Source organism: Virgibacillus litoralis, assembly GCF_017873675.1.
Classification (GTDB): Bacteria; Bacillota; Bacilli; order Bacillales; family Amphibacillaceae; genus Lentibacillus; species Lentibacillus litoralis.
This window is the reverse complement of sequence record NZ_JAGGKK010000001.1, coordinates 346,029-402,423: the sequence shown is the minus strand read 5'-3', so window position 1 is coordinate 402,423 and position 56,395 is coordinate 346,029. Positions and strand designations below refer to the sequence as shown.

Here is a 56,395-nt window from a genome sequence, read left to right as displayed (position 1 = left end):
AGAATAAGTTTAAATTTTAATTTTGATTCAAGAATTTCATCGGGAAACTCAAAACCTCCTACATGATTATAGTGTTTTTTTCGCTTTTAAGGTGGCTAAAATGAAATTTTCACCATTTCTATTACCTTAAGTAAATATGATATAATCAGTTACAAGAACAAGAGGGCGGTGATGACAATTAATCTGGATGAATTAGCAGGTATTGTACGTCAAGGGTTTAAAGAAATGCACGAGAGTTTTGCAGAAGTGAATAGTCGAATAGATATGGTAGAAAATAGATTAGATAGCGTGGAACAGCGCATGGATAGCATGGAGCAACGAATGGATGGTTTGGAACAGCGGATGGATGGTCTGGAACATCATATGACTGGTCTGGAGCAACGTATGGATGCTATCGAGCTACGAATGGATAGAATGGATAATCGGCTAGTTAATATAGAAAATGATGTTTCCTTTCTGTCACGGGGATTTGGGGAACATAGTGTACTTTTAAACAGATTGGTAAATTAATAATGCTGTACATTTGATGCAGGATGTCACCTCTTATTAAGAGAGGATTTTTTGTGAAATCAACCGTCATAATATTGCTAAACTTTTCGAAAATAACATATACTTTCACTTTTTCACATTTGATATAATTGAAGTAGGGAGAATCCTTCCTAATATGGTGAAGGGGAGTGCTTGTTATGAAAAGAAGAATTCTCGTAGCTTATGATGGTTCTGATCTGAGTAAAGAAGCGCTTCAGGAAGCAAAATTACAGGCTGCTGGAGTTCCTGAGACTGAGGTTCATGTTATTTCAGTGGTAACCCAAGCTGGCCCAAACACAAATGTCGCTATGGCACGTAATATTGAAATGGAAATAGCGGAGAGCTTTCGTCCAGAGATGGAGACTATTAAAGAAGAATTCGAAGCAGAAGACATAGTCGTGTATACGGATGTAATGGTAGATTATTACCAGAGGAATGCGGGAGATAAGGTTTGCGAATATGCTGAAGATCATGAGATTGATTTGATAATTGTTGGCAGTCGCGGTCTTGGTGGAGTGAAAAAACTTCTGCTGGGAAGTGTAAGTACAAATATTGTCCACCGTGCTAAGTGTCCAATTTTAATAATTAAATAAACTATTAACGTATCACCAGCTCATTAACTTGTGGGCTGGTTTTTTGTATTACATAAAAATCCCTTCATATGGAAAAAGTAATATTATTATTTATACTATTAGGAGGTGTAAGATATTAATAACGAGAATCAGGAATTGACCTCATCGGAAATTACACAGTTATGGGCAGCTTATATGAATGATAGTGCGCTGGAATGTAAATTACAATATTTTTTGGCGAAGGTTTCTGATGGTGAGGTACAACCTCTTGTACAACAGGCATTAGATTTAGCTCAATCCCATTTAATTAAATTAAGGGCAATATTTACGAATGACAATTATCCGATACCTTATGGTTTTAAACCAACTGAAGATGTTGACATCAATGCACCGAAATTGTATTCGGATGACTATATCTTACGTTACCTGCATCAAGGTGCACAAATTGCATTGGAGGCATATAGTATTAGCTTGTCAATGGCTGGCAGGGTGGATGTTTTTAATTACTTCTCAGAATGTGTTTATGAACAAACTGGATTTCTTAAAACGTTGATAACGGTTCTGCAGTCAAAAGGACTTTACATCCATATGCCATATTTACCAAAACCTGAAAGCTATGATTTTGTAAAAAGCCAAAACTTTTTAACAGGATACTTTGGAGAGAGAAGACCATTGACAGGATCAGAAATTGTTAATTTGTTTGGTAATTATCAGCGAAATGCCTTGGGATCAGCTACCATGATTGGATTTAGTCAAGTGGCGAAGAATACGGATGTACGGAAGTTTTTGATGAGAGGTAAGGAAATATCTCAGAAACATTGCGAAATTTTTGGATCCATTCTTCATGAGGATGATGTGCCTGCTCCTGCAAAGATGGATGATACTGTTACAGATTCTACAACATATACATTTTCGGATAAATTAATGATGTATTATAGTACTGGTCTTATAGCACTTAGTGTCGGTTATTATGGAGCGAGTATGTCAATGAGTCCGAGAAGGGATTTAGGTGCTACTTATAATAGGCTATTAAATGAAATTCTTAAGTACGCAGAAGATGGAGCAAACATTATGATCAAAAATCAGTGGCTTGAAGAACCCCCAAGGGCCCTCGATCGTGATGAATTGGCAAAGAAGAAGAAGTGATTTGTGTGAAACGAATAGGGTGATTTGAAACAAAAAGGAAATGTTTGTCACCTATTTGTTGTCTAATTCTCACCAATTTCTAATTTTCTTCAAAGCCTTTTCTTAAAATTCTTTATTATGATGGTAGTAGTCAAATAGAAGAGGAGATAAAACATATGAAATCACTATTTATGACTACAGCTGCAGGAGCGCTAATATTGTCTGCAGGAAGTATAACCGATGCCGGTGTATCACCAATAGATAAAACAAAAAAGTCAAAAGCGAATGTTGAAGTTTCCGAAAAAAGTCATCAGGTTGAAGTGCTGCCTGAATTCACTGTACTGGATGAACAGGTAGATTCAGATGATTACCAGGCTCAAGTCATCGAGGATAATAAACAGATGCGAGTTATTATTTTAAAAGATGAAGATGGGCACGCACAATATAAAAGTGTTTATGTAAAAAGTTCAAATGTACTCGAAGTTATTGACCTTGATCAAGGAATGGTTTTCAAGGGTGTCATAGCAGATTGAACTTTGAGGTACTGCAAATAAACATAATGTAAAAGACCATCGAACTAAAGGCTGATTTGGTGGTCTTTTTGTATTGTATAATAAGGTTCGATGAATTAGCTAGGTTATCAATGAGTTTTTCGTAAGTTTCTCTTACTTATGCTTGTAAGGTAGCAGAATTGTTAAACAAGAATTAAGCAGAATTTTTATAAAAGTATGATATAATTTAAAAGTCAAAAGTTCGTTTTAGAATTTATAGACAATATTGTTAAGGGAGGCGATTATTATGACAAACATAAGAACTTTTATCGTGAATGGTTTTAAGAGGATAACGCCTAATTAACAATATTGTTTAGCGTTTCCCAGAAATACGAAAGGGGAAAAGTTATGAGTACAGATAAGGTGAAATTAGTAGAATTGAATACAGAAAACTGGTATGAATGTTGTAAATTAGAATTAACAAGAGAACAATCAGAGTATATTGAATCAAACGCTATTTCCATTGCTCAATCAAAGTTCGAATCATCATTAATTCCTTTAGCAATCTATTTTGAAGAAAAAGTAGTTGGTTTTTTAATGTATAATACTGAGAAAGAAGAACTCGATGGCTATTGGGTATTCAGAATTATGATTGATAAAAATTTTCAAGGTAAGGGAATAGGAAAAGCAGCAACTAAGTTAATGATTTCAGATATGTCTAAATTACCAAATGCGAAAAAAATTGTGGTGGGTTATCATTCAGAAAATAAGGAAGCACATAATTTATATTCCAGCTTGGGGTTTATTGATAATGGTGATAGGTTTGGTAAAGAAATGGCTGTTATTAAATATGTGAATGATTAAAATGATTCAAGAAAAAGGACCAATTTTTTTGGTCCTTTTTTAGCAGATAAGAAAGTATAAATCCTCTTACTGCATAAGTGCAACTAAGGCAATTCGCCCAAAGGCTTGCACTCCAGAGTATAAGGGGTTCTAAGAAAGCAAAATACGCTTTCATAAGAATCCCTTTAACGAATGCCAAGTTTTCTAATGTATGGCTGAAAAAAATTTAGCTTGAACGAGCAACTGTAAGTAATTTGCTTGGAAGAATGGAGAGAGACGGATTTATTAAAAGATTAGCAGGAAAAGAAAGGAGGTCAATTGACAGTAATGATATAACTATTTATTATATCTTGTGATTAAAACTCAGTATTTTATTTATTAGCATAAATGTATTACATTGCATATACAGGTCGTTAAAAACTTATTAAAGGAGTCTGCTAAAACAATGGAAATTAAATCAGTAACTTTACATACGGAAAGTATAACGGAAATGAGAAAGTTCTATGTTGACAGCTTCGGGTTCCCTTTAATTAATGAAGATGAAAATAGTTTTCGAATTGTAATTGGTTCAAGTGAATTGGAATTTACATCAGAAGACGTAAAGGGTAAACCCTATTACCACTTTGCTTTTAATATTCCGTCTAATAAATTTGATGAAGCGAAATCATGGGTCAAAGAAAGAGTTAGTTTAAACATAGAAGATGGCGAAGATGAAGCAGATTTTTCACATTTTCCTGCACATGCACTATACTTCTATGATCCTGCTGGTAATATAGTTGAGTTCATATCAAGGTACTCTATATCTGGAGAAATGTTGGAACCTTTCTCAGTTGCTAAGGGCGTATTAAACATTAGTGAAATAGGTCTGACAGTAGATGATGCAATAGATGCAGGTGAAAGGCTAATTGATATTGGGATTCATGAAAGAGACAATGAACCTCTCAAATCGACATCACTTAATTTTATGGGAGATAACTCAAAAGGAATTTTTATTATACTTACCCAACCAAAAAGAAGATGGATTTTTTCAGATAAATTCGCTGCCGTATACCCCCTTGAAATTATAACAACTAATAACGATAGAATTGCAATTAACTCTAATAATGTGTTAGAAGTTAACGAGAATGACGACAAAAAATAGTATTATACTTAAACAAATATCCACAGTTGTTAGAAATAGCACTGAAACAGTCATTGCTGCTTGAAGTGGAAGAGAGAGTAATAAGCTTATTGGGCCAAACGGGTACAAGACTGGTATTTATTTTTGGGCAGTTGGAGAAGATCACATTCCTTTGAGGTATCGTAGGAACAATTGAATAGCTTAAAGTTGTGGAGCATTTCTTAGTAATAAGGAATGCTTTTTTAAGTTAATCGACTTAATACGATAATAATATATTAATAAATATTAATTATTTATTGATAATCAATAAATTATGTATTAAAATTGAATTACTAATATATTTAAATGAGGTGCTTTTTATGAAACGAGGATCAACACTCTTTTTAAAGATAGCTGTTTTTCTAATAGGAACTCCGGTTCTTGCCGTGTGCATATTTGGGTTGTCAAGGTTTGACCCAAATTCACTATATTGGCAGTCTCCTGAGCTGGCTAATTTGCAATATCCAGTATTAATCGGAATGTATGCTGCAATGATACCGTTTTTCATTGCTTTGTATCAGACTTTAAAACTTTTAAGCTATATCGACAGGAACAAAGCTTTCTCGGAATTATCTGTTAGGGCTTTAAAGACTATAAAATACTGTGCAATCATAATTATTATTTTGTATGTTGTAGAGATGCCATTCTTATATCTTCTTACAAAGGCTGACGACGCACCAGGGATAATAATCGGATTGGTCGTTATTTTTGCTTCAATGGTGATTGCAGTTTTTGCTGCTGTGCTCCAAAGACTTTTGCAAACAGCTATTAATCTAAAATCAGAAAATGATTTAACGGTCTGAGGTGAATAACATGGGAATTATAATCAATATTGATGTGATGCTGGCTAAAAGGAAAATGAGCGTAACAGAACTTTCGGAGAGGGTTGGAATAACAATGGCAAACCTTTCTATTTTGAAAAATGGAAAGGCAAAAGCAATCAGGCTTTCAACGTTAGAGGCAATATGTAAGGCTTTAGAATGTCAGCCTGGAGACATTTTGGAATATAAAAGTGAAGAAAATATTCAAGGATAACGCCCTAATAAGATAGCAATTCTGAAGAAATCAAATCATTAATAAATGTTATTATAAAAAAAGAATTAGATAATAAAATAAGGAGTTGACTGTTTATGACATTACGAGCTATCCCTCATTTGATGTTTGATGGAAATGCCAAGGAAGCAATCCAATTTTATGAAGAAGTATTGGATGCGAAAGTCCTTTCTATTCAAACATATGGAGAGATTCCTGAGTTTCCCGGAATGTCATTCCCAGAAAAAATCTTGGACCTTGTGGCACATGCAAGGTTAAAAGTTGGTGAAACAGATATTGCTATTTACGATTCTCCGGGGTTTTCTCGCCAAATAGGAAATCAAGCAGCTATCTATGTGACAACGAGTAAAGAGGAAAAAACCAAACAAATTTTTGAAGCCTTGCAACAGGACGGAAAAGTCATCGGACCTTTGGAGGAAACCTCCTTTACGCCCGCTCAAGGTTATTTAATGGACAAGTTTGGCGTAACATTCACTATTGTAACTGATGCTCAAAACTAAAAAGTAATGGAGTGTAGCAATAGATACTACACTCCATTATCATTAGAAATGGCGCAATTCTTTAAGTGGAAAGGAATGTTGAATTTGCCAATCACCTCCGAAAGACTGTTTTTTCGTCCATATACTGATGATGATTTTGAATTTCTTATGTCTTTATTGTCAGACCCAGAAGTAGTGAGGTTTATTGGCAATGGAGAAACAAAGGATATAAATAGTGGACAGGATTTTCTGAATTGGATATACAGTACATATGAATTTGGCGAAGATGTGGGTTTATTGGCTTTAGTTGATAAGGAAGATAGAACTTTAGTTGGACACGCGGGTTTAGTACCACAAACCATCGAAGGTAATGAGGAAATGGAAATTGGTTATTGGATATCTCGTAAGCATTTGGGAAAAGGGTACGCAACCGAATCGGCTAAGACACTCTTGGAATATGGAAGTAAACTACTTGATAGGAAAAGGTTTATTTCACTGATTCAGCCTGATAATGTGGCTTCTATAAAAATCGCGAATAAAATAGGGATGGAGTTAGATAAAAACATTGTATTACGCGGACAAGATGTACAAGTATATTCCACTGTATAATGTAGTTTTCATGCTAAGGAGCAGTTAACTAACTGATAAGATGAAGGGGAGATAAGTTGACTAATATTAAAAACATTGGACGCTTTTGCCCAACCGATGAGAATGGGTCTATTTTAAATGATGCAAGTTTTGAGAAGATTAAACCTGATTTTAAAGGGCTAATTGAGGAAGTAACAGAATATTACCAAGTTCATTTGGGGTCAGATTTACATAGTATATATATAAGAGGTTCCGTTCCTCGTGGGTTGGGGATAAATGGTGTCTCAGACTTAGATACAATAGCGATTACAAATAAAGTGACTAATGAAATTGACAATGGATGGATCGACAAAGTTGAAAAGGAATTAAACAATAAATTTAGCTGTGTAAATGGAGTTGAATTTAGTTTCTATCACATTGACGATATAGTAGAAACGACTACGTTTTCAATCATTCCTTTTATGGTTAAGACCCATAGTGTATGTGTATTTGGGGAAGATTTAAGCGCTCAGTTACCTAATTATAAAGCAGATAAAACACTTGGTAACGAACATCTTGTTAACCTAAAGAACCAAATTGAACAAGCAAAAGAAGATCTTGATGGTAATGACGATCTTGAAGATATTTTGGATTGTTGCAGCTGGATTATGAAAATTATAGTTAGGGCAGGGCTTGCACTTGTAATAGAGAAAGAAAATCAATACACAAGAGACTTATTCCCAGCGTACAAGATATTTTCTGCGTATTATCCAGAGAAGGAATTTGAAATGGAACAAGCACTACAATATGCAATTAACCCGGTAGGAAATGTATGTGAATTAATTGTTTTTTTAGATGATATGGGAAATTGGATGATAAGTGAGTCAGAAAAATGGCTGCAGGCTCATAACCCTAAAAAGGTGAGTAATATGGAATTAAACTTTTAGAAAAGCCTAAAAGGGAAAGAGGAAGAAGATGTTGAAAATACAAGGGGGTTAGATATGATAAGCTGGCTTAATGTTGGCAGCCTCGTGCTCGGGCTAATTGCTTGGATACTTCCAGCTATCAATCTCATGCGAAATAAAAAAGGTAACCATAGGAATTGGGTCGTTCTTTCTGTGATGAGCATAAGTGCTTGTGCTATTTCGTTAATTTTCCAGATTTTCTATACTAATCATCTGGTGAAAATTGAGGATTGGTCTGCTCTTATGGACACAACCGGTGCAGTGGCATTCGTCTCAGCAGTTCTTGTTATCGTTACTATCATTTTAAATGTAATTACCCTGTTCGTCTATCGTGATAGAACAGCAGAGTAGGCTGTCAAATTGCATCGATAGGCTTGACCTGTTTTTAAAGAAGATTCTGTATAATTGAAACCTTTTTGCTTATGCTTCGTAGGAATAAAGAGAAGGAGGGGGTATGTGTGAAGAAGGTTATTGGCTTTTCATTATTGTCTTCAATCGTTATCGGACTAATTATATGGGCTGCTAGTGTAATAATTTCTTTTTCATATAGTGAATGGAGTTTTTTAATTGGTCTTGGGATAACGATTATCATTTACTTTTTTAATAGTAGTGGAGGAGCGTTATCAAAAGCAGCAACTTTTGAAGCAAGTGAATCAAACTGGAAAATTCAAAAAAGCGAAGAAATGAAAATAGATGTGGGTGTCGTATTTTATGGTTCGCTTCTATATACTGTTTTTAGTTTAGTCCTGATGGTTATTACGTATTTTTAGCCGTTAGGAAAGCAAAATAGGCTTGCATAAGAATTATTTAACGAATGCCATGTTTTCTAATAGTCCAAAGGAGGAGAACGCTTTTGAAGCAAACTTTACTGGTAATTGATGCTCAACAGGATTTGATGGAAGGCAGTAGTGAGGAACGCGAAGTTTTTGATAAGGAGAAAGTCGTTAATAACATTAATACTGTTATTGAAAAGGCCTTAGAGGCGGGTGTTTCCGTTATTTTTATAAGAGATTTAGATGTTTCGAATGGAGAAGGTCCTGGATTTCAAATACATAAAAGCATTAAAGTTCCATCCACTGCTGATGTATTTGATAAAGCCGCTACAAATTCATTTCACGGTACTCCATTACTCAATCATTTAAATGAGAACAACGTAGAGCATCTTGTAATAATGGGATGTAAGACAGAACATTGTATCGATACGGCTGTCAGGACAGCGACGGTCAATCATTTTGATGTTACGTTAGTTGGAGATGGACATTCTACCTCTGACTCCGATAACCTAACTGCACAACAGATAATCCTTCATCACAATGAAACGCTTCATGGTCATGATAATGTAGAAAACTTCTCAATTGTTAGAAATACAGAAGAGGATTTATTTAACCCTACTCATGCTAAATACCGATAATTAAAAAAGGAGGGGTTAGGTTGTTGAAATATCTGGGTATTGGTGTAATCTTTTACAATTATTGCCCTGATGGTCGGCGTCATCACTGGTGACTGGAACTTATTTTTTAAACTTATAGCTGCAGCGGCAGTTATTCCCTTAGTATTATCAGGTTTGTTAACAGGTGCTTTTGTTGATGGTGACAGAAACAGAGCTAATTATCATACTGAGACCAAAAAAGATAGACAGGACAAAAATAAATGGGTTAAAAAATTACTAATAATTGGTGTCCCCAACTTTAGCTTATTAATTATTTTAATCATACTAAATATTTAGTCGCCCCAGCCATGTGGGTCTATTTTTTTTTTATGATCCTAGCAGTCTTTAATGCAGTTATTGACATAAAAGTATATCCAAACAAAACGGAATAATAAATAATAATCCGTACCAGGAGCAGGGAAACACAATGACATCAGCAAAAATGGAGAATGTTAGAAGTTCACTTTCTCATAAGATTATTTCGATCTAAAGTTTGCGGGGGTCTCTCTAACCATCCTTTTTCAATCATTAATTTTGTTCCTTCTAATGCGAATTTGGATAGATGAGATACAAACTTCACATAATTTATAGACAAATCGCTTCTAGCGCTCGCACCTAAAGACGTACCAACCAAGGAAATGGAAAATCCATTTAAAGTTGATATAATAAACATCATAAGTTTGTCTGAAAAAGGTGAGGTAGTAGAATTAGTAATCGAATCATCTGATGTCATGGGAGCGGCAATTTCAGCATGTTCCAGATATTCTTTTAGATCATCAATAAATTTATCCGTGTCATTTATGCTTTCTCGTAAGTGTTTTCTTACTTTATCACTTTCTGCAACTTGTGAAAAACCCATAATAAGGGCTTTATATATTTGACTCGACTCAATATTGTTTGCTATGTGTGCTACTTCAATTGCTAAGAGTGGCCGTTTAGTAAAGGAAAATGTGCCACCGACAAAACTTTCGTCCTGTACATACGTAACTTTCTGTGGATAGTGGATTACTGGAGTACGAACTAAAGCTCCTTTTTCTTTCAACAGATTGTTGGTTCGGTTATATAATTCTTCAGCTTCATTTATAATTGTTTGATAAATTGTCTTTATATCCTCACGATATGCGGTCCCTAAACACAAGCTATTTGCTATAAGCCCATTTCGCGACATACATTCCAGATAACGAAGATAAAAAACATCTGTGAAGAGTCGGGGCGCTTTGTAAATGTCTTTATCTGTAAATCCTTGAGGAGTGGCTATTTCTTCTTTTTTAAAAATTTCTTCAATTTTTGGTAAATGAGATGCCGATAATTCTTTAGCAAATTCTAACGTATTCTTAATTTCCTCATCATGTACATTTTCTAAAAAATGATCAAAGACGGAAATACACATACTGTCATGCATATAGGAAGTCCATAAATTTGCAACTTCACCAGCTGTTAATTTTGTATCGTGTTCCACTGTTAAGTCCTCCAGAATTTCATATTTAGTTATAGTATTGATTAAACGACGTTTTTATATTAATTACAAAAAATGTAAAATGCGTAAAAAGTGTCGTTATCTTATTGGCGGCGTCAATAGACAGAGGAGAGAATTCTATGAATGAGTACCGGATTGTTTCGCCTGTTTGTCCGAAGTGCAAATCAAAAGACACATATGACATTAGACAGGAATACAAGCAGATGGAACCTGCACCATTTCAGCCGGTCACTATTGGTAATGCTAAATATAAGTGCAAGGATTGCGGTCATGAATGGAAAAAGTACAGAGGACGACAAATTTATGAGCGAATTCGGATTATTGATGTACAGAGTGGTGGGTATATGGATTATGGTTCTGTTCAGAGAGTGTGGATTGATCTGAAGGATAGACGTGTTCGCAGTGCGCTTGTGTTTGGAGAATTTAACGAATTTGATCAAATAGCCACTATGAGTGAGGAAAGTAATGAATGGTTTCTAGCTGAATTATATAAATGTGATTTTGTTAACTGGGCAGAGGAGTACAACCATGATGGTGTTTTGGACGGTTCATATTGGCGGTTAACTATCGAATATGATACACACTGTGAAATTAAGATTGGCAGCAATCATTATCCAAAGAAGTGGGCGAAGTTTTGTAAAGCTGTTTCAAAGGTAAGTGGGGAGGATTTTTATTAAATAGGCTTGATAAAGAATGAGCGAGCAGCGCTGGAACTCGAGCGAGCAGCACTGGAACTCAAGCGAGCAGCATGGAAACTCGAGCGAGCAGCACTGAAACTCGAGCGAGCAGCATGGGAACTCGAGCGAGCAGCACTGGAACTCGAGCGAGCAGCACTGAAACTCGAGCGAGCAGCATGGAAACTCGAGCGAGCAGCATGGAAACTCGAGCGAGCAGCACTGAAACTCGAGCGAGCAGCATGGAAACTCGAGCGAGCAGCACTGGAACTCGAGCGAGCAGCATGGAAACTCGAGCGAGCAGCATGGAAACTCGAGCGAGCAGCATGGAAACTCGAGCGAGCAGCATGGAAACTCGAGCGAGCAGCACTGGAACTCGAGCGAGCAGCATGGAAACTCGAGCGAGCAGCACTGGAACTCGAGCGAGCAGCATGGAAACTCGAGCGAGCAGCATGGAAACAGTGTTAATTTTTATCCGACAACATGTGGATTCTTTACTTGGCAGTTAAGAAAGTATAACTCCTTTCTTACTGCATAAGTGCAACTAAGGCAATTCGCCCAAAGGCTTGGCGAATGCCAAGTTTTCTAATTGCGAAGCAGCCTGTAATGCCTGATCAAGATCTGCGATTAAATCATCCACATGTTCAAGTCCGACCGAAAATCGGAATAATCCATCGCTAATCCCTCGTTTTTCTCTTTCTTTCTTTGGCATTGCAGCATGAGACATAGTTGCCGGATACGAAAGAATGGTTTCTACTGCTCCAAGACTTACGGCGAATACTGGCAGGCGAATTTTTTCGACAAATGTTTTCGCTGCAACTGAATCTTCTATTTCGAATGACAGGACTGCTCCTGAACCTTTAGATTGGCTGTTGTGGAGGTCATGTCCTGGATGATTCGGTAATCCAGGATAAAATACGTTCTTAATTAATGGATGATTAGTTAAATAGGCAGCTATTTTTAGTGCTGATTCAGATGATTGCTTAAGACGGGAGCCTAACGTTTTGATGCCTTGAATTAACAAATAGGAATCCTGAGCGCCTAGTATGGAGCCGAAGGAATTTTGAATAAAGGCCAACCTTTCTCCAAGCTCTTCAGTGTTTGTGACAGCTAGACCTGCAATAATGTCACTGTGGCCAGACAAAAATTTAGTTGCACTATGGAGCACAATATCCACACCAAGGTTAATCGGTTTCTGGTAAAGTGGTGTCATGAAAGTATTGTCGAGAAAAGTCAGGCAGTCATTCGCCTTAGCAATTTTTACGATGCCCCTAATGTCAGTAATGTTTAAACATGGATTTGACGGTGTTTCGATATAGATGACTTTCGTATTCGGTTTAATTGCATCGTTAACCTCAGTCAGGTTTGTCATATCTGCAAAAGTGTGATCAATTTTAAATTTGGTAAGTACTTCGGTTACAAATCGGTAAGTACCGCCGTACACATCCGTTGAAACTAGAACATGGTCACCAGCGGAAAGCAGCATGAAAGCTGACGAGATGGCAGACATTCCAGAAGCAAATGCTAAGCCGCGGGCACCTTCCTCTAATTGGGCTATTTTTTCTTCCAGTGCTTGCCTTGTCGGATTTCCTGAACGGCTATAATCAAATGGTCCAAACCCATCAAAGGATCCCTGGTGATAGGTTGATGACAGATAAATGGGTACATTAACGGCACCTGTTCTCTGTTCAACGTCCGAATTTGATGGAGCATGAATTAGTTCTGTTTCTAATTGATTCTTGTTATTACTCATTCCTTTGCTTCCCCCTTTTTCAATGATGAAAGTACTTGTTTCAAATCTGAAATTAGATCCTCTGCTTGTTCAATGCCAACAGAAAACCGTAATAACCGGTTATCGATTCCGCGGAGTGTTCGTTCTTCTTCCGGTATCTCTGCGTGGGTCTGTGTTGCAGGATACGTAATAAAACTTTCAACCCCGCCAAGGCTTTCTGCAAAAGTAATCAATTCAAGGCGTTCTAAAAAGGGTTCAACCCAATCTGCTTTCTGAAGACGGAATGAAAGAATGCCGCCTTTACCTGAATACAATACGTCAGTAACCCCCGGTTCATTTGCTAAATAATTCGCTATTTTACGGGTGTTTTCATCGTGCTGCTTCATCCTTAGTGCAAGTGTTTTGAGGCCTCTAATAATAAGCCATGAATCAAAAGGAGACAAAACAGCACCTGAAGCATTATGGATTGTTGCAAGTTTTTCGCAGATTGCCTCTCCTTTTGCAACGACTAAGCCTGCGAGAACATCATTGTGTCCGCCAATGAATTTAGTGGCACTGTGAACAACAATATCAGCGCCAAGTTCAAGCGGCCGCTGGAAATAAGGAGTAAGAAATGTGTTGTCAACTATGAGTAACAGATCATGTCTATTAGCAAGTGCTGCATATTCCTTGATATCTATTTCCTGCATTAACGGGTTTGTTGGTGTTTCAATGAATAATGCTCTCGTTTTTGGTGTGATTAAATTCTCTGTCACGTCAACATCTTTAAACTCCGAATAGGTTGTCTTTATATCATAGACATCATCGTAATGCTGAAGTAAACGGTATGTACCACCATAAATGTCTTCAGGAACAATGATTTCATCACCGGAACGGAAAAGAGAAAGTACTAACTGAATGGCTGCCATTCCAGAACTGCAGGCATAGCCGCTATCACCGGCCTCCAGCTTTGCAATTCCTTCTTCCAAGATAGCTCGCGTCGGATTTTTTGTACGCGTGTAGTCGAATCCAGTGGATTTGCCAATTCCTTCATGTTGGAATGCTGTTGATAAATAGATTGGCGGGTTCACTGCACCTGTCGTTTTATCACTATTATTGCCTAGTTGTGCTAATTTGGTTTCGATACTTTTATCTGCCATGTTAATCATCCTTTTCATGAAAAAAATTAGGGACCCTCCAGATAAGAAGAAGGTCCCTAATAACGCAAACAATCTTCTCATCTTCAGGTAATTTGTTACCTTTTGGATTTAGCACCGGACCAGTTATGGCGGGTTGCTGAGACATCACAGGGCCAATCCCTCCGTCTCTCTAGATAAGAAATATATGATTTTATTTGAATACTTGATTTTTCTTACTTTAATACAAACGATTGGATAATGCAATAGATAATTGCAATTTATTTGGTTTATTCAGCTATTTCGGTTTTCTTTTAGAAAAATATCATCAAGTTATTTGATGGGAATTAATTTCGAAAATAGAGAAGGAATTCTTATAAGAAAATAGAATACTTAACACGGAGGTGTAGAAACAATGACTGACCAATATGCTGTAGAAATTGATGCAGTGATTGAGTACATCCGTGAAAATATCCAAGAGCCCCTGCCCCTTTCTCATCTGGCTAAGTATGTAGCTTATAGCCCGTATCATTTTTCCCGTATATTTAAGCAAAAAACAGGCCTTCCGCCACATTATTATGTTTCTTCCCTCCGTTTGCAAAGGGCAAAGGATTTATTGTTACGTACGAATTTAAGTGTGCGCGATATAGGAATGGAGATTGGACAACAAAGTTTAGGGACCTTTACAACCAGATTTACTGAACGTGTAGGCGTAACACCGGCTGAATTTCGGAATTCAGCGGTTCATGCAGACTATCGGTTAAGCAAGTTAAAGGGGCTAAATGATTGGACTGATAGTTTACTATTAACTTCAAATACACACGCAAAGGTCGAGGGTACTGTTCATGCAGATGCTTCTTTTGAAGGGGTCATCCTTATCGGCTTATTTGCAAAACCAATTCCTGAAGGGCTTCCTTTATATGGGACGCTGCTTTCTTCATTGGGGACTTTTTGTTTTACAGGTGTCAAACCTGGCACGTATTACTTGATGGCTACATCTGTATCCTGGGAAATGAAGGCAAGGGATATACTGCTCCCGTACTCAACATTACGCGCCAGATTAAAGGCACCGATAATTATTAAGAGACACACAATTGTTCCGCATCAACATGTGACACTTCGCGAACCACAACTTGATGATCCGCCGATCCTAGTGTCAATCCCTCTCTTAATGAATAATTTTCTCAATCGAGTATTAAAGAATTAGCAAGATTTACAGGATATATTGTTCTTGCATTTCACAAGGATGTTCTTTAATAAAAATTTAAGGAGGAGCGACATGAAAAAACAAATACTATTCATTCATAGTGCTGGACCACAGGGTGAAAACGAGGGAAGCTTTGATTTTATAGCGTATTTGCAAGATAAATTAAATGCAGAATATAAATTGATAATTCCTGAAATGCCTAATCCAGAAAACCCAGAATACACAAGATGGAAGGAGCTGCTTAGCAAAGAGTTTGCGGCCTTAGAAGGTGAAGTTATTTTGATTGGGCATTCTTTGGGTGGATCGGTATTATTAAAATATTTATCTGAAGAAGATTGCCATGTTAAGATATCCAGTTTACACAGTGTCGCAGCACCCTTCTGGGGTAAGAATGGTTTTTGGGAGAGTAAAGAATTTATGCTTTCCGAAAATTTTGTTGTAAAGCTTCCTCCTATACCAAGAGTATTTTTTTACCATAGTCGGGACGATGAAGTAGTTTCATTTGATCATTTTAAGGAGTATACGAAGAAACTCTCAACTGCTACTCCACGTGCAATTGAAAACAGGGGGCATTTATTTTATAATGGATTGCCTGAACTTGTGAAGGATATTAAAGGTCTGTAGATTGTAAACTAAGGATAAATATGGAGGGGAGATACTCTGAGGAGTTCTCCCTCTTATATTTTCATTTCTTGGCAGTTAAGAAAGTATAACTACTTTTTTACTGCACAAGGCAATTCGCCCAAAGGCTTGCACTCTAGAGTATAAGGGGTTCTAAGAAAGCAAAATACACTTTCATAAGAATCCCTTTAACGAATGCCAAGTTTTCTAAGATTTAGGGCAGGAATTTAGGCTTGGTTATTATTTAACCATTGGGCAATTTTATTTAGAGTCATTAATTTAATGGTTTTTTATGTTAAAGTTATGAATAGTTAATCAAAAGTCACTGATAAACTATTGCAGCGTATTTTTATACACTTTATCTGAACAGTGGGTATGTACTAGGTGATGACTATTTATGGATAAAAGGAGTTGATTTTTATGGAAAAATACAAACCAGCTGGATTCTGGATCAGATTCCTGGCAAATATAATTGATGGCATTTTGATATATATAATAGGAGCAATTATAGCCATTTTAATTAATGACGAACGGTTTTTCAGTTCACCAGGTAACGAGGCAAATACTTGGTATTCATCGCCATCCGAAGACATTTCAAATCTAATTTATGTCGTTGTTTTTATAATTATTTTCACTGCAAGCAAGTATAAAGGATCACCAGGGAAATTAGCATGCAGGATCCAAGTGCTTAATGTAGAGATGACCCAAATTAGCATGCTGAAATCAATTGGAAGATTTTTTGCGTATTTTCTCTCAGCACTTCCACTTGGTATTGGCTTTCTGATGGCAGGATGGAATGAAGAAAAGAAAGGATTGCATGATATCATTTGCAGTACGAGAGTTGTTTATCGAATTTAACGCCAGCGTAATGCAATTCGCAGCTTACAGCAATCCATGTCAGCAACTTGTGATTTGAATTCCAGTCGTAAGCCATCAGGATTGTAATTAATATCAACGTCTGATGTAATGCCTGTAGAGAGAATTAATTGCTCAACCTTTGCGGTATCTGAAACTTGAGCAGCTTTCATTAGTTCTGCATCATATTCTTGTGATTCTGCAAGTTTATTAAGAACAATGCTCGCGTCATCCATTAGTTTTTTCGTTTCATTTGCTGATTGATTTAACAGGTTGGCGTCAACAGGCGGATATTGCTGGCGACCTGGCCAATATGTGGCATTGGGATAATATGGTACATAATAATAACCTGGATAATTGACGTAATACATAAAAAAACCCTCCTTGTAAAATACATCCATTTAATTATATGCAGAAGAACTTGTTTGCGGGAATGAGCGGGGATTTATGGAAAGGATGCTGATTAAATGATCAAAGCACTCTTATTTGATCTTGACGATACCTTGCTTTGGGACAAAAAAAGTGTAAAAGAGGCTTTTAAAGCCACTTGTGAACTCGCAAAGCAAAAATATGATACTGATCCTGTTAAGCTAGAAGAGAAAGTTCGTGAAAATGCACGGGAGTTGTATGCATCTTATGATACATATGCTTTTACAAAGATGATTGGAATAAATCCGTTTGAAGGATTATGGGGTGATTTTCGGGATGAGGGGGAGTCTTTTCACAAATTGAAAGAAATTGTTCCAGAATATCGTAAAGAAGCCTGGACGAGAGGACTACATGATTTAGAAGTTGATGATCCGGATTTCGGTTATCAGCTGGCAGAAACTTTTCCTGCGATGCGAAAGAAAAATGCATTTGTATATGAGGATAGTTTTGAGGTGCTTGATCAGTTAAAAGAGGAGTACCAACTGCTGATGCTAACGAACGGATCCCCCGAATTACAACAGACAAAGCTTGATATCACACCAAAACTCATGACCTATTTTGAGCACATTGTCGTTTCTGGGGCTTTTGGAAAAGGAAAACCAGACCCGGCAATTTTTGAGCATGCACTTGAGCTTCTTGCTGTGCAGAAGGATGAAGTATTAATGGTTGGGGATAATTTAAGTACAGATATCCTTGGTGCTGAGCGTGCAGGAATAGACTCTGTCTGGGTTAACCGTCATGGAAAAGAACCTAATGATGTTATACCGACATACGAAATTGGAGCATTGAAAGAGCTGTTGCCATTGTTGAAACAGTGAATAAGGGTAATGAAGTACTAACTGGGGGAATAAGCGGTTATGTCGAATAAGTTCTTGGACCAGTTTTACACAATTGATTCGGATTCAGGTGACTATATAATTGAAATTAATTTAGAGAATTATGATGATATTTTTAATACATGGGATTCCTCTGTTTATAACATTAGGGATCTTGATTCGAGTTTGAAGTCTTTTTTAGAAGAATGCTCTCACGATATCAAATCACAAAAAAATATAAAACTGAGATTTAACATGCAAAAGCAGGAAAGAAATATTGATATGGAAAAGAACATTGAAAAAGGTATTCGTAATTATTTTAATTATGTCCTCTATACGACTAAAAGAGATTTTTCCAACATAAGAGGGAGAGTCTTTCTTTATATTATCATTTCTGTTTTGTTTACAACATTATCATTTTATCTGCAAATTTCCGATAACGAAAAGGTCATAAATGAGATTATTTCACTAAGCGTAACAGTAGGTGGATGGGTTTTTCTTTGGGAAGCATTCTCACTTATCTTTATTCAAAGCAGTGACTTATGGAAGAAAAGAAAGCAATATAAAAGAATTTTGTCAGCACCAATAGTGTATAGGTATCATTGACACGGCTTCAACTGCGACTCGGAATCAAGCATAAGTGGAAAAATTAGGTTTAAGGAAGTGGTTCTAATCATTTATGCAATAATGTTGTTTGTACTAGCAGGGTTGGCTGAAATTGGAGGCGGATATTTAATTTGGCTATGGTTACGAGAAGGTAAACCATATTATTGGGGTGTTGGTGGTGGGATTGCACTAGCTTTATATGGCGTAATTGCTACATTTCAAACCTTCCCATCGTTTGGCAGAGTTTATGCAGCATATGGAGGCGTTTTTATTGTCCTTTCCGTTTTATGGGGATGGGGTATTGATAAGAAAACGCCTGACTTATATGACTTGGTTGGTGCTGGAATCTGTATAGTTGGTGTTTCAGTGATGTTATTCGGACCTCGCCAGTAAAGGAAACTAGGCGTAATGAATAAAATTGAGATTACATTTATATATATGGTAAAAGCCCGTTATGAAAAGTCTAAGTCAATCCTTCAGGAAGTGAATAAATGAAAAAAGAGAAGCAAATTAAAAAATTCGATAAACAGGTAAAAATGTATGAAAATAAACGCGCTAATCAAAAGTTTGCTGCATTGAGAAATAAACTAATAAAAAACGCATACGGAAACGTCTTAGAGGTCGGTGTTGGAGCTGGAGCGAACTTTTCTTATTATGATCGGAATAACGTTGAGATAACAGGAGTTGACTTTAGTTCAAAGATGATTAAGAGTGCCAAAAGAGAAGCATCGAATTTTCAGATGAAAGCAGAATTTATACAAGAAGATATTGATGAGTTGATATTAGAGCCTAACTCTTTCGATACCATCGTATCAACGCTTTCACTTTGCAGTTATCCAGACCCAATTGCAACACTAAGTAAATTCAGCAGTTGGTGCCGTGGGGATGGGATAATATTGTTAATGGAACATGGTTTGAGCTCTAATCCATTACTTTCTTTTACCCAAAAAGTGATTGACCCACTACATACTAAGTTTTCTGGTTGTCATTGCAACAGAAATATAGATAAAATAATTGAGGAATCTTGTCTTCAGGTTGATCAAATCGAACGTTATTGGGCGGATATCATTTATTTAATACGGGCAAAACCTACTAAGTAACAGTTTGATTAAATGTAACTAAATTAAGATAGTTAAAAAAGTACCCTGAATATAAGTACATTATTTTAACAGATACATAGGATAATTTTATAAAATGTGAAGGGATTGAGAAAAATTTATTATCCATATATGTATCCGTATCAACATCCTTATTATGTTAATGTACCAATGTATAACTATGGAAGACAGCCTATTAACGGCACTTTACCTAATGGATTAGAACATGCTGACAGATCTGGGTCATTTAGCGCTTATAAAGGTGATGAAGGTGCCAGGCTGCAAGATTATGGTCCGAATCCGTTTGTCATTAATATTAATGAAGCAACAATACAAAACAATACGTTTCGTACTGCTTTATGGACAGGGACACATTTGCAGGTTACGTTAATGAGTATCAATGTCGGTGAGGATATCGGTTTGGAAATGCACCCTGACGTTGATCAATTTTTACGTGTAGAACAAGGTCAAGGAATTGTCAGGATGGGTAACAGTAGAGATAATTTAACCTTTGAACGAAATGTCTATGATGATTCTGCAATACTAATACCTGCCGGATCATGGCATAACCTGACCAATACTGGTAATGTTCCCCTAAAACTATACTCAATATATGCTCCCCCTAACCATCCGTTTGGCACAGTTCATGTTACCAAAGCAGAAGCTATGGCAGCTGAAGAAGAGCATGAGAATGGAAATACAGTAATTTCAGGAAAAACGCCAGATGAATGGGTGCAGCATACAGAATATCTGGTGGAGGAAGGATTAGAAGATGTACGAAGAGGAATAAATGCAACTCATATTCTCCAGGAATTCATTTTGATGGGAGTACTTGTAGGGAAAGGATATTCTCCTGAAGCAGCATATGAAACAGTAGAAGAATGGGAACGAACAGGAGAATCCAAACTTCTTCAGCAAAGTAAAAATATGTAGAAATATATTGATTTCAAAAAAAGGAAGGGGGTTGTGAGATTGGCAACCCCTTTTATTTGAATTGTATTAGAAAACCTGGCTTATCACCAACAAGTAAATGTAGCAAGTTAAGGCTGACCAATTGTAATCTAAACAGCTTGCGACTTAGTTTGGGATGGAAGCAATCTTAAAACAAGAAGATATTTTACTTACTAATTCAGACGAACAACTGTAATATTATGTTAACAATTACTAAGGTGAATTATACAAGCATATAGGAAATACAGAGATTGAATGCAGGTTATACAATTAAGTTTAGGAGGGATAAATTTGTCTTTAAAAGTAGGAGATATCATTACATTTGAACGATCTTTTTCGGATAGGGATGTTGAGTTATTTTCCGAAATTTCAGGTGATGAAGGTGTTCATCATAAAACGCCAGATGAACAGGGGAAGCTTGTTGTACAAGGGTTATTAACGGCGACTCTTCCAACAAAAGTAGGTGGAGATTATGATGTGATGGCTCGTAATATGAAATTTGAGTTCTTAAGACCTGTGTTTACAGGAGATACAATCATTTGCGGGGTTACAATTGAAAAATACGAAAGGCAAGAAAAGAACAGAATATCTATTAGATCATCCTTTTTATGCAAAAATCAGCATGAAAAAGAAGTATTAAAGGGTGAGTTTTCTGGCGTAATACTTTAAACTTTTACTAGCGGTTCACATAGATTTAGAAAAAGTAGTGCTGGAGCTGCTCTATAAAATGAGGGGGTGGATGGATGCCAGTTTGCCAGAATTGCGGTGAAAAGTGGACTTGGAAACAAACGATTAAAACAATGTTCAGATTGAAATGCCCGCACTGTGGTGAAAAACAATATGAGTCTGCATCATCAAGAATAAGAGGTGGGGTTTTCGTACTTATTCCATTAGTTTTCATACCTATTAATGCGTGGTTGGATTTTTCATTAGGTATAGGGCTGATTCTTGCTATTATCTTTGCTTTGATAGTAATCGGCTTATACCCCTTAATTTTGAAATTATCTAATAAAGAGGAACCATATTGGTAGAGGGGAGAGATGTTTAAGCAAACCGATCATGTTATTAATCAGCAAATGAATCCTCATTCCGCTAAATGGCCAAAAAGCTGCTTATCAGAGGCTTAGATGAATCCTCGTTCCGCTATTTGCTAAAAAACAGTTAATTATAACGTCGAAAAGGACAAATAGCGGAACGAGGATCCGGAACCAAGCTCAAACTAGGGAGTTTAGGGCGAATAGCGGAATGAGGATTCATATCAATCAGCAATCCGGGAAATTTGCAGATTATTCATTAGGAGGTATATGTACCATGCCAGCTTGAAACAGACTATCCAAAGTCAGGTGATTTTAATAAACAAAAAGCACCGTAAAATTACGGTGCAATTGAAGTAGGTAACGAACGCCATTACGTTTTTCCAAATTGTAATCCTATAAATCTATTGCTGTGACTTCATGAATTTCTTCCAGGGATTTTAACTCGTCTAATTCTTTTTGTTCCATATGTCGGTCAACTTTAAGCATCATAATTGCTTCTCCGCCGATATCCACTCGATCCACTTGCATTGTTGCAATATTGATATGATGCTGGGCTAGGATACTTCCCATTCTACCGATAACACCTGGTTGGTCCTGGTGATAAATGACAACAATATGATCCTCTGGTGTTACATCTACACTGTATTTATCCACCTTTACAATTCTTGGTCCTAAGCCATTTAATAGAGTTCCTGCCACACTTCTTGTTTCTGTCGCTGTCTTCACTTCTACTGTCAGCAGGTTTGTGAAGCCTCTGGTCCGGGATGTTTTATTTTCGTTGATGTTAATTCCTTTTCTTTTAGCAAGGTAGAGGGCATTCACATCGTTTACATGGTCGCCGAGATGTCGGGTCAGTAGCCCTTTTACTGTATTTCGCGTTAATGGTGCAACTTCCACTTCAGATAAATCTCCGGCATAATAGATGTTCACTTCTTCAACAACCTCGTCAGTTAAGTGAATGAGGAATGAGCCAAGTTTTTCTGCTAAGTTGAAGTAAGGCTCGATTTTGCTCATGATTTCATTTGGAACGGATGGCAGGTTAACTGGGTTTCTGACTAAATCTCCCATTAAAAAGCCGATAACGTCTTGGCAGACATCGATTGCAACATTTTCCTGTGCTTCGATTGTGCTAGCCCCAAGGTGTGGTGTAGCAAATACTTCCGGTAACTCTAGTAGCTTATTGTCATGGAATGGTTCTTCTTCAAACACGTCCAGTGCGGCACCGGCTACTTTTTTATCAACAATAGCGTTATATAAAGCTTCTTCATCAATAATTCCACCGCGGGCACAGTTAACAATTTGTACTCCAGGCTTCATTTGCTGGAACGCTTCAGCATTAATTAAATGCTTTGTCTCCTTTAATAAAGGTGTATGCACCGTGATAAAGTCTGCTTCTTTTAAAACATCTTCAATTGATCCGTAGCGAATTCCCATTTTATCTGCTTTCTCCTCAGTTAAGAATGGATCATATGCCATTACGTCCATCCGTTGGCCTTTGGCTCTGGAAGCAACTTCTGTACCAATCCTGCCAAGCCCGACGATCCCTAGTGTTTTATTCTTTAGCTCGACACCGACATATTTTTTCCGGTCCCATTGATGATTTTTAAGTGCATAATAGGCTTGGGGGATTTTTCTGGATAACGACATTATCATGGCCATCGTATGCTCGGCAGCAGAATTCGTATTCCCGTTTGGAGCGTTGACAACGATAATGCCATTTTCGGTTGCTGCATCAAGGTCAATATTATCAACGCCGACACCTGCACGTCCGATGATTTTCAGGTTCTTAGCCTTCTGGATGATGTTGCGTGTTACTTGTGTTTGACTTCTTACTAGTAAGGCATCGAATTCGCCAATTTTATTTTCTAATTCTTCTGGCGATAAATTCGTTTCGATTACAAGATTCATATTTTCCGCATCTTGTAGAGGCTTTAAACCTTCCTCACTCAGCGGATCTGCAATTAATATATTAAATGACATGTTAAAACCCCTAACCTAAGTATATTTCTTGCGCAGCTTGTGTTCCTTTACCTAGTTCAATGTCTTTACCTATTTTTCGTAAGCTAATTTCTACTATACTAATTGTTTGCAGTACATCTGCTGGAGAGCAGTAGCCCATATGGCCAATCCGAAAGATTTCACCTTTCATATGCTGCTGGCCACCTGCAACAGCTAAACCGAATTCTTCTTTAAGGACTCTTCGCAATGCCTCCGCTTCAAAATCAGCGGGTTTAATCGCTGTTACGGTAGGGGAGGCGGCGATATCACTTGTTAAAAGAGGAATATTCAGGGCACGAAATGCGGCTCTGGTCATTTCCATCATTAGCCGGTGCCGCTCGTGAATCTGTTGCAGCCCTTCTTCATTCATAAGTGTTAATACCTGTTCCAGTCCTAATAAAAGTGATAAGGCAGGGGTGAATGGTGTTGAATCTTTTTCCAGGTTATCACGGTACTTTTTTAGGTCTAAGTAGAAGCGTGGCTGCTCATTCTGCTCAATTGTTTTCCATGCACGATCACTTGCAGCTATAAATGTTAGACCAGCGGGAAGCATCATTGCTTTCTGAGAACCTGTTACCAATAGGTCGATACCCCATTCATCCATTTTGCATTCAACACCGCCAATGCAGGACACCCCATCGACAATAAATAAAGCATCTGAATGTGAATGTACTACTTGGGCAAGTTTCTGTACTGGATTGAGGACACCTGTGGATGTCTCGCAAAACGTGGCAAACACAGCTTTTATCGTTGGGTATTTTGTAAGGTATTCCTTAACGTCATCGGGTGTAACGGCTTCTCCCCATTCAACATCATAACGATGCGTTTTTATTTGATAGGCATCAGTTATTTTGACGAAACGTTCACCAAAAGCACCTGTTGCGATGACTAACACTTCATCCCCGGGTCTAACCGTATTGACAACTGCTGCTTCCAAACCCGCTGTTCCACTTCCAGTGATAATCGCAACATCTTGTTCGGTTCCGAAAATGGGTTTTAGTTTTGGTTTAATTTTTTTGAGTAATTGCTTTGTTTCCTGACCCCGATGTCCAATCATTGGCTGGCTCATGGCGCGCTGTACGCTTGGGGGAATTGGAGTTGGTCCGGGAATTCTTAGTAATTGCTGGTCTGATAACATCAATTTTCTCCTTTCTGTAGTTGGAAATTATATTGATTTTCTTTTGCAAACTTTCCTTTATCGTATGTACGTTCAACAAAGGTCACTTCATTATTATTGTCTACTAGCAAAACAGTGGAGGAGCGGGTGCCATATTCAGGTGTCTTGATGAATAACGGTGAGAGCTTTCGTTCAAGGTCTAATCCAACACCTGTTTCCGGTAAGTTTTCATCCTTAGCTTCTTCGGCATCAGAAATGATTTGAAATAACTTATCTGTTTGGACTTTTTCTTGGGTCATTGTATATTTATGTAAATTTGTCTTTCCTTTCGTAACTTTCGGCCATGGTGTATTTAAAAAATGATTGCTAAGTCCGTGTGTACCTGAATTGATTTCTGTAACTTTATCTTGTATGTTATTGTAATACAAAATTTGCTCTGTGTCTCCAATAATTATATTAAATCCTGCATATTTATGCTTGTTTACTTTTAATGATTCAAGAAAATTTTGTGGTGTTGCATCTTCTGCTAAATAGCTCCTGACTATATCACCACGTGATTGTTGACCAGTCGCTGGTTGCCCAGGGTCACGGTAATTTGTTAATGCTGCAAATCTTCCTTGTTTTGTGATGCCAAGCCAGGTCCCATGCTGGACTAAATCACGTCCAGCCAGAATGTTCGGTTCATCATCCCAAAAGCGAGCTTGCGCCGTTGGTCTCCCGTAAAACTCATCCCGATTTGCCGCAACTATTAATTTATAGTTTGGATGCTCGTGAAACTGAAAATTGATTAAGCACATTGTAGGAACGCTCCTTTTTTTATTCATTATACGTAAAAAAGGAGGTTTAGCAATAAAAAAAGTTTAAGCGAACAGCATCAGGTGCTGTTCGCTTAAGTATGTCAATTATTGCGATGGATAACCTCTTCCTCTAATGTGACAGTGTCACTGGTTGGGTCATTCCCCATTTTTAATTCATCATTAGCTATCACCAAAATCTCGCCGGATTCAATAGCATCCACATACATTGATGCTTGTTTGTCAGATACACCGAGTTGAACTAATTTTTCATGAATATTAAGGCCTGAATCTTGAGAATTAAGCATTACTTTTTTTATTTTATCTAGGAAAGAATCCTTTTCATCATCTTCTATTGCATTGTTTTCCACGTCAACATCCGTACGATCTTCCAACTCATCCGTATTTTCCTTATTAGTAAAGATGGTAATATTTTCTGCCTTAAGACCTTTCAGTTCCAATACCGACACCTTTTTGATAGCATCCTCCTTCGAGTAAAATGGTCCAAAAATTTCGTTAGCCATTACCAAAGCCTCCTATTAGGAAATATAATACTTTTTAGGCTATACGCATAAGATAAAACTTCAAAACTGGATGAATTTTAAAAAAATGATAGAATAGTAGGATGTTAACGTATAGAATAGTTGCATCAAGGGGGATTCAATTGCGTACTGCTTTAAAATTAATTGGCAAAATATTTAGTCATATAGTTAAAAAGAAACATAGCGATGAAGATAAATTTAAGTATAAGTAAATTGGAGTGTCACTATTTGAGGGGGATAATCATGGATTATGCGTTTGAATTTATGACGCAGGAGCAGGCAGAAGATATTGCATATAACTGGCACTATGATGGGATATATTCTTTTTATGATATAGAAGCTGATAAGGAGGATCTTGCTGTGTTTTTAGACTCCTACAAACGAAATTCTACATATGTTGTCACAAAAGACAGTGATGTAGTTGGCTTTTTTAGTTTTAATAAAACTGAAAACAACACAATAGATCTTGGGCTAGCGATGAGGCCAGATTTAACTGGTAGCGGAAATGGATCGGAATTCGTTAAGGCTGGGATGGAATTTGCTAAATCAAACTATTCACCTGATGAAATAACATTATCAGTAGCAACTTTTAATCAAAGAGCGATTAAAGTCTATCGGAAAATTGGGTTTAAAGATGTCGAAACATTTATGCAGGATACAAACGGCAGCAGTTTTGAATTTTTGAAAATGGTTTATTACTGCTGAATTTTTTTTGCGTGAAAAAGGGGATATATATGGAACTAAAATTAAGGAACGGTAAGTCAGTTAATGTTCGGGAATACTCGGAAAGTGATTTTATAAATATTCAAAGGTTAAATATAAAAGAAGGCTGGACAAATCTTGTAGAGAAAAAAGATGATACAAAGCAAGCATGGGACCATTCGAATATCGCATTTGTTGTAATGGATGAAGGGGAATTTGTCGGATATATTCGAGGAATTACAGATAAGTTTATTACTCTATTTATTGGTGAATTAGTGGTTAGTACCGACTATCGCGGGTTAGGAGTTGGACAGGGACTACTTAAATATGTGCATAGCCTATATCCCAAAACAAGAATAGAGATGCTTGCCACTAGTACATCCCGTACTTATTATGAAGAGCTAGGCTATCGGGCTTTTTACGGTTTTAGGAAGACGTTTGAAGAATAAAACGGAGGATTACATATGAAAAAGTGGAAGACTATAGATTCAGCCTATTTGTTTAAGACACCATTTGGAAATTTGAGAAAAGATAAATGTAAGTTGCCAAATGGAATTGTGATAGATGACTATTATGTTAATCAATACGCTGATTGGGTTAATGATATTGTAATAAGTAAATAAAACCAAGTGGTACTTGTCGGGCAATATCGACATGCCGGTGAGGATTTTAACAGGAGATAAAATTGCAACTGGTCTATCAAAATAACTTTTTCTAATGCATTTGGAGGGATATTAGACATGGACGAAACAAAGAAAACTTTAGAATCATTTGTTTATCAGCTTGGAGATGAGAATTTCAGAGGGGCCATCGAAACTCTAAAAGAGCTCGGAACGGGGGCGCGTAATACACCAAAATCACCTGTAAAAAATAAAGCAATAGAATACGTTATTTCTACTGTTCAAGATAAATCACGATTAAGGGACATGGCTATTAAACTTGCAGAGTTTGAAGACGCTACTGCAAAGGAAATTGCTGCTCATTTACTTACGTCTGTTTTTGATGAATATCCTCGTCAAGTTTCAAATGTTTTAAGGTTACTTGCTAATGATGAAAATTGGGAAGTCAGAGAGTGGGTTGCTGGTGCTTGCGGAGAAATACTTACGAATCATTTTGAATTATTCTATGAAGATATAAAAAGTTGGACTCGTGACAACTCAGAGAATGTCCGACGTGCTGCATCTATAGCTGCGATGTATGCAGGTAAAAAACGTAAAGAGGAATATGGAGAGCCACTGCTTGATATTGTGGAGTTATTGTTAACTGATAGTAGTACATATGTAAAGAAAAATTTAGGACAATTTGCAATCGGGGATGGTCTGCTAAGGTATTACCCATCAAAAGTTTTGAGAAGGTTAAATAAATGGATAGAGATAAGTGATGAAAATGCACGGTGGAATATAGCAAAAATTTTTTCATCAGCTGAGGGGATGAAATATATATGTGAATCAGAAAGTATAATAAAAATACTTTTACACGATGAGCGGTATAAAGTAAAGAAGGCCATTGATTCAACATTAAATAAAGCTATAAAGAAAAACCCTGATTTAGTTAATGGATTAACTATAAACGTAAAACAGTAACTATCTAATTTATTTTTGGATAACCACCTGAATGACATGACCCAATCCTGTGTGACGGCTTCCTTCGTTCCGTGTTGCTTCTCCATAATAAAAATGAATGCACTTATACGGCTTGATCCAGCTTAGAATATCTGAGGGATTATACAGATTATCTACAGTAGGAGGACCACCGGAATTATAGTTAATTTGATTTTCTGAGTAAACTTCAAACATAATCTGCCCCCAAGTTTTAACGGAATGAATTATATTTTCGATTAAAAATTGCTGACCTTGCTTTGGGACATGTCCAAATACCATAATAGCAGCATCATATTGGTTGGGGTCCACTCTCTCTTTTGTTAAATCCTTAGCAGCAGTTTCGATGGATACATGATGCTGTTCAGCCAGTTTCTTCGCTTTTTCAATGCCGGCTGTTGACTGATCGTACATTGTTACATGATGCCCAAGGCTTGCTAAATAAACAGCATTACGACCCTCTCCTTCTGCAAAGCAACCAACAATTGAGTGGGGTGGAATCTGCTCACTCATCTCTCGAATGAAGTCATTCTCAGTTGTGCCATATACATAACCTTCTTCTGAAAATCTGCTATCCCATTTGTCCTTTGACATTTTGTGAAACCTCCTTATAGATTTGGTTTATAAATAATGTACCATTTAAATCGTTGAATTCATAAGGATAAGTTTGTGTGGGGGAAGTCGCCTTACTTTTTTGAGAAAGTGTGGCTCATAAACTTTCTTACTGCATAAGTGCAACTAAGGATTGATGATAGGCCAAGTCGAAAGCGGGTTTTCGAACAAAAAGAATAGTTTTCTAAAATCTATTAATACAGTATAATTAAGAAGTCCTATAAAACTGACATATTATCCTCTATTTCCACGTATTATTCGCCTCGAGAGCTAGTCTTTAACGGAGTGCATATTCATCCCTGTCACGGAAAATCATCTTTTATCTACTCAAATAAAAATATAATACCAGAAAGGAAAGTGAACGATGCCAGGATTCGAACAAAAATATGAAGAATGGATTCAAGTACAAATTACCGAAGAGAAGAACCATAGGAGACGTGAACTTCTGAAAAAGGGGTTAGGTCACGGTACGGTTCAATTTCTTCGTTCTATTTGGTTTCCAACAGTTGGTAACTTTAATCATTTATACCCTGAATGGGAAGTGCGGGATTTCAACAATGGTTACCGTTACCTTGACCTCGCTTATAGACCAGGACATGATGCCAAGGGATGTATTGAAATTCAAGGGTATGGTCCACATGCGAGAGACCTCGATGTTAGACGATTTAAGGATTTATGCTGGCGGCACTCATTATTAGCCCTCGATGGATGGACCCTCTTACCAATCGCTTATCTATCTATTCAAGACGAACCTCAACGCTGTCAACAGCTTGTTCTTGCTTTTATCGGTAAATTTACCTCAACTGAAGTATCCACTGAATTATCTTGGCTCGAGGCGGAGGTTGTGCGATATGCAAGACGGTTGTTAAGGTATTTTACTCCAATTGAACTTGCTCACCATCTTCACATCAGCGATCGCCATGCTCGGAAAATTTTGCATAGACTAGTAGAACAGCAGATATTAATTGTTGCAAGTGGCAAAGAACGTGCACGAACCTATAAAATCAGGCGATAGTTATGTGATTAGTAGTTGTTGCAGTGACTTGGTTCTGAGCCGGTGCTGCCAGGCGGATCCTCATTCCGCTATTCACCTCAAATAATGACTTTTAGCATGTGGTCCGGATCCTCATTCCGCTATTTGCCCTTTTCGCCATCATTTACCCATCTTTTTGGACTAATAACGGAATGAGGATTCACTTCAGTAACATTTGAGCAGTTTTTGTAACATATAACGGAATGAGGATCCGCCACGATCACATACCAGAACTAGGCGGATCCTCATTCCGCTATCGCCAAAAATAGAGCATAGTAGCTGACCAAGCATAATTCCCACCACCCAATCCACTTAGTTACTAGCATAATGTCTGTTGAAGGTTTGGAAAAGCTGTTCGAACTGTTCCAGGATTGCTAGTGCAATAAGTCCGTTTCCTTCTGCTGATTTTGGATAACCTAGAGGTACTGTGCGTCTAACAAGCTGGGCATAAAGTTCTGTTTCGGATAAACGTCGATCAAATTGCTTTTCTGCAATGTTAATAACTAAGGCCAGCGCGCCAGATACATGTGGTGTAGCCATGGATGTGCCTGATAAACGAGCATACTTACTATCAATATAAGTAGATAAAATTTTCACTCCCGGAGCGACAAGGTCGATTTCATCATTGGTATTGCTGAAGGGTGCAATTTCTTTGTCAAAGTTAATGGCTCCAACTTGTGTTACTTCATTGTAGGCGCCGGGGTATGCGAATTCATCAGTCGCTGGACGGCCATCACCTTCATTACCGGCGGCGCATACTACTGGGATGCCAGAATCAACTGCTTGTTTTACAGATTTATAAAGTTCCGGTACATCTTCAGGTCCGCCGAGTGACATGGATATAACTCTTACTTTTTCGCCATTAGGTCCTTCCCAATTCACAGCATGATTTATCCCATCGATAATCCATTGATAATTACCGCTGCCATCTCCACTTAAAACTTTTATAATCAAAAGTTTGGCATTTGGAGCGACACCGGATATTCCTCCTTCCTGAGCAGATGAAGCGGCAATTGTTCCTGCCACATGGGTGCCATGACCGTTGTTGTCATCGTAATTATCTTTATCCCCGCTGTAATCAGAAGTGAAGTTCCTCCCATCAATTATTTGTTCTTTCAAATCTGGGTGGTCTATTTGGCAGCCGGTATCGATTATTGCGACAACATTTCCAAGGCCTTTCTCTGCTTCGTCCCAGGCGTCAGGCGCCTGAATCATGGAAACTCCTTCTGGGATGTCTGTCGCTGTATCCTGAATTTCTTCGATCTGATAAGGAATCAAGTGAATTTTGCCCATCGTCTATCCCCTCCTTGTCTTATTTAATATATATACCTCTTTTAAATAATCTAAAACGATTAAATAGACCTATATTGATTCGTACTAAAAATAGGAAAATAGGATAAGTATTGTTTTTTCCTTTTAGTCTTTCATTAGTTGTGTTAGTGTATAATGTTGTTCGTGTTAAATGGTAATTAACGATCTTAATATAAAAGAAAGAAGGAAGAAAGATAATGGCAGAAAGTCAGGGATCATCACAAACAGGAGAAAAAATAAATAAAGTACCACTCATGCTAGTGTTAATATCAGGGGCTTTTGCTGCCATTCTGAACCAAACTTTATTAGCCACAGCGTTACCGCATATAATGAGGGACTTGTCCTTAGATGAGAATACTGCACAGTGGCTGCAGTCTATTTTTATGCTAGTTAACGGAATCATGATACCAATAACAGCTTTTCTAATTCAGCGCTACACTACAAGAGGACTGTTTTTAACAGCGATGGGAATATTTGGTGTAGGTACAGTAATTTGTGCTATAGCACCGAACTTTGCAGTATTAATGGTTGGGCGAATTGCCCAGGCAGGTGGTGCTGGTATTATAATGCCACTCATGCAGACAATCCTATTTCTTATTTTTCCTGTTGCAAAACGAGGAACAGCGATGGGTATGTTCGGTTTAGTAATATCTTTTGCACCAGCAATAGGTCCGACACTATCGGGTTATTTAGTAGAGCATTTCCCATGGAGAAGCTTGTTTTATGTAATCTTACCAATCATTATTATCGATATTATTGTTGCTTATTTCATTCTTAAAAATGTGACAAAGCAGACGTTTCCAAAGGTTGATACGTTATCAATCATCCTTTCAACATTAGGATTTGGCGGATTGCTATTTGGATTTAGTACGGCTGGAAGTGGAGGCTGGACCAGTAACGAGGTAATTATCTCAATGGTTGTTGGTGCTATTGCACTTACGCTATTTATTCTTAGGCAGTTCAAACTGGAACAGCCAATCCTTGAATTCAGGATATTTAAGTACAAAATATTCACTTTAACTACTATACTTGGCATGATTGTATTCATGGCTATGATTGGCGCAGCGGTTGTGTTGCCATTACTGATGCAGAATATGCTAGGGTTTACCGCTTTTGAATCAGGATTAATGCTCCTGCCAGGGGCTCTGTTGATGGGAGCAATGAACCCAATTACCGGTCGTCTATTTGATAAATTTGGCGCGAGATGGCTGGCTATTATAGGATTATTCATCTTAACAGTTACGACCTTTATGTTTACCAATCTAACCACCGAGACAACATTTACGTATTTGGCAGTGGTAAATGCTGTCCGAATGCTTGGGGTTGCAATGGTGATGATGCCCGTCACAACAGCTGGGTTAAATCAAATTCCAACTGACGTAATACCACATGGTACGGCGATGAATAATACAATGCGACAAATAGCAGGTGCGGTTGGAACAGCCCTGCTTGTGTCGGTTATGACTAACAATGCTATTCCTGATGAAGGAATACCTGGACTTATTCATGGTGTTAATGTCTCCTTTATTGTCGCTGGAGTTATCTCTTTAGTTGGCTTAGGTTTATCATTCTTTGTTAAAAAACCGCAGCGTGAAGTTGGCGATGCTAGCTAAAGACCATTTATCACAAATTAATAATGTAAACAAATTGACCATCAAATAGTACGCTGATTTGATGGTCTTTTTAATGGTATTTCGTAAAAACTGATTTAGTGAATTCAGAATATTTGTGGTAAAATAACTCCATAGATTTTCAGTAAGAGTGAAGTCTTTGCATCACCAAAAAGAAGGTCAGCAGTATTGGAAGAACAAATTATCGATGTTATGTCTGAAAACAATTTAAACAAAAAAGAAATTATTGACTATGACATAAAAGGGGACTTCCTTTAGTGATTTTCAATAATATACAAAATAGAAGCAATCATAGTCCTGATTTAGTTATTATAAAAAAATAATGGTAGAAAATTAGAATGGGTAGCACGTCCAGATGATCGTAAAAAGACAATGAGTACTGAGGAAGCTGATGCTATAGTATTTGGAAGAGATGAATATCCTTCGGTTTCGATTCTCATGCCAAGTGAAAATGCAAGGGATACAAAAGTGAAAGAGATTAAAGTGTTAGGAAAGTCGGCAAAAGCGGTGACGTACGTAGAAAATTTTACGGGTAATTTTTCTAAGCAATATATGTATTGGACTGCATATACAAATGAAGAACCTGTGGTTGAGGATTTTAAGGTTATCATGGAATGAATATTTGTCTGTATTTCAAATTGCGCTAATGCAATAGAGTTGTCTGACAATAAAACTGACACTTGGGTGATTGGAGGATTTTTGTTGAGAATTCTTTTCGTGTTCACATTAATCCTTGGTTTAGTTGGATGTTCTAATTATTCTGAGGAAAATACAATATCTGGTGACATAACAAAGATAGAAGAAGATATGATTTATGTAGATAGTAGGCCACTAAAAGTAAAAGATACGTCTGATTTTGCAATAGGTCAAACCGTTAAAATAGCCTATATTGATAATACACCTGAAGAGGATTGGGACTCTAATGATTTTAAAGTGAAAGAGATAATAAACATCGATTCAGATGTAACGAAAACCTTTGAAGAACAAATTCAAGAACAAATGGTTCGAAATGGCTTTTTAGTTGAAGATATCATAGATTATGAGGTTAAAGACAATTATATTTTTGTAGTGGGTTTGAGTGCTGACAGGAGATTGAAAGAAGCAATTTTAAAAAACAGAAACGGACAGTTAGAGTGGATAAAGGGAAGGGGCCGAGCAACATATTTTTCTGCGAAAGGTTCTCCTGTTATGACTCTGAAAACATCAACGGATAGTAATATGGAAGGTGTTAAACAAGTGAAAGTGTTTGGTGAACCCGCAAAGCAAATCACCTACTATAAAGAAATCACTGGTGATTATCCTCTGCAAATTAAGTTTTGGATTGCTGTTACAGAGGAACCACCTACTGGGAAAAACGACATCAAATATATCAAAGATTAGGCAATGACATAGAACAGCTTAAGTTTATAATTTTATGTCTGTCTCGGTTACCAACGAAGAACAGAAAGGGTGATTTTAATGCCGTTTGAAAGTGAAATTCCAATCATTTTTTCTTATACTGTTTTTCCTCTGGGATTCGTTCTGTTAATTATTTCTTTAATTGGACTTAAGAAAGCGAAAAGAAAGGCTTTTCTAGTCGTAGGAACTATATTCTTTCTGATAAGCATGTACCTCTTGAAGTCATTACTTTTCCAAATACCTGATGTGGATGATGTTATGATCTCAGAGCATAACACTTTTGACTTTTATCTATTTCTGATTCCCTTCTGTTTGTCTATAATTTCCTATATTTTATATATATTGACAGACGTTATGTTGAGACATAGATAATCAATCTAAATAAGACATTCCATAGTTTACAAATTTATTAATTATAACAGCCATTTCTTTTGGGGACTGGTCCATATCATTTTCAATCCAATCCTTAATGACATTTATAGCTCCACTTACAACGAACGTGCTGAAATACCTTGATTCTACCTCATTTATATGATTGACTGCCATCCGATTTTTCATCATAAAACGTTGAGCGATATTCATCAGACGCTGCTCAAAAGTGGGGTCACCATTTTTCATTAATAATGTTTGGAACATAAATTTATTAATTGTAATGTATTCTAATAATTTTTGAGTCATCCTTTGTGACTCTTCTTCGATTGTAAAGCTATAACTGCTTAGATACTTAATCATATCCTCCGAAATTTCCGCTTCTATTTTATCCAGTAAATCGTAATGATCTGCATAATGTGTGTAAAAAGTAGAACGATTAATATCTGCCATTTCACAGATTTCCTTTACGGTTATGGCAGATATAGGTTTTTCGGCCAGTAATGTAATAATACTTTCCTTTAATATTTTGCGGGTGTATTTTTTACGCCGGTCTAACTTCTGACTCAATTTGAAAATCCTCCTTAAAAGTATAACTACTACTTTCATACAATCACTAAGTTTTTCTGATGGAAATCCAACACAATTTAATAATGTGTTGAATAGCTGACGGTATTTATAAAACTGTTTGTTGATTATCCAACACAGTGTCTATTACAATGATAAAGTGTATTAAGGTATTATTGCAAGAAAGGATGAAGTCTTATTGACCAACCAGCAAGAATTATCAAACATAAAAAACCCATTGTGATAACATTTATCATCATTGCGCTAATTAGTACAATTGCGCAATTTGCTGTTTCAGTCAATTACAATATGGTTGATTATCTGCCAGATGATGCACCATCAATAGTGGCTATGGATTTAATGGAAAAAGAATTCGATGAGCCGATTGCGAATGCGAGGGTGATGGTTCGGGATGTCTCGATTACCGAAGCCTCAGCATACAAAGATAAATTAGCAGCGATCGATGGTGTAACTTCAGTGACTTGGTTAGATGATGTTATGGATATAAAAACGCCAATCGAAATGGCTAATCAGGATACTGTCGAATCGTATTATCAGGATGAATCAGCCTTATTTTCCATAAATATTCGTGAAGGTGAAGAAGTCGAAGCTACTGAAAAAATTTATAATCTGATTGGTGAGGAAAATGCCATTTCAGGTGAGGCAGTAGACACGGCGACATCACAAAAAATGGCTGGTAAAGAGTCTTTAAATGCAGCCTTATTATTGGTTCCAATCATTATCATCATTTTAGTTCTATCCACTAGCTCCTGGATGGAACCGTTATTCTTTTTAACGGCTATAGGGGTTTCTGTAATCATTAATTTAGGTACAAATATTTTTATCGGCGAAATATCGTATGTAACACAATCGGTGGCACCGATCTTACAGCTTGCTGTATCGCTGGACTATGCGATCTTTTTACTTCATAGTTTCTCCGATTATCGAAAGCAAGTTTCAGATCCTAAAGAAGCGATGCAACTAGCTATAAAACGATCATTCCCAGCTATTGCAGCGAGTGCATCAACAACATTTTTCGGTTTTATGGCACTCACATTTATGGACTTTGGCATTGGAGCAGACCTAGGTCTTAACCTAGTGAAAGGAATTGTTCTGAGTTTTATTAGTGTCATCGTCTTCTTACCTGCTTTAACACTGATGTTTTACAAGTGGATTGATCGTACACAACACAGACCACTTGTTCCAAGTATTAAGAATATCGGGAAGCACGTTATGAAATTTAGGATTCCAAGTTTATTATTAGTTTTACTATTAATTGTGCCGGCATTCTTAGCACAAAGTGGAACATCCTTTATATATGGTACTGGGGAACAGCCGGAGACAACACGTGCTGGTGCAGATGCAGCAGCTATACAGGAAGAATTTGGGGAAAACACGCCAATGGCCTTACTTGTTCCTAATGGTGATATGGCTAAGGAAGAAGAGCTCGTTCAACAGTTAGAGAAACTACCTAATGTGTCGAGTGTTATTTCCTATGTGAATGTCGTCAGTTCGGCCATTCCTCCTGACTATTTAGAGGAATCAACGACGGAACAATTTTATTCAGAGAACTACACGCGAATCACACTGAACACTGAAACAGGTTCGGAAGGGGAAGCAGCGTTTTCGTTAATTGAGGATGTTCGAGATACAGCTGAAACCTATTATGATGACAACCACCTACTTGGTGAGAGTGTAACATTATATGATATGAAAAGAATCGTTGAAGAAGATAACACAGTCGTGAATTTGCTAACGGTAATTGCAATTGCGATCGTGCTTTTAATTACATTCCGATCAATCTCCATACCTGCTGTCTTATTATTGACGATTCAATCTGCAGTTTGGTTCAACTTATCGGTTCCATACTTTATGGATTCGTCGTTGGTGTATGTTGGTTATTTAATTATCAGTACGGTACAACTTGCCGCAACAGTCGATTACGGCATTTTATTTACGGAGACATACCAAAACCTTCGTAAAGAAATGCCAGCAATGGAGGCAATTAAAAAAACGATTGATGATAAGATTTTTGCGATATTTATTTCCGCTTCGATCTTATCGAGTGTTGGATTTATTTTATCATTAACTTCTTCAAATCCAATTGTGTCTTCAATCGGTTTATTACTAGGCAGAGGTGCGTTACTCGCATTTATTATGGTCGTATTTGTCCTGCCGGCTATGCTGGTTATATTCGATCGAGTAATTGAAAAAACAACACTAAGAGCAAACTTCTATAAAGGGAAAGGGAAATGATAATGAGATTTAAACGGATAACCGCGGTATTCATGATATGCCTTCTTGTAATGCCAACAACATTGGTAACAGCTGCGACAAATGAATCTTCCGCAGATGGAACGTATTCAGAGAAGAGTGAAGTCGTATATGCCACACTAAATGCCAATGGTGATCAGAAAGAGATGTACGTCGTCAACAGCTTTACGGTTGATAAGCCTGGAAAAATGGTTGACTTTGGACCATATACCGGTATTGAAAATTTAACTAATTTAACAGATATGAAGCTAAACGATAATCAAGTTTCGTTTACAGCAAAAGAAGATGAGTTTTATTATCAGGGAAATATTAAGAATAAACCGTTACCATGGGATATCAATGTTTCCTATAAATTGAACGGTGAAACAGTGTCACCTGATGAACTGTTAGGTAAAGATGGTCAGTTTGAAATTCATATTGATACAAAGGCAAACCAAAAGGCCAATTCCAATTTTTTTGAGAATTATATGTTACAGATATCACTCCCTTTAAATTCGGAAATCTATCAAAATATCGAAGCTGAAAATGGAACGATTGCCAATGCAGGAAAGAATAAACAGGTCACCTTTACTGTTATGCCGGAAAAAGAAGAAAGCTTTGTGGTAAAGGCAGATGTGAAAGATTTAGAGATGGAAAGTATTGAAATTTCGGCAGTAACATCCTCTATGTCGATTGACTCACCAGACTCTGAAGACATGACCGAAGATATGAAGTCTCTGTCAGATGCAACAGAAGAAATAAATGATGGTGTTGGTGAACTGAATGAAGGAATAGCCGAATTAAATAATGGCGCCGCAAGCTTACAGGAAGGTTCGCCATCGTATAAAAATGGAATTAATAAACTCGCTAATCGATCCTCTGAACTAATTAAAGGATCTAAGGAAATTGATAAAGCCCTCGAAGAAATGAGTCAGTCAGTAGGAAGTGGTTCTAATGAGACGAATGTGGGTGAATTAAAGAAATTACAAAAAGGGCTCACTGAAATTGCAAATGGCTTAGGGGAAACGAAGAAAGGTTTGTCTGATTTAAAGAACAAATATGCTAAAGCTTATAAGGCATTGGATAAATCGATGGCAGCGATTCCTGCGGGTGATATTTCTGACGATGAAATTAAGAAATTGAAAGCTAGCAATGCAGATCCTGAGGTTATTGAAAAACTGATTAAAACTCATAAAGCGGCGGGTGCAGCGAAAAGTACCTATTCCAGTGTCAAAAAAGCCTTTCAAGCTGTGAGCCCGACATTAGATGGCGTCATAGGGTCACTGCAAACAATGAAGACGAATGTTGAAACTATGGCTGATAATTTGGGCGAGAGCTTAGATAATATGAATGTCGACGAATCGATGAAAAAATTACAACAAGGCTTAAGCACGCTATCTTCCAATTATCAATCGTTCCATTCTGGGTTGGCTGATTATACTGGTGGCGTATCCGAAGTATCAAAGTCATATGGTGAATTGCATGGAGGCATCACAGACCTGACAGATGGAACTAGTGAATTGGAAAATGGCGTGAATGAACTTCATGAAGGTACAACTGAGTTAGCTGAATCAACAAATGATTTACCTGATCAAATGCAAACTGAAATCGACCAAATGATTAATGAATACGATAAATCCGATTTTAATCCCGTTTCATTTGTTTCACCGAAAAATAAAAAGGTCAATTCCGTACAATTTGTCATTAAAACGGAAAGTATAAAAAAAGATGATGACAAGCAAGAAACTAAAGAACAGGAAGAAGAGAAAAAAGGATTCTGGGACCGGTTATTCGATTTGTTTAGATAAGAGCATCTGGGGAAGTACCAGGTGAAAGTGAGAAGTAGAATTACGGGTTCCGTTTCCTATGTTGCAAATATTAATAATGTAATGAAGTGACCATCAATTTTGTATGCAAATTTGATGGTCATTTTTTATTAGTATAATAGGATTTAAAAACCCATTGATATTGTAGTGTAATTTGTGCGCCAGTTTAGTAGATGACAATAGCTAGTGTAAGTCTACATTGTGTCCTACAAATTCATATACATAAATTTACTAATAAGCTTGTGAGTTGTTTAGTTTTCGCTTGATTTTACAAGGTATTCTGAATATTTGTGTTAAAATAAATACAGATATTGTGAACGGTTATACGTACTTGCTAACTGGAGAGTAAATCAATGTAGAAAGATCAGTAATAAATAAGTGTATGATATACGCAGGGAAGTGAGTTTGTCGGATATTTTAATCATTTTTATTTTAGGGGTTGTTCTTATCGGTTGGTATTATTGATTTTTTTATTCGTTCTAAACTGTATTGGATAATTAGATTTATCATTAGATTTATTATCATATTTATCGGTATAGGATTTATTTTGTACGCTTTATTAAAGCTTTTTGGATAGGGAGGGATTTTTTATGGGAGCCACAAAACCAAATAATGGGTTTACAAAAATTCAACAAAAGGCAGTTAACTTGGTGCAAGAGGAGAATTTTACAAAAGCGGCTTTGCTTTTAGAAAAAGCTAAGGAGCAATTTCCAGAAAAACTAGATCGACTAGGGCATTGGAAAGCTGGTATTTGTATGTTGCAAGGAAACAACGATAAAGCAATATCAGAACTATCCGAAGTATTAGATCGAGGATTTTGGTGGAATCCAGAACTGCTAACGAATGACACTGAGTTACAACCACTCAAAGAAAAGGTAGAATTTCAAAAAGTTTTAGAACTGTGCAAAGCGAAATATGAAGCAGAAAAGAAGAATGCTAAAGCTTCATTGCAAGTGGTGGGTAATCTTAAAGCTATCACTTCTATTTTTGCATTACATTGGAAAGGTTCAAACGCTAAAGATTTCACTGAACAGTGGAGTGAATCAGCCATTTTATCAAAATATTTATTGGGATTTCCCCAATCTTCTCAGTTGTTTAGTCATGAGTGTTATTCCTGGGATAATCAAGATGTTGCAGAAAAAGATGTTACTGATACATTCAATCAATTTAAGAGAAAATACGACCTTGCAGCAAAAGAGAACATAATAGCAGGAGCATCGCAGGGAGGTAAGACAGCAATTGAGCTGAGTATTAAGAATAATTTAATAAAATTTAATGGATTTATAGCAATAGTTCCTTCATTTGAAAATACAGAAGAAATAGAAGAAATCCTGCGCTTAAATAGTGAAATAAATGTAAGAGGTTGTGTTATCACAGGAGATAAAGATCCGTTTTATGATAAGACTCTAAAAGCAGTGGATATCTTAAGAGAAAATGGGGTTCCTTGTAAGTTAATTGTTAAAAAAGGTATGGGACATAGTTTGCCTGATGACTTAACTAATCAACTTATTGAAGCAGTAGATTTTATTTCAGAAAAGCAATAAGCAATAAAACTATATTGGGTTGTGTGCCTAACCGATTTTCATCATCAATAATTGGAATATTATGCTAATATTGATTTATGTGAAATTAGTTGATATTTAAAATGGATGTGTTCAGAACAGATCAAGGAGAGATTACAATTGGAATTAGGTCAACCAATAGCAAAAGGGAATACAGCAACTATATACCTTTGGGAAAATAAGATTATCAAAATATTCAATGATTATTTACCGAAATCAGAATCTGTTTATGAAGCAAATAAGCAGAAATTTGCTTATTCGTGCGGACTATTTGTGCCTGAAATATTGGATGTCACAGAAATTGATGGGAAGCAAGCCATCATTATGGAATATATTAAGGGGAGAACAATGGGGGATATCCTATTTGAAAATAGGCAGAAAGCAGAGTATTACATGAAAATATCCATTGATATACAGCAAAGAATTCATATGATTACTGCTAATGATCCGCTTGAGCCGATGGCTGGTAAATTAAGACGGCAAATTGAACTCGCTCCTAAATTAGACGAAAAATATAAGTCTACTTTAATACATAAATTGGATTCAATGACATATGAGAAGAGGCTGTGTCATGGAGATTTCCATCTTTTCAATTTGATTATGTCAGATCATAAAGTAGCAATTATAGACTGGGTTGATTCCAGTGCAGGAGATATTCGTGCGGACATATACCGCACGTATCTTTTGTACTCACATTTTTCAATGGAGTTAGCAGATATGTATTTGCGATTGTATTGTGAGAAAAGCGATTTGTCAAAAGAAGAAATCTTCCAGTGGGCTCCAATTATTGCCGGAGCACGTTTATCTGAAAACGTGTCATCAGAAGAATCGGAACAGCTTATGGATATAATTAGTTATTACTGTCCTCTTCAATTACGAAACAGAACATGAAATGGGGGTAATTTGTGTATGGATGCAGTATTTGAAACCGACAAAGCAGTTTTTAATTATCGTGTAGCTGGAGTTTGGATCCAAGATGGTCATCTTCTTTTACACAAAAGCGTAAATGATAATCATTGGGCTCTTCCTGGTGGGAGAGTAGAAATAACAGAAGAATCCCAAAAAGGTCTGAATAGGGAATTCCAAGAGGAACTGGGGATTGATGTTAAAGTAGACAGGCTGCTTTGGTCAGTTGAGAATTTTTTTAACTTTAATGGAAATGACTTTCATGAAATAGGATTTTACTATCAGGTGTCATTTAAAGACGATTATAAATTTAGTACGGAAGAATTCTACGGAATAGAGGGTGATCATTTAATATATAAATGGTTTCCGATAGATGACCTTGATGAACTCTCTTTACAACCTGAATTCTTAAAGGCAGAAATAAAAGATATCCCAATGAACCCGAAACATATTGTGGTTAAAGGATGAGATCTTCAGGATGGCAAATTAAAGAGAATAATGAGGGGTGGTTCCATGAGTTTTTCAGCAATATTTGCAATGATATTAGGGATAGTTATTACATGGGGGTTACCAATTGCGGTCATCATTTCAATTATTATTCTATTTAAGAAAGTGAATCGTTTAGAGAAGAACAGATAAGAAAATTGAGGAGTGATGAACATCAGAAAAATGTCGGCAGTTTTGGGAGTGGCAGCCGGTATCTCCAGTATTGTCCTATGGTTTGTCCTAAACTTTTACAATCCTTATTCGAACCCGACTGATTTAACGCCTGTAGTAAACACATTCTTCATGTTGTTCCTTCCAGCTTGTTTAGCGATAGTTGCTTCTTTTATGTCAAAACAAATTCTATCGTTAATCGCATTTTTGTGGTCGTTACCAGTAAGTTTATACTTAGTCTTTTCACCTGGAATTTTTGCCTTATTTGGGATCACGAGCATTGCTTATTTGATTAGTTATCTATTGGTGCGATTAGCCAATCCGACCAGTTTATTTAAGAAATCTTACTAAATTAGCAGGTACAAGAAGAACTTTAAGTAGCTGTTACATGATTCTCTTATTTTAGAAGTAACAATATAGCTTAAATAGAAGTCAAAATGAATTGATAGATGTTGGGAGAATGAGTATGTTAGAAACCTTATCCATTATCAGTGACAGCATTGTGGAGTTAGTGGTTTACTTCTACTTAATTTTCATAATTTAATTAGTAAACCACTTAAGGTGATAGAAAAGGTAATAAATTTATTGAACTAACAGGTACTTGGTTAATCAAGACGCCTTTATTGCAGCAATTAATTGAAATAGTAATTGATAATTTTCCAGTTAATTTGAATTAATAGGATTAGCTGGGTAAAAGGGAGATTAAAAATGAAATCAACAGAAGACAAAAGATTTATCATTGATAAAAAATCAGGCTATAACTCAATAATAGGAAGATTATTATCCATGATGGATTACACACGTATGACTACGCTAGAAGCAGTAAATAATTTAACAGCTAAAGAGCTTGATTATCGTATAGATGTGAAAGGAAATTCAATAGGTTGTCTTTTATACCATATGGCATGTGTAGAAGAAGTTTATCAAATTATTACATTTGAGGAAAGGGATCCTACTGAAAAGGAATTACAAAAGCTTGAGGTAGGCTTGAATCTTGGTGAAAAGGCCCATCAAATAATCCATAATGAAGAAATTGAATTCTACAGAGAGCAGTTAAACCGCGTCCGGGAACACACGTTAGAAAAGTTCAGGGAAAAAGAGGACAGTTGGTTAGATGAAGTATCACCCTTCGGCCCTAATAATGTAGCTAATAACTATTTCCGCTGGTTTCATGTATTTGAGGATGAACTGAATCATCGCGGGCAAATCAGGCTAATTCGTCAGCATATGAAGAGAAAGCAGGAAGGTTAAAGTTTAGGCAGAAAGGGCTAATTCTTAGAAAGATTAGTCTTTTATTAATAATTAATATTAAATAGATGGGTGGAGTTATTTATTGCAATTTTTTATTGGAATTGTACCTTCAGATGAATACAAAATGAAATTAATAGATTTTCAGCATAAATGGAAAAATAACCGGCTGCCTGATGTTGTTGAACCACATATAACTCTGAAGGCACAAGGTGGATTAACCTCAGATGAAAAGTGGCTACAGAAGGTTAAAGAAGTATGTTATAACTTTCAACCTTTTGAAATAACAATTGATAAACCAATGTTTTTTGGTAATGAAATTCTTTACTTAAGTGCTACTTCCAGTGAATTATTTAAATTACATAACAGTATTGTTCGAGTAATTTCACCTTCCAGTGATTTAATAAAAAAATACTTTGAACTTAAGGACTTTGTACCGCACATGACCTTAGGTAAAACGAATCATGGATTATCACAAAAGGAACTTAAAAATATGAAAAGGACGGCAGAAACTGAACTTAGTCCATTTCCAACCTTTGAGGTTAGATTTGTAAGGGTTTATCAAGAAATTGAACCAAATAAATATATAAAGTATTTGGATATACCTTTAAATTGATTTCTGCTAAAAGAACGAAGATGTCTGGGTCTTCAATATTATAGATAATATAAAGGACAGGTTGGCCATGGTAGTTAATTAAAATAGAGGGAGAGGTACATATGAGTTTTTTGATAGTTGCAATCTTGTTAATATATTTATTTGATTTCACGAAACTAAGAAAGCAAAATCAGACGATAATTGAACAGAATGAAGAGGTTATTTCTCTTTTAAAAGATATTAAAAAATAACAGACACCTTTGGAATGGTGAACAATAGAAGGGTGATCATATTATGAAGATTATTACTAATGGAGATAGAAGTTTTGATATAGAAAAGTTACTCGCTAAGCCTCTATTTGCTCATTTAACCACGGTCGATAAGGATGCTCCGAGAGATACACCAGTTTGGTTTCACTGGGAGAAACAGCAGCTTTGGATAATTGGTACACCTTCAGATACCTTCCCAAAGCGGATAAAGAATAATCCGAAATGTGCAATAGGTATTGTGGACTTTAACCCTAAAACGGGACTGGTTTTACATGCTGGGTTTAGAGGAACTGCAGCAGTTCTGCCGTTTGATAATACAATTGCAAATCGGCTTCTGTCACGTTATTTGGGCCCGGATGAAAACAAATGGGATCCACGTTTTAAAAACCTAGATAAAAGTAATGTCTTGATTCGTTTTACTCCTGAAACAGTAGTTGTTCGGGATCAATCATATTTAGCAATTTGAAGATTTTTATTATAGGTGTCTAATGAATTGAATTTTAGGTGGGGGTAGTTCAATGAAGTATCTAGGATAACAAAGCTGAATGTTCCAGCTCGAGTTGATATTCTCGAAATCTTCCACGGTAATCAACATTTAAACTATATGGGGTGACAGAATGACAAAGCCAACTGTTAATCTTGTGAAATATAATCCTAACTGGAAGCTACAATTTGAATACGAGAAAAAGAGAATTAATACTATGATAGGAAATAAAGTTGTTGAAATTGAACATATTGGCAGTACTTCGATAAAGGGGCTGGATTCGAAGCCAATTATAGATATTATGGCAGGTGTACAGGATTTAGAAAAAGTAGCTACATTTGTACCTCCACTAAGTAAAATTGAATACGAATATGTTCCAAAGCCAGAATTAACATATAGGAAGTTTTTTAGGAAAGGGATGCAGGGACAAGGAACCTGTCATTTACATATTTGTGAATTTAACAGCAGCGAGTGGAATGAAAAATTATTATTTCGTGATTATCTTAGATTACACCCAAACATAGCTCAGGCATATGTTTCCTTAAAAAAAGAACTTGCTGCTAACTATAAATTCGATAGACCGACATATACCATGAAAAAAGAACCTTTTATTAAAACGATTATTGAAAAAGCAAAAAAAGGAGATTCATTGTAATTTGGAAAATAATGATAAAAGGGAGTTTTTAAAATGACCACAAAAAAAGGAAAGTTTCTAGAAGAATTCAATGAAGCATTCTTAAAAGCCGATATGGATTATGTTGTTGCGAATGTTACGGATGATATTAAATGGACTGTCGTAGGTGAGTCACCAATACAGGGGAAAAGTGATTTTGCGAAGGCATTTGAGATGATGGAACCAGGTGGAACACAGGAGTTAAAAATAAGCAATATCATTACTCATGGGATTACTGCTGCTGTGGACGGCACAGTAAGAGTTGTTGATGAATCCGGCGGTGTTAAGTTATATGCCTTTTGTGATATTTATCGGTTTAATAAGTTTAAAGAACCAAAAATTAAGGAGTTAACATCGTATGTAATGGAAGTAAAGGAATAGCAAAAAAATTTTTATAAAAAAGTCTCCCTTTTTATGACTTTTTCTGTTAGTATATGCTAAGTGGAATTTGACGCAATTAAAAGTGGGGGGACAGAGTGATGAAAAATACGTTAATTACAATTATTTGGATTACTGGAATTTATTGTTTTTGTCATATTTTGTTTGATTTAAATACGAACCAATCATTAGTATTGTTTGGTAGGGATATGCAGATTACGATTAGTCTATTAACTAGGGTAGTTGAATTACTATTTTTTGTTAGTCTGTTCATCTATACATTTAAGTACACGGAGAAAAGTCCAGCAAAAAATTGTCAGTAGATTAAAAGAAGCTTGCAGGGAATACGATTTCCCTGCAAGCTTCTTTGTTATTACTTGTTAGAAGTTCCCCAAACCTCTTCAGTCAGGTCAACAATATATTTCAGTTTATTCCATTGCTGCTCTTCCGTTAATTTATTTCCATGATGTGTTGAAGCAAACCCGCATTGTGGGCTTAAAGATAGTTGCTCGAGTGGTACATATTGTGTTGCTTCTTTAATTCGTGCTTTAATTGTTTCTTTGTCTTCAAGTTCTCCGTTCTTCGATGTTACTAGACCTAATACGACTTGCGCACCGCCGTTTGGTATATGTTCAAGTGGTTTGAAGTCACCTGAGCGATCGTCATCATATTCCAGGAAGAAGCCGTCTACTTTTTCTTTTGCCAATAATGTAGGAGCTATTAGGGCATAGCTTCCTTCAAATGCCCAGGTAGATTGGTAGTTTCCACGGCACAAGTGTGTTGTTACAATTAAGTCCTCAGGCTTATTCGCTAAAGCGCCATTAACTACTCGTAACGCTAGGTCAATTAATTCTTCTCTTGAATATTTTCCCTCATTAAATGGGATATCTGGAGCGGATAGTCCAGCGATGTATACATCATCTAATTGCAGGTATCGTACACCGGCATCGTAAAATGCTTTGATTGCATCCTGGTAGGCTTTAATAATATCACTTGCATAGTCTTCGATGTTTGGATAGATTTCTGTATTGTGAATGCCAGCGTTAAAGAGCTGGTTTGGGCTAGGAATTGTTTGCTTTGCGACTGCCCGGCCATCAACAATTTCGTTTAAATCAGTGAAATCTTTTAGGAATGGATGGTTAGGGTTAAATGAAATCTTTCCAGTATTCCGTACGTCATATTTTTCTGTTTCCACCCCCTCGAATTGGTATCCTTGCTCAGGTACATATCCTTCAATTCCGTTTAGGTGCTCCAGAAAGTCCAAGTGAAACCATGTACGGCGAAACTCCCCATCTGTGACAACTTCTAAGCCAAGTTCAATTTGCTTATCGACAACACGCTTGATTTCTTTTGTCTCGACCTCACGTAATTGTTCTGCAGTTAGCTGTCCTTCTTTGTACTCTAGTCTTGCTTTGTGTAGATTATCCGGGCGCAGTAAGCTTCCTACGTGCTCTGCTCTGAATGGTGGTGCTTTTGTTAATGATACTGACATGTAAATTCCTTCTTTCTGTTTTTAGTTTTGTAGAATTGTATTTTTTTAAGCTTTTAAACGGTAGCTCTGATTATGTTCTTGAAGCGTTTTGTCTGTCCCAAACAAGAAATGCTTCTCCATGTCTGGGGAATATTTTGAGTTTACAGTTTTAACTCCTACAGCTTCAGCTACTGAACGCAGCATTGCTGGTGAGGCACCGCAACAAAGGCCGATATAATTTATCCCGATGTCGTTTGCCTCTTTTGCCCAGGCTGCCAACTCGTAACGGTTATGGTAAAGCGGATCAAGCGCAGTCGGAAAAGTTGTTTCTAAAGGCAGATGGCAGCTGCATCCTCCATCCGGTAAATTAAAGAATGTCGGATTTTCCTCTGAAGTGCGGTATGGGATAGGGAGTCCACCCACATAGCCATCTACATTGTTACGTATGTCAACAAGGTAAGGCTGCATCGTTTCAGGACCCCGGAAACAATTCATGCCCACAACCAGTGCGCCATTTTCAGAAAGTATTTTACAGGATTCTTCTACAGTGTAGCCATCCCTCAATACATTCTCTCCCATTAGTCCGAACGTGATGACTGCTGGTAAATCCTGTTTCAAAATTTCTTCCAAGGCAATTTGTGCCTCTTCATGGTAATAGAACGTTTCCCCGTTAATGAAATCGACGCCCTCTTCCTTGCACCATTTTACCATTTCGGCAAAAATACCTCTGACCTTAGTCTTGGATTCAGGGTCTTCGGGATCGAAAATATTAGTGTTTGAGATATTTCCAGCCACCAACGCTTCTTCGCTGGGATGTTCTTTGGCAACCTCTTTTGCTAAGCGGACAGCATTTCGGTTTAATGGCTCTAGTAGATCTTCTTTGCCAATAATGCGCATTTTTTCCCTGTGTGCATTATACGTAAAGGCTAATACAACGTCTGAGCCTGCGTACATATAATCCCTGTATGCCTGTTTCAGTGCTTCGGGGTTATCAAGTGCAACCTCTGGAACAAATGATCCTGCTTGCAAATACCCTCTACGTTCTAATTCAAATAAATATCCTTCTCCAACAATAACAGTTCCATCTTTTAAACGTTCTTCTAAACTGCGCTTCAATCGTTTTCCTCCTTTTAAATAAAATAAAAAAACCCACTTCTGAAAATAGAAGAGGGTTTGTTACCGTTAAGTATCACTCTCCTTATCTTCAAGCTTTAAGCATTTCAGCTTCTGGAATTAGCACAGTATTTAAAATCTGTTGCTGAGGTTTCAATGGGCCAGTCCCTCCACCTCTCTGGATAAGAAAATTATTCAATTTTGTATTATTGAATACGATACAACTCTTGCAAATGAATGTCAAGAATATTTTTAGCATTTGAAACACTTTGATTTACTAAACTTGCTTGTGCCACGGATTTGCCGGATCCTCATTCCGTTATTTCCTTGAAAACGCCTATTTTAACCGTGTTATGTAATCCTCATTCCGCTATTCACCCTTTTCAACCATAATTTTCATTGATATTGGGTAAATAACGGAACGAGGATCCGATTCAAGCTTTACAGGAGGGCTTTTTACCCATTTAACGGAACCGCGATCCACTTCATTACTTTAAGATTGACATTCCGATTCCCTTGCCACTCATTTCTGCTGCTATCTCTTTAATATTCATCATGGATTAGCTAGATCGGAATCAGCAGAATTCGACCGGGAATCGGAAAAAATAAACAACATCAAAATTTAAATCCTTTTTCAGGGTTGTTTGAACGTGGGATATGTTAAAATTACGTTAGAGTATTGTTGTAGAGGAGGCCAATCCATGAATGTCGTATCCGTTGACTTTGAGACGGCGAATGAAAAGAGAAACAGTCCATGTGCGATTGGTGTTGTTGTCGCCAATGAAAATGGAATTGTTGATGAATTTTATAGTTTAATAAATCCAATGATGCATTTCAGCTCGTTTAATACGCGTATTCATGGGATACGAGAGGAAGATGTGGCAGATGCGCCGACGTTTGCAGAATTGTGGCCGACACTCAATGATTATTTATCTCATAACATAGTTATTGCGCATAACGCCAGTTTTGATATGAGTGTCATTCGAAATACATTGGACTACTTTAACCTTACATATCCTGAAATGGATTATCTTTGTACGGTGAATATTTCTAAAAGAATTTGGCCCGAGTTAGAGAATCATAAGTTAAATACAGTAGCTGGTTATCACGGTATTACCTTTGAGCATCACCATGCACTTGAGGATGCTAGAGTTGCTGCCAAAATTTTAATGAAGGCTTTTGAGACATACGAGACAGATGAAATGGATATATTTCTAAAGAGGTGCAGTATTTCAAAAGGGAGAATTTATGAACGGGGTTATTTTCCGCCGAAAGTGAAGCGGGTGAAACGGAGCAAAAAGCTTTATTTCTAAAAAATATCAAGGGGAGTTGGATTTCATATGAGGATACTTGTTGTAGGTGCAGCTGGGACAATTGGCAAAGAGATTGTAAGAGAATTAGGAGGGAATCACTCAATAATTCGCGCGGGACGAAATGGGGCAGATGTTTCTGTCGATATTACTTCCGAGGATAGCATCAGAGAAATGTATAAAAAGATTGGAAAAGTGGATGCTGTAGTCAATGCATCTGGTGGTGCGAATTTCACAGCTGTTTCTGAATTAACACCGGAGCTAAATGAAAAAGGAATTGAAAGTAAACTTAAAGGGCAAATAAATCTTGTTCTGCTGGGTATGGAATATGTGAATGACGGTGGCAGTTTTACGTTAACTACAGGTGTAATGATGGATGATCCGATTCCATTAGGTGCCTCTGCAGCAATGGCAAATGGTGGCGTCAAGGCATTCGTTAAAGCATCATCAATTGAAATGCCTAGAGGGATCCGCATAAATAGTGTAAGTCCTAATATTGTGCAGGAGTCATGGGAAAAGCTTGGTAAATTCTTTGCAGGATTTGATCCAGTTCCTGCAGGTCGTGTGGCTCGTGCATTTGTTAAAAGTGTTGATGGTATGCAAACCGGTAATAACTATGAAGTCTATTAGGAGGAATCAATGTGGCAGATCTGAAATATGAGGTGATCGAAACAGTAGCGGTTCTATCAGAGTCGCCAAAAGGATGGACAAAAGAGCTTAACTTAGTAAGCTGGAATGGACGTGATCCCAAATATGACCTTAGAGACTGGTCACCTAACAAAGAGAAAATGGGAAAAGGGGTTACATTGACGGAAGAGGAATTATACAAATTGAAAGCTGTATTATCTGAACTTGATTGATTTTACGTAGATATCGGCCTAGTCCAAAACAGATAAGAAAGTATAAATCCTTTCTTACTGCATCAGTGCAACTAAGGCTTATCTATATAAAGGCTTGACGATAAGCCAAGTTTTCTAATTTTGGGCTCGCTATTTTGCGTAACAAACGTACAAGTTTTCTGCATAATTGTTAACAATAATGTAAAATGGCGGTAATACATAAACTAGGAACGAATTGGAGGACATGAAATTGAATACAAAACGTTGGATTGCGCTTGGTGTGGCGGTTGTTTTATTTGTCGTTTCACTAGGTTTTCAGGCTGTAACGAGTGTCGTTACGGCTGATTTTGAAAAGATGTTCAACTTCCCGGATTCTTCGCAGAAATTTCAAGAAGAGGTTGTCGAGGAAGGAACAGGCAACAAGATTGCAGTACTTGAATTGGATGGAGTAATTCAAAATACATCTACAGCTTCCTTGCTTAATACAGGTGGATATAATCATGAGCGATTCTTGGAAATGCTTGAAGCAGCTGGGGAAGACTCAACTGTTGACGGCATTATTTTACGTGTAAATACACCGGGCGGGGGTGTTGTAGAAAGTGATGAGATACATGACAAAATTATTAAGATAAAAGAAGAGCATGACAAACCTGTTTATGTATCGATGGGAAATACAGCGGCATCAGGCGGTTATTATATTTCTGCTCCTGCAGATAAAATTGTTGCGCATTCTGCAACATTAACGGGTTCGATTGGTGTTATTATGGAGAGCTTTAATTTTGCAGAATTTGCGAATGAACATGGTATTAAATTTAATACGATTAAAAGTGGCGAGTTCAAAGACATTATGTCACAGTCACGTGAAATGACCGATGAAGAACGAAAAATTTTACAGACGATGATTGATAATTTATATGGTGATTTTGTGGAAGTGATTGTGAATGGCCGTGATATGTCGGAGTCGAAAGTCCGTGAACTTGGCGATGGCCGTGTGTATACCGGTGAACAAGCTGCAAATAACGGTCTTGTTGATGAGCTTGGGTCGCTTACTGATACGATTGCCATTATGAAAGAAGATAATGGCTGGGATCATGCCAAAGTGATTGAATATAAAAAGGGTCTTGAAATTAACGAATTTTTAGGTGGTACATTACAAGGAATGTTTAAAGGACAAACAGAATTATTCGGTATCAAGGAATTGTTGCGTGAATCCAATGGGCCACGCGCTATGTACCTATATTCTAAATAAGGGGGTGCCGTCATGAGTGAAAATGAAGTAGAAAATATGGAGAGTGTTGATTACAGATATGCTGGATTCTGGATGCGATTCTGGGCATATATAGCTGATTTGCTTATTGTATTTAGCATTAACGGCATCCTGCTTACTCCATTTAAATTTATTAATGATGGGGCTGGAATTGATATTGGTTTCTGGACAATGGCTGGTATCGTTAGTGTGATTGTCTTGTATTTGTACTTTCTGCTAATGACGAAATATTTTGGTCAGACGTTAGGAAAAATGATTTTTGGCTTGCGCGTTATTCGAGAAGATGCTCAGCCACTCGAGTGGAAGGATCTTCTTTTTAGAGAAGTAGTTGGGCGATTTATTCACCGTGTGTTTTTCTTTACTGGATTGTTATATTTGTTTGTTGCGTTTGGTGGAGAGAAACAAGGAATACATGACATGATTGGCAATACGCGGGTAGTGTTTGATAAATAATAATAAGTCCGGGCGCATCGGTGCCCGGGCATTTTGGCAGATTAGCCAAGTTTACTAAAAATGGAGGGATTAAATGAATAGTGATGAAGGTATGTTTCTTTTTCTTGCCGGATTTTTATTTCTGATTCTCTTTTTACTAGTGGTTGCAATTGTATTTCATATTTTAATGGCGATTGGATTATTTAAAATGGCTAAACGGGAAGGCAAAAGTGATCTGGCGTGGATGGCATGGATACCGATTGTTAATACCTTTTTAATTACACAACTCGTTGAGGATGATGTGCATGAATCGCTGCGTGGTAAATTTACGCTGGTTTATGGCGTAACGATGGCATGTGCATTTTTCCTATCCTGGTTTATACCGTTTGTTGGTCTTGCTTCTAATATTCTTTTAATTTATGGTTTTTATTTTATCATTAAAAGATACTCTAAAAATGAGACGCTTCATCTTGTATTGGTATTTGTTACCCTTATGGCTGTGATGCCAATTCAGTTCTTTATATTTAGAAATAGAGAACGAATTGATGATGAGGACGAGATAATTTTTAAAAGTGAATGATTGATTTTTCCATTTGAATGATGATACGATAGTCTCAAGAAAAAATAATTACGAATCACATGTTACTGACTTGATTAGGCATGGTGGTATTTTGAGGGGGCACAGGTCCTTCTCTAAACCGCCATGTCTTTTTTAGTTTCAGTAACTTCTGCACATACTTATACTTAAAAGGAGGAATGTTGTTATGTTTAAAAATCTGTTTAAAAAGGAAAGTTCAAACACGAAAATATATGCACCAATTAACGGCGAAATTGTATCGTTAGAGGAAGTTCCGGATCCGGTTTTTAGCCAGAAGATGATGGGAGACGGAATTGCGATTAAGCCAAATAAAGGACAGGTTTATTCTCCGGTTGAAGGTGAAGTTGTTCAAATACCTGATACAAAGCATGCAATTGGGCTGCGCACAGGAGACGGAATCGAAATCCTCATTCACATAGGACTTGAGACAGTCTCACTGGAAGGGAAGGGCTTCACCATCAATGTCAGCACTGGCGATAAAGTGTCAGTAGGCGATTCGCTGATGGAATTTGATCTGGAATATGTTCGGAATAATGCTTCAAGTGATATATCTCCAATTGTTATTACAAATGGAAAGGACACCGGTAAAACATTCAGTATGACTGAAGAAAGAGAAAGTATAGCTGGAGAAACGGTGATAATCACAACTTCTGAGCAGTGATCATTGAATGAAAAACGTGCTATGAAGGAAGTGGCTTCAGGTGAAAATAAAAAAAATATTAAATAACAATGCGGCAATTGTTATTGATGAACAGGAAGAAAAGATTGCTATTGGAGCTGGTGTGGCTTTTGGTAAGCAAAAAAATGACATTGTAACTTCTAACAAGTTAGAGAAGTTGTTTGTCCTGAAGGAAAATGAAAAACTGCAGCAGCTCTTACTCAGGATACCAGAAGAGCATTTCACCATATCAGAAGAAATAATTAACTATACGGAAAAGCGCTTAGGAACAGAATTAAGCGAGCATATACGTGTACAGCTGGCAGATCATATTTCCTTTGCAATTGAACGGGAACAGAGTGGTATCAAGTTAAAAAACAAACTGTTGCAGGAAATTAAAATTTTATACAGGGAAGAATTTGAAATTGGTTTATGGGCCATTGAGCACATTAAGGAGAAGTTTCACATTGAGATGCCTGCCGATGAAGCAGCGTTTATAGCGCTGTATATTCATACGATGAAACTTCAAGGGGGTGATATTCACGAAACGGTTAAGCAAACGACAATAATCCAGGATATGGTGCAGACTATTAAAAGGTATTTAAATATCGAGATTCATGAAGCCGACATATCCTATGAACGGTTAGTAACGCATTTGCAGTTCGCTTTAAGCAGAGCAAAATGGTACGAGAGTCATGTGATGGATGATGAGATGTTTGAAATGATTAAGAAGAAGTATACTTATTCATTTCAATGTGCACAAAAAGTATCTCAGGAATTATATGCTTCCTATCAAATTGAGCTTCCTGAGGAAGAGTTGGGATACATCACGCTTCATATCGAAAGGTTAAGAACACATTGAAAGTGCAGAAAGAATTTATGAGCTCATTCTTTGAAAACGAATTCACATTTTGAGCAAATGTATCAGAATTCATATTTTATGAAATATTAATCTATGTTAGGAGGAATTTATAATGATGAAGTATTTGCAGAATCTTGGCCGCTCATTAATGCTTCCGGTTGCGGTATTACCGGCTGCGGCAATTCTGATTGGTATTGGAAACTGGATTCTTAACTTTGCTGCCGACAGTACAATTGCAACATTTCTGACCAATGGCGGGTTAGCCATTATTGGAAATCTTGGTATATTATTTGCTGTTGGTGTTGCAATTGGAATGTCGAAAGAGCAAGATGGCGCTGCTGGATTAAGCGGACTTGTAGCCTTTTTGGTTGTAACAAATCTATTAAATGTAGGTGGAGTTGCTGGTTTGCAAGGGATTGAGGAAAGTTCTGTCAATCCAGCTTTTGAAAGTATTGAAAACGTGTTTATTGGTATTTTATCCGGAATTGTAGCCTCGATGATGTATAACCGGTTTAGTGAAGTCAGGCTGCCGGATGCTCTAGCTTTCTTCAGTGGTAAGCGGCTTGTACCAATTATGAGTGCTGCAGCTATGATGGTTGTATCAGCTGCTCTCTTCTTCGTTTGGCCGGTTGTCTATTCAGGACTGGTTTCATTTGGTACAGGTATAAGTGATTTAGGAGCATTTGGAGCTGGTTTGTATGGGTTCTTTAACAGATTGCTCATTCCAACAGGGTTGCATCATGCGTTGAATTCTGTTTTCTGGTTTAATGTTGCAGGGATAGATGATATTGCTAATTTCTGGGCGAGTGAAGGAGAAAAGGGAATTACTGGACGGTACTTAGCTGGGTACTTCCCGATTATGATGTTTGGTTTGCCTGCAGCAGCATTGGCAATGTATCATACAGCAAAAACGAAACGTAAAAAACAAACTGCATCATTGATGATGGCTGCCGGATTCGCATCATTCTTCACCGGTGTAACCGAACCACTCGAATTCTCATTCATGTTCTTGGCGCCATTACTATATGTTGTTCACGCGGCACTTACAGGACTTTCGATGGCTATTGCTGCAATGTTTGAATGGACCGCTGGATTTAGTTTCAGTGCTGGTTTAGTTGACTATACGCTAAGCTTGGGTGTACCAATTGCCAATCAGCCACTCATGCTTGTTGTACAAGGCCTTGTTTTTGGCGTAATATATTACTTCTTGTTCCGTTTCCTAATTGTCAAATTTGACTTGAAGACACCAGGTCGTGAAGACGATGCTGACGTGCAAGGAGAAGAAGTAGGCGAAGCGGAAAGCTTGGATGCCACCGATGGGGCTGAGAAAGATGAAACAGCTGAAATGGCTGAGAAAATTTATGAAGGTTTAGGCGGAGATGAGAACGTGACAACAGTTGATAACTGCGTATCTCGCTTAAGACTTGAAGTAAATGATATGGATAAGGTAGATCAGGAGAAGATTAAAGCAACAGGTGTGCCAGGCATAAATGTT

Annotated in this window: 70 protein-coding genes and 2 riboswitches (1 of these 72 running past the window's edge); of the genes, 57 read left to right on the top strand and 13 right to left on the bottom strand. The window is 37.1% G+C overall.

Annotation, left to right across the window (positions count from 1 at the left end; genetic code table 11):
* The first annotated feature begins 171 nt into the window (after positions 1–171).
* The 15 genes from J2Z82_RS02060 (at position 172) to J2Z82_RS19745 (ending at position 9,508) form a co-directional block, all read left to right on the top strand.
* Positions 172–510: a hypothetical protein gene (locus J2Z82_RS02060; RefSeq protein WP_209479119.1), complete on the top strand. Its 339-nt coding sequence runs from the start codon at positions 172–174 to the stop codon at positions 508–510.
* Between the two features lie 176 nt (positions 511–686).
* Positions 687–1,121 (top strand): universal stress protein, encoded by a 435-nt coding sequence (locus J2Z82_RS02055; protein ID WP_209479118.1) that lies wholly within the window; start codon positions 687–689, stop codon positions 1,119–1,121.
* Between the two features lie 114 nt (positions 1,122–1,235).
* Positions 1,236–2,246, top strand: coding sequence for a DUF3231 family protein (locus J2Z82_RS02050; RefSeq protein ID WP_209479178.1), 1,011 nt, complete (start codon positions 1,236–1,238; stop codon positions 2,244–2,246).
* 155 nt (positions 2,247–2,401) lie between these two features.
* Positions 2,402–2,758, top strand: coding sequence for a hypothetical protein (locus J2Z82_RS02045; protein WP_209479117.1), 357 nt, complete (start codon positions 2,402–2,404; stop codon positions 2,756–2,758).
* A gap of 366 nt (positions 2,759–3,124) precedes the next feature.
* Positions 3,125–3,580, top strand: a complete 456-nt coding sequence (locus tag J2Z82_RS02040) for a GNAT family N-acetyltransferase (protein WP_209479116.1) — start codon at positions 3,125–3,127, stop codon at positions 3,578–3,580.
* Positions 3,581–4,004: 424 nt separating this feature from the next.
* A complete protein-coding gene (locus tag J2Z82_RS02035; RefSeq protein WP_209479115.1) occupies positions 4,005–4,700 on the top strand; it encodes a VOC family protein in 696 nt (231 codons plus the stop codon).
* Positions 4,701–5,038: 338 nt separating this feature from the next.
* Positions 5,039–5,521 carry a DUF2975 domain-containing protein gene (locus J2Z82_RS02030; protein WP_209479114.1) on the top strand — a complete coding sequence of 161 codons (483 nt, stop codon included), beginning with the start codon at positions 5,039–5,041 and terminating at the stop codon, positions 5,519–5,521.
* Between the two features lie 10 nt (positions 5,522–5,531).
* Positions 5,532–5,753 (top strand): helix-turn-helix domain-containing protein, encoded by a 222-nt coding sequence (locus J2Z82_RS02025; protein WP_209479113.1) that lies wholly within the window; start codon positions 5,532–5,534, stop codon positions 5,751–5,753.
* Positions 5,754–5,848: 95 nt separating this feature from the next.
* Complete coding sequence (locus tag J2Z82_RS02020) at positions 5,849–6,271, top strand: VOC family protein (protein ID WP_209479112.1); 423 nt, start codon at positions 5,849–5,851, stop codon at positions 6,269–6,271.
* A gap of 75 nt (positions 6,272–6,346) precedes the next feature.
* Positions 6,347–6,859 (top strand): GNAT family N-acetyltransferase, encoded by a 513-nt coding sequence (locus tag J2Z82_RS02015; protein WP_209479111.1) that lies wholly within the window; start codon positions 6,347–6,349, stop codon positions 6,857–6,859.
* 56 nt (positions 6,860–6,915) lie between these two features.
* On the top strand, positions 6,916–7,764 hold the full coding sequence (locus tag J2Z82_RS02010) for a nucleotidyltransferase (RefSeq protein ID WP_209479110.1): 849 nt from the start codon (positions 6,916–6,918) through the stop codon (positions 7,762–7,764).
* Positions 7,765–7,818: 54 nt separating this feature from the next.
* Positions 7,819–8,133 (top strand): hypothetical protein, encoded by a 315-nt coding sequence (locus J2Z82_RS02005; RefSeq protein WP_209479109.1) that lies wholly within the window; start codon positions 7,819–7,821, stop codon positions 8,131–8,133.
* A gap of 107 nt (positions 8,134–8,240) precedes the next feature.
* Positions 8,241–8,552 carry a hypothetical protein gene (locus J2Z82_RS02000; protein ID WP_209479108.1) on the top strand — a complete coding sequence of 104 codons (312 nt, stop codon included), beginning with the start codon at positions 8,241–8,243 and terminating at the stop codon, positions 8,550–8,552.
* An 83-nt stretch (positions 8,553–8,635) separates the two neighbouring features.
* Positions 8,636–9,193 (top strand): isochorismatase family protein, encoded by a 558-nt coding sequence (locus tag J2Z82_RS01995; protein WP_209479107.1) that lies wholly within the window; start codon positions 8,636–8,638, stop codon positions 9,191–9,193.
* Positions 9,194–9,262: 69 nt separating this feature from the next.
* Positions 9,263–9,508, top strand: a complete 246-nt coding sequence (locus tag J2Z82_RS19745; protein ID WP_209479106.1) for a DUF5316 domain-containing protein — start codon at positions 9,263–9,265, stop codon at positions 9,506–9,508.
* Positions 9,509–9,671: 163 nt separating this feature from the next.
* Here the strand turns inward: J2Z82_RS19745 and J2Z82_RS01985 are convergent, their stop codons facing one another.
* Positions 9,672–10,670 carry a DUF3231 family protein gene (locus J2Z82_RS01985; RefSeq protein ID WP_209479105.1) on the bottom strand — a complete coding sequence of 333 codons (999 nt, stop codon included), beginning with the start codon at positions 10,668–10,670 and terminating at the stop codon, positions 9,672–9,674.
* A gap of 137 nt (positions 10,671–10,807) precedes the next feature.
* On the opposite strand from J2Z82_RS01985, the gene J2Z82_RS01980 reads away from it, so the two are divergent.
* Positions 10,808–11,365 (top strand): zinc ribbon domain-containing protein, encoded by a 558-nt coding sequence (locus J2Z82_RS01980; RefSeq protein ID WP_209479104.1) that lies wholly within the window; start codon positions 10,808–10,810, stop codon positions 11,363–11,365.
* A gap of 6 nt (positions 11,366–11,371) precedes the next feature.
* On the top strand, positions 11,372–11,830 hold the full coding sequence (locus J2Z82_RS01975) for a hypothetical protein (protein WP_209479103.1): 459 nt from the start codon (positions 11,372–11,374) through the stop codon (positions 11,828–11,830).
* Between the two features lie 76 nt (positions 11,831–11,906).
* Here the strand turns inward: J2Z82_RS01975 and metC are convergent, their stop codons facing one another.
* Entirely contained in the window at positions 11,907–13,115 is a 1,209-nt protein-coding gene (gene metC / locus J2Z82_RS01970) for a cystathionine beta-lyase (protein WP_209479102.1), read from the bottom strand.
* Positions 13,112–14,233, bottom strand: a complete 1,122-nt coding sequence (locus J2Z82_RS01965) for a methionine biosynthesis PLP-dependent protein (protein WP_209479101.1) — start codon at positions 14,231–14,233, stop codon at positions 13,112–13,114. Before J2Z82_RS01965 ends, metC begins: the two co-directional genes overlap by 4 nt.
* Before the next feature lie 74 nt (positions 14,234–14,307).
* A riboswitch (SAM riboswitch) is annotated at positions 14,308–14,413 on the bottom strand.
* Positions 14,414–14,624: 211 nt separating this feature from the next.
* On the opposite strand from J2Z82_RS01965, the gene J2Z82_RS01960 reads away from it, so the two are divergent.
* The 3 genes from J2Z82_RS01960 (at position 14,625) to J2Z82_RS01950 (ending at position 16,895) form a co-directional block, all read left to right on the top strand.
* Positions 14,625–15,416, top strand: a complete 792-nt coding sequence (locus tag J2Z82_RS01960; protein WP_209479100.1) for a helix-turn-helix domain-containing protein — start codon at positions 14,625–14,627, stop codon at positions 15,414–15,416.
* Between the two features lie 72 nt (positions 15,417–15,488).
* Positions 15,489–16,040, top strand: coding sequence for an alpha/beta hydrolase (locus tag J2Z82_RS01955; protein WP_209479099.1), 552 nt, complete (start codon positions 15,489–15,491; stop codon positions 16,038–16,040).
* 417 nt (positions 16,041–16,457) lie between these two features.
* Positions 16,458–16,895, top strand: coding sequence for an RDD family protein (locus tag J2Z82_RS01950; RefSeq protein WP_209479098.1), 438 nt, complete (start codon positions 16,458–16,460; stop codon positions 16,893–16,895).
* Here the strand turns inward: J2Z82_RS01950 and J2Z82_RS01945 are convergent.
* On the bottom strand, positions 16,892–17,263 hold the full coding sequence (locus J2Z82_RS01945; RefSeq protein WP_092493465.1) for a YuzC family spore coat inner layer protein: 372 nt from the start codon (positions 17,261–17,263) through the stop codon (positions 16,892–16,894). The two genes, J2Z82_RS01950 and J2Z82_RS01945, sit on opposite strands and share 4 nt — an antisense overlap.
* A gap of 96 nt (positions 17,264–17,359) precedes the next feature.
* On the opposite strand from J2Z82_RS01945, the gene J2Z82_RS01940 reads away from it, so the two are divergent.
* The 7 genes from J2Z82_RS01940 (at position 17,360) to J2Z82_RS01910 (ending at position 21,821) form a co-directional block, all read left to right on the top strand.
* The gene (locus tag J2Z82_RS01940) at positions 17,360–18,139 is read left to right on the top strand and encodes an HAD family hydrolase (RefSeq protein WP_209479097.1); all 780 of its coding nucleotides are present in this window, start codon (positions 17,360–17,362) and stop codon (positions 18,137–18,139) included.
* A 39-nt stretch (positions 18,140–18,178) separates the two neighbouring features.
* Positions 18,179–18,742, top strand: a complete 564-nt coding sequence (locus tag J2Z82_RS01935) for a hypothetical protein (RefSeq protein ID WP_209479096.1) — start codon at positions 18,179–18,181, stop codon at positions 18,740–18,742.
* A gap of 57 nt (positions 18,743–18,799) precedes the next feature.
* Positions 18,800–19,135, top strand: coding sequence for a YnfA family protein (locus J2Z82_RS01930; protein ID WP_390313505.1), 336 nt, complete (start codon positions 18,800–18,802; stop codon positions 19,133–19,135).
* A 98-nt stretch (positions 19,136–19,233) separates the two neighbouring features.
* Positions 19,234–19,842, top strand: coding sequence for a class I SAM-dependent methyltransferase (locus J2Z82_RS01925; RefSeq protein ID WP_209479095.1), 609 nt, complete (start codon positions 19,234–19,236; stop codon positions 19,840–19,842).
* A 114-nt stretch (positions 19,843–19,956) separates the two neighbouring features.
* Complete coding sequence (locus J2Z82_RS01920) at positions 19,957–20,772, top strand: cupin domain-containing protein (RefSeq protein ID WP_342453593.1); 816 nt, start codon at positions 19,957–19,959, stop codon at positions 20,770–20,772.
* A gap of 309 nt (positions 20,773–21,081) precedes the next feature.
* The gene (locus J2Z82_RS01915; protein WP_209479094.1) at positions 21,082–21,459 is read left to right on the top strand and encodes a hotdog domain-containing protein; all 378 of its coding nucleotides are present in this window, start codon (positions 21,082–21,084) and stop codon (positions 21,457–21,459) included.
* A gap of 74 nt (positions 21,460–21,533) precedes the next feature.
* Positions 21,534–21,821, top strand: coding sequence for a TIGR04104 family putative zinc finger protein (locus J2Z82_RS01910; RefSeq protein ID WP_209479093.1), 288 nt, complete (start codon positions 21,534–21,536; stop codon positions 21,819–21,821).
* Positions 21,822–22,220: 399 nt separating this feature from the next.
* Here the strand turns inward: J2Z82_RS01910 and serA are convergent, their stop codons facing one another.
* The 4 genes from serA to J2Z82_RS01890 all read right to left on the bottom strand — a co-directional run bounded on the left by serA (position 22,221) and on the right by J2Z82_RS01890 (position 26,260).
* Positions 22,221–23,807, bottom strand: a complete 1,587-nt coding sequence (gene serA / locus J2Z82_RS01905; protein WP_209479092.1) for a phosphoglycerate dehydrogenase — start codon at positions 23,805–23,807, stop codon at positions 22,221–22,223.
* Between the two features lie 10 nt (positions 23,808–23,817).
* The gene (locus tag J2Z82_RS01900) at positions 23,818–24,963 is read right to left on the bottom strand and encodes a pyridoxal-phosphate-dependent aminotransferase family protein (RefSeq protein WP_209479091.1); all 1,146 of its coding nucleotides are present in this window, start codon (positions 24,961–24,963) and stop codon (positions 23,818–23,820) included.
* Positions 24,963–25,739, bottom strand: coding sequence for an NRDE family protein (locus tag J2Z82_RS01895; RefSeq protein ID WP_209479090.1), 777 nt, complete (start codon positions 25,737–25,739; stop codon positions 24,963–24,965). Before J2Z82_RS01895 ends, J2Z82_RS01900 begins: the two co-directional genes overlap by 1 nt.
* 101 nt (positions 25,740–25,840) lie before the next feature.
* Positions 25,841–26,260, bottom strand: a complete 420-nt coding sequence (locus J2Z82_RS01890) for a general stress protein (RefSeq protein ID WP_209479089.1) — start codon at positions 26,258–26,260, stop codon at positions 25,841–25,843.
* A 261-nt stretch (positions 26,261–26,521) separates the two neighbouring features.
* On the opposite strand from J2Z82_RS01890, the gene J2Z82_RS01885 reads away from it, so the two are divergent.
* The 4 genes from J2Z82_RS01885 to J2Z82_RS01870 all read left to right on the top strand — a co-directional run bounded on the left by J2Z82_RS01885 (position 26,522) and on the right by J2Z82_RS01870 (position 28,563).
* A complete protein-coding gene (locus J2Z82_RS01885; protein WP_209479088.1) occupies positions 26,522–26,983 on the top strand; it encodes a GNAT family N-acetyltransferase in 462 nt (153 codons plus the stop codon).
* A gap of 29 nt (positions 26,984–27,012) precedes the next feature.
* On the top strand, positions 27,013–27,429 hold the full coding sequence (locus J2Z82_RS01880; RefSeq protein WP_209479087.1) for a GNAT family N-acetyltransferase: 417 nt from the start codon (positions 27,013–27,015) through the stop codon (positions 27,427–27,429).
* 15 nt (positions 27,430–27,444) lie between these two features.
* On the top strand, positions 27,445–27,603 hold the full coding sequence (locus J2Z82_RS01875) for a hypothetical protein (protein WP_245250989.1): 159 nt from the start codon (positions 27,445–27,447) through the stop codon (positions 27,601–27,603).
* A gap of 117 nt (positions 27,604–27,720) precedes the next feature.
* Positions 27,721–28,563 carry a DNA alkylation repair protein gene (locus J2Z82_RS01870; RefSeq protein WP_209479086.1) on the top strand — a complete coding sequence of 281 codons (843 nt, stop codon included), beginning with the start codon at positions 27,721–27,723 and terminating at the stop codon, positions 28,561–28,563.
* Between the two features lie 9 nt (positions 28,564–28,572).
* Here J2Z82_RS01870 and J2Z82_RS01865 read toward each other — a convergent pair whose 3' ends face one another.
* Positions 28,573–29,172: a class I SAM-dependent methyltransferase gene (locus J2Z82_RS01865; protein ID WP_209479085.1), complete on the bottom strand. Its 600-nt coding sequence runs from the start codon at positions 29,170–29,172 to the stop codon at positions 28,573–28,575.
* Positions 29,173–29,554: 382 nt separating this feature from the next.
* Here J2Z82_RS01865 and J2Z82_RS01860 point away from each other — a divergent pair, with 382 nt between their 5' ends.
* On the top strand, positions 29,555–30,205 hold the full coding sequence (locus J2Z82_RS01860; RefSeq protein ID WP_209479084.1) for a transcriptional regulator: 651 nt from the start codon (positions 29,555–29,557) through the stop codon (positions 30,203–30,205).
* Between the two features lie 330 nt (positions 30,206–30,535).
* Here the strand turns inward: J2Z82_RS01860 and J2Z82_RS01855 are convergent, their stop codons facing one another.
* Positions 30,536–31,516, bottom strand: coding sequence for a S8 family peptidase (locus J2Z82_RS01855; RefSeq protein ID WP_209479083.1), 981 nt, complete (start codon positions 31,514–31,516; stop codon positions 30,536–30,538).
* A gap of 215 nt (positions 31,517–31,731) precedes the next feature.
* On the opposite strand from J2Z82_RS01855, the gene J2Z82_RS01850 reads away from it, so the two are divergent.
* From J2Z82_RS01850 to J2Z82_RS01840, 3 genes are all read left to right on the top strand, one after another.
* Complete coding sequence (locus tag J2Z82_RS01850) at positions 31,732–33,147, top strand: MDR family MFS transporter (RefSeq protein WP_209479082.1); 1,416 nt, start codon at positions 31,732–31,734, stop codon at positions 33,145–33,147.
* 390 nt (positions 33,148–33,537) lie between these two features.
* Complete coding sequence (locus J2Z82_RS01845) at positions 33,538–33,783, top strand: hypothetical protein (protein ID WP_209479081.1); 246 nt, start codon at positions 33,538–33,540, stop codon at positions 33,781–33,783.
* Between the two features lie 84 nt (positions 33,784–33,867).
* Positions 33,868–34,545, top strand: coding sequence for a hypothetical protein (locus J2Z82_RS01840; protein WP_209479080.1), 678 nt, complete (start codon positions 33,868–33,870; stop codon positions 34,543–34,545).
* A 390-nt stretch (positions 34,546–34,935) separates the two neighbouring features.
* Here J2Z82_RS01840 and J2Z82_RS01835 read toward each other — a convergent pair whose 3' ends face one another.
* Positions 34,936–35,502 (bottom strand): TetR/AcrR family transcriptional regulator, encoded by a 567-nt coding sequence (locus J2Z82_RS01835; RefSeq protein WP_209479079.1) that lies wholly within the window; start codon positions 35,500–35,502, stop codon positions 34,936–34,938.
* A gap of 306 nt (positions 35,503–35,808) precedes the next feature.
* Here J2Z82_RS01835 and J2Z82_RS01830 point away from each other — a divergent pair, with 306 nt between their 5' ends.
* The 13 genes from J2Z82_RS01830 to J2Z82_RS01780 all read left to right on the top strand — a co-directional run bounded on the left by J2Z82_RS01830 (position 35,809) and on the right by J2Z82_RS01780 (position 46,673).
* Positions 35,809–37,755: an efflux RND transporter permease subunit gene (locus J2Z82_RS01830; protein ID WP_245251021.1), complete on the top strand. Its 1,947-nt coding sequence runs from the start codon at positions 35,809–35,811 to the stop codon at positions 37,753–37,755.
* A gap of 2 nt (positions 37,756–37,757) precedes the next feature.
* Positions 37,758–39,560 carry a YhgE/Pip domain-containing protein gene (locus tag J2Z82_RS01825; RefSeq protein WP_245250988.1) on the top strand — a complete coding sequence of 601 codons (1,803 nt, stop codon included), beginning with the start codon at positions 37,758–37,760 and terminating at the stop codon, positions 39,558–39,560.
* Between the two features lie 608 nt (positions 39,561–40,168).
* On the top strand, positions 40,169–41,122 hold the full coding sequence (locus J2Z82_RS01820) for an alpha/beta hydrolase (protein WP_209479077.1): 954 nt from the start codon (positions 40,169–40,171) through the stop codon (positions 41,120–41,122).
* 138 nt (positions 41,123–41,260) lie between these two features.
* A complete protein-coding gene (locus tag J2Z82_RS01815; protein ID WP_209479076.1) occupies positions 41,261–42,031 on the top strand; it encodes an aminoglycoside phosphotransferase family protein in 771 nt (256 codons plus the stop codon).
* Between the two features lie 18 nt (positions 42,032–42,049).
* Entirely contained in the window at positions 42,050–42,514 is a 465-nt protein-coding gene (locus J2Z82_RS01810; protein WP_209479075.1) for an NUDIX hydrolase, read from the top strand.
* Positions 42,515–42,559: 45 nt separating this feature from the next.
* Positions 42,560–42,685 (top strand): hypothetical protein, encoded by a 126-nt coding sequence (locus J2Z82_RS19515; RefSeq protein WP_280922961.1) that lies wholly within the window; start codon positions 42,560–42,562, stop codon positions 42,683–42,685.
* Positions 42,686–43,411: 726 nt separating this feature from the next.
* Positions 43,412–43,954, top strand: a complete 543-nt coding sequence (locus J2Z82_RS01805; protein WP_209479074.1) for a DinB family protein — start codon at positions 43,412–43,414, stop codon at positions 43,952–43,954.
* 82 nt (positions 43,955–44,036) lie between these two features.
* Positions 44,037–44,567 (top strand): 2'-5' RNA ligase family protein, encoded by a 531-nt coding sequence (locus J2Z82_RS01800; protein WP_209479073.1) that lies wholly within the window; start codon positions 44,037–44,039, stop codon positions 44,565–44,567.
* 101 nt (positions 44,568–44,668) lie between these two features.
* The gene (locus J2Z82_RS19510; RefSeq protein ID WP_280922960.1) at positions 44,669–44,797 is read left to right on the top strand and encodes a hypothetical protein; all 129 of its coding nucleotides are present in this window, start codon (positions 44,669–44,671) and stop codon (positions 44,795–44,797) included.
* Between the two features lie 43 nt (positions 44,798–44,840).
* Entirely contained in the window at positions 44,841–45,281 is a 441-nt protein-coding gene (locus tag J2Z82_RS01795) for a pyridoxamine 5'-phosphate oxidase family protein (protein ID WP_209479072.1), read from the top strand.
* 151 nt (positions 45,282–45,432) lie between these two features.
* Positions 45,433–45,954 (top strand): GrpB family protein, encoded by a 522-nt coding sequence (locus J2Z82_RS01790; RefSeq protein WP_209479071.1) that lies wholly within the window; start codon positions 45,433–45,435, stop codon positions 45,952–45,954.
* Positions 45,955–45,987: 33 nt separating this feature from the next.
* On the top strand, positions 45,988–46,353 hold the full coding sequence (locus J2Z82_RS01785; protein WP_209479070.1) for a nuclear transport factor 2 family protein: 366 nt from the start codon (positions 45,988–45,990) through the stop codon (positions 46,351–46,353).
* 98 nt (positions 46,354–46,451) lie between these two features.
* Entirely contained in the window at positions 46,452–46,673 is a 222-nt protein-coding gene (locus tag J2Z82_RS01780; RefSeq protein WP_209479069.1) for a hypothetical protein, read from the top strand.
* A 50-nt stretch (positions 46,674–46,723) separates the two neighbouring features.
* On the opposite strand, the gene J2Z82_RS01775 is transcribed toward J2Z82_RS01780, so the two are convergent.
* Both J2Z82_RS01775 and J2Z82_RS01770 read right to left on the bottom strand, forming a co-directional pair.
* Positions 46,724–47,842 (bottom strand): 5-methyltetrahydropteroyltriglutamate--homocysteine S-methyltransferase, encoded by a 1,119-nt coding sequence (locus J2Z82_RS01775; RefSeq protein WP_209479068.1) that lies wholly within the window; start codon positions 47,840–47,842, stop codon positions 46,724–46,726.
* 45 nt (positions 47,843–47,887) lie between these two features.
* A complete protein-coding gene (locus J2Z82_RS01770; RefSeq protein WP_209479067.1) occupies positions 47,888–48,937 on the bottom strand; it encodes a homocysteine S-methyltransferase family protein in 1,050 nt (349 codons plus the stop codon).
* Positions 48,938–49,016: 79 nt separating this feature from the next.
* Positions 49,017–49,123: riboswitch (SAM riboswitch) on the bottom strand.
* Positions 49,124–49,635: 512 nt separating this feature from the next.
* Between J2Z82_RS01770 and J2Z82_RS01765 the strand changes: the two genes are divergently transcribed.
* The 9 genes from J2Z82_RS01765 to nagE form a co-directional block, all read left to right on the top strand.
* Positions 49,636–50,247, top strand: a complete 612-nt coding sequence (locus J2Z82_RS01765) for a 3'-5' exonuclease (protein ID WP_209479066.1) — start codon at positions 49,636–49,638, stop codon at positions 50,245–50,247.
* Between the two features lie 27 nt (positions 50,248–50,274).
* Positions 50,275–50,874 carry a short chain dehydrogenase gene (locus J2Z82_RS01760; RefSeq protein ID WP_209479065.1) on the top strand — a complete coding sequence of 200 codons (600 nt, stop codon included), beginning with the start codon at positions 50,275–50,277 and terminating at the stop codon, positions 50,872–50,874.
* 11 nt (positions 50,875–50,885) lie between these two features.
* Positions 50,886–51,104 carry a YdbC family protein gene (locus J2Z82_RS01755; protein ID WP_209479064.1) on the top strand — a complete coding sequence of 73 codons (219 nt, stop codon included), beginning with the start codon at positions 50,886–50,888 and terminating at the stop codon, positions 51,102–51,104.
* 229 nt (positions 51,105–51,333) lie between these two features.
* A complete protein-coding gene (gene sppA / locus J2Z82_RS01750; protein ID WP_209479063.1) occupies positions 51,334–52,332 on the top strand; it encodes a signal peptide peptidase SppA in 999 nt (332 codons plus the stop codon).
* 12 nt (positions 52,333–52,344) lie between these two features.
* Positions 52,345–52,803 (top strand): RDD family protein, encoded by a 459-nt coding sequence (locus J2Z82_RS01745; RefSeq protein WP_209479062.1) that lies wholly within the window; start codon positions 52,345–52,347, stop codon positions 52,801–52,803.
* 73 nt (positions 52,804–52,876) lie between these two features.
* The gene (locus J2Z82_RS01740) at positions 52,877–53,362 is read left to right on the top strand and encodes a hypothetical protein (protein ID WP_209479061.1); all 486 of its coding nucleotides are present in this window, start codon (positions 52,877–52,879) and stop codon (positions 53,360–53,362) included.
* Positions 53,363–53,546: 184 nt separating this feature from the next.
* Positions 53,547–54,041, top strand: coding sequence for a PTS sugar transporter subunit IIA (locus tag J2Z82_RS01735; RefSeq protein ID WP_209479060.1), 495 nt, complete (start codon positions 53,547–53,549; stop codon positions 54,039–54,041).
* Positions 54,042–54,081: 40 nt separating this feature from the next.
* The gene (locus tag J2Z82_RS01730; RefSeq protein WP_209479059.1) at positions 54,082–54,900 is read left to right on the top strand and encodes a PRD domain-containing protein; all 819 of its coding nucleotides are present in this window, start codon (positions 54,082–54,084) and stop codon (positions 54,898–54,900) included.
* Between the two features lie 112 nt (positions 54,901–55,012).
* Positions 55,013–56,395: the 5' portion of an N-acetylglucosamine-specific PTS transporter subunit IIBC gene (gene nagE, locus J2Z82_RS01725; RefSeq protein ID WP_209479058.1), read on the top strand. The gene runs 87 nt beyond the window's last position; only the first 1,383 of its 1,470 coding nucleotides appear in the window; it begins with the start codon at positions 55,013–55,015; its stop codon lies beyond the right edge, outside the window.

Excerpts from the sequence above, each read along its gene's own strand:
- J2Z82_RS02060 (WP_209479119.1), top strand. The coding sequence starts at position 172 with ATGACAATTAATCTGGATGAATTAGCAGGTATTGTACGTCAAGGGTTT.
- J2Z82_RS02055 (WP_209479118.1), top strand. The coding sequence starts at position 687 with ATGAAAAGAAGAATTCTCGTAGCTTATGATGGTTCTGATCTGAGTAAA.
- J2Z82_RS02045 (WP_209479117.1), top strand. The coding sequence starts at position 2,402 with ATGAAATCACTATTTATGACTACAGCTGCAGGAGCGCTAATATTGTCT.
- J2Z82_RS02040 (WP_209479116.1), top strand. The coding sequence starts at position 3,125 with ATGAGTACAGATAAGGTGAAATTAGTAGAATTGAATACAGAAAACTGG.
- J2Z82_RS02035 (WP_209479115.1), top strand. The coding sequence starts at position 4,005 with ATGGAAATTAAATCAGTAACTTTACATACGGAAAGTATAACGGAAATG.
- J2Z82_RS02030 (WP_209479114.1), top strand. The coding sequence starts at position 5,039 with ATGAAACGAGGATCAACACTCTTTTTAAAGATAGCTGTTTTTCTAATA.
- J2Z82_RS02025 (WP_209479113.1), top strand. The coding sequence starts at position 5,532 with ATGGGAATTATAATCAATATTGATGTGATGCTGGCTAAAAGGAAAATG.
- J2Z82_RS02020 (WP_209479112.1), top strand. The coding sequence starts at position 5,849 with ATGACATTACGAGCTATCCCTCATTTGATGTTTGATGGAAATGCCAAG.
- J2Z82_RS02015 (WP_209479111.1), top strand. The coding sequence starts at position 6,347 with ATGTTGAATTTGCCAATCACCTCCGAAAGACTGTTTTTTCGTCCATAT.
- J2Z82_RS02005 (WP_209479109.1), top strand. The coding sequence starts at position 7,819 with ATGATAAGCTGGCTTAATGTTGGCAGCCTCGTGCTCGGGCTAATTGCT.
- J2Z82_RS19745 (WP_209479106.1), top strand. The coding sequence starts at position 9,263 with ATGGTCGGCGTCATCACTGGTGACTGGAACTTATTTTTTAAACTTATA.
- J2Z82_RS01980 (WP_209479104.1), top strand. The coding sequence starts at position 10,808 with ATGAATGAGTACCGGATTGTTTCGCCTGTTTGTCCGAAGTGCAAATCA.
- metC (WP_209479102.1), bottom strand. The coding sequence starts at position 13,115 with ATGAGTAATAACAAGAATCAATTAGAAACAGAACTAATTCATGCTCCA.
- J2Z82_RS01965 (WP_209479101.1), bottom strand. The coding sequence starts at position 14,233 with ATGGCAGATAAAAGTATCGAAACCAAATTAGCACAACTAGGCAATAAT.
- J2Z82_RS01960 (WP_209479100.1), top strand. The coding sequence starts at position 14,625 with ATGACTGACCAATATGCTGTAGAAATTGATGCAGTGATTGAGTACATC.
- J2Z82_RS01955 (WP_209479099.1), top strand. The coding sequence starts at position 15,489 with ATGAAAAAACAAATACTATTCATTCATAGTGCTGGACCACAGGGTGAA.
- J2Z82_RS01950 (WP_209479098.1), top strand. The coding sequence starts at position 16,458 with ATGGAAAAATACAAACCAGCTGGATTCTGGATCAGATTCCTGGCAAAT.
- J2Z82_RS01945 (WP_092493465.1), bottom strand. The coding sequence starts at position 17,263 with ATGTATTACGTCAATTATCCAGGTTATTATTATGTACCATATTATCCC.
- J2Z82_RS01940 (WP_209479097.1), top strand. The coding sequence starts at position 17,360 with ATGATCAAAGCACTCTTATTTGATCTTGACGATACCTTGCTTTGGGAC.
- J2Z82_RS01935 (WP_209479096.1), top strand. The coding sequence starts at position 18,179 with ATGTCGAATAAGTTCTTGGACCAGTTTTACACAATTGATTCGGATTCA.
- J2Z82_RS01925 (WP_209479095.1), top strand. The coding sequence starts at position 19,234 with ATGAAAAAAGAGAAGCAAATTAAAAAATTCGATAAACAGGTAAAAATG.
- J2Z82_RS01910 (WP_209479093.1), top strand. The coding sequence starts at position 21,534 with ATGCCAGTTTGCCAGAATTGCGGTGAAAAGTGGACTTGGAAACAAACG.
- serA (WP_209479092.1), bottom strand. The coding sequence starts at position 23,807 with ATGTCATTTAATATATTAATTGCAGATCCGCTGAGTGAGGAAGGTTTA.
- J2Z82_RS01900 (WP_209479091.1), bottom strand. The coding sequence starts at position 24,963 with ATGTTATCAGACCAGCAATTACTAAGAATTCCCGGACCAACTCCAATT.
- J2Z82_RS01895 (WP_209479090.1), bottom strand. The coding sequence starts at position 25,739 with ATGTGCTTAATCAATTTTCAGTTTCACGAGCATCCAAACTATAAATTA.
- J2Z82_RS01890 (WP_209479089.1), bottom strand. The coding sequence starts at position 26,260 with ATGGCTAACGAAATTTTTGGACCATTTTACTCGAAGGAGGATGCTATC.
- J2Z82_RS01885 (WP_209479088.1), top strand. The coding sequence starts at position 26,522 with ATGGATTATGCGTTTGAATTTATGACGCAGGAGCAGGCAGAAGATATT.
- J2Z82_RS01880 (WP_209479087.1), top strand. The coding sequence starts at position 27,013 with ATGGAACTAAAATTAAGGAACGGTAAGTCAGTTAATGTTCGGGAATAC.
- J2Z82_RS01875 (WP_245250989.1), top strand. The coding sequence starts at position 27,445 with ATGAAAAAGTGGAAGACTATAGATTCAGCCTATTTGTTTAAGACACCA.
- J2Z82_RS01870 (WP_209479086.1), top strand. The coding sequence starts at position 27,721 with ATGGACGAAACAAAGAAAACTTTAGAATCATTTGTTTATCAGCTTGGA.
- J2Z82_RS01865 (WP_209479085.1), bottom strand. The coding sequence starts at position 29,172 with ATGTCAAAGGACAAATGGGATAGCAGATTTTCAGAAGAAGGTTATGTA.
- J2Z82_RS01860 (WP_209479084.1), top strand. The coding sequence starts at position 29,555 with ATGCCAGGATTCGAACAAAAATATGAAGAATGGATTCAAGTACAAATT.
- J2Z82_RS01855 (WP_209479083.1), bottom strand. The coding sequence starts at position 31,516 with ATGGGCAAAATTCACTTGATTCCTTATCAGATCGAAGAAATTCAGGAT.
- J2Z82_RS01850 (WP_209479082.1), top strand. The coding sequence starts at position 31,732 with ATGGCAGAAAGTCAGGGATCATCACAAACAGGAGAAAAAATAAATAAA.
- J2Z82_RS01845 (WP_209479081.1), top strand. The coding sequence starts at position 33,538 with ATGAGTACTGAGGAAGCTGATGCTATAGTATTTGGAAGAGATGAATAT.
- J2Z82_RS01830 (WP_245251021.1), top strand. The coding sequence starts at position 35,809 with ATGGTTGATTATCTGCCAGATGATGCACCATCAATAGTGGCTATGGAT.
- J2Z82_RS01825 (WP_245250988.1), top strand. The coding sequence starts at position 37,758 with ATGAGATTTAAACGGATAACCGCGGTATTCATGATATGCCTTCTTGTA.
- J2Z82_RS01820 (WP_209479077.1), top strand. The coding sequence starts at position 40,169 with ATGGGAGCCACAAAACCAAATAATGGGTTTACAAAAATTCAACAAAAG.
- J2Z82_RS01810 (WP_209479075.1), top strand. The coding sequence starts at position 42,050 with ATGGATGCAGTATTTGAAACCGACAAAGCAGTTTTTAATTATCGTGTA.
- J2Z82_RS19515 (WP_280922961.1), top strand. The coding sequence starts at position 42,560 with ATGAGTTTTTCAGCAATATTTGCAATGATATTAGGGATAGTTATTACA.
- J2Z82_RS01805 (WP_209479074.1), top strand. The coding sequence starts at position 43,412 with ATGAAATCAACAGAAGACAAAAGATTTATCATTGATAAAAAATCAGGC.
- J2Z82_RS19510 (WP_280922960.1), top strand. The coding sequence starts at position 44,669 with ATGAGTTTTTTGATAGTTGCAATCTTGTTAATATATTTATTTGATTTC.
- J2Z82_RS01795 (WP_209479072.1), top strand. The coding sequence starts at position 44,841 with ATGAAGATTATTACTAATGGAGATAGAAGTTTTGATATAGAAAAGTTA.
- J2Z82_RS01790 (WP_209479071.1), top strand. The coding sequence starts at position 45,433 with ATGACAAAGCCAACTGTTAATCTTGTGAAATATAATCCTAACTGGAAG.
- J2Z82_RS01785 (WP_209479070.1), top strand. The coding sequence starts at position 45,988 with ATGACCACAAAAAAAGGAAAGTTTCTAGAAGAATTCAATGAAGCATTC.
- J2Z82_RS01780 (WP_209479069.1), top strand. The coding sequence starts at position 46,452 with ATGAAAAATACGTTAATTACAATTATTTGGATTACTGGAATTTATTGT.
- J2Z82_RS01775 (WP_209479068.1), bottom strand. The coding sequence starts at position 47,842 with ATGTCAGTATCATTAACAAAAGCACCACCATTCAGAGCAGAGCACGTA.
- J2Z82_RS01765 (WP_209479066.1), top strand. The coding sequence starts at position 49,636 with ATGAATGTCGTATCCGTTGACTTTGAGACGGCGAATGAAAAGAGAAAC.
- J2Z82_RS01760 (WP_209479065.1), top strand. The coding sequence starts at position 50,275 with ATGAGGATACTTGTTGTAGGTGCAGCTGGGACAATTGGCAAAGAGATT.
- J2Z82_RS01745 (WP_209479062.1), top strand. The coding sequence starts at position 52,345 with ATGAGTGAAAATGAAGTAGAAAATATGGAGAGTGTTGATTACAGATAT.
- J2Z82_RS01740 (WP_209479061.1), top strand. The coding sequence starts at position 52,877 with ATGAATAGTGATGAAGGTATGTTTCTTTTTCTTGCCGGATTTTTATTT.
- J2Z82_RS01735 (WP_209479060.1), top strand. The coding sequence starts at position 53,547 with ATGTTTAAAAATCTGTTTAAAAAGGAAAGTTCAAACACGAAAATATAT.